We start from the raw sequence: 43,995 nt of genomic DNA on the forward strand, positions 1-43,995 counted from the left end.
GTGTGGTAACACATGTAGCTGACTGATACTAATCGGTCGAGGGCATAACCAAGACGGAGATAGGTAAGAAGATGTAGAGTTTCTTGTATGCAGTTTTGAAGGTACATATTAATTGAATATTCCTCGATAGCTCAATGGTAGAGCACACGGCTGTTAACCGTGGGGTTGTTGGTTCGAGCCCAACTCGGGGAGTTATAAACCTGTAGAAGCGTAAGTTTTTACAGGTTTTTTTTGTATATGAAAAGCTCCGGTCAAATGATGCTTACCACGCATTGGAATGTGTGGATGGGCTTATTAAGACCGGAGCTACAGGTACAAATGTAAATGACGTAGCAGTTGTTCTGATCAAAAGATAAAGAAGAAAAATCGCTGGTCAGTTAAAAGAAATTCACAGCTACATTTTCGATAAAGAATACGACGACACAACAAAGCGCTGCAATCCCCATCATATTCATACCGTGCCAGGCTGCCACTACACCTACAATCAGTGCGAGAATGCCGGCAATCGGAAGCTGTGGTGCGGTAATAATGGCCGGAAATGTCATAACAGCCAGTGTCGCGTATGGTACATAGTAGAGGAAAGAGCGGAGAAATGGATTCTGTATCTTTCCTCTTATTAGTGTGAGCGGAATTACCCGGATCAACGTAGACACCAGTGCCGCTACGAGTATGTATAAATAAATATTGTGTGTCATGGTCTATGCTTCCTCCTGCGTAATATCAGTATCGGCGGGCTCATTTTCTTTAGGTATAGGGAAGAAGAATGCTGCAAGTCCGGATATGATGATTGTGATTACACTTATTTTCATACTGTCAGATACATTGTTCAGCTGCGGAATCTTCGATACGATATAGCTGATCAGGAATCCTGCAATAACGATACCACCAACAACCTTGTCCTTTTTGGAAGGTGGAATGATGATCGCTAAGAACATGCCATACAGTGCTACACTTAGTGCGCTGACAATAGAAACCGGAAGGATATTACCGGCAACAATTCCAAGCGCGGTTCCAACTGACCATGCCGGCAGAGCAATGAATATAGCTCCGTAGGAATACCAGGGATTCAGATTACCTGCACGTGAAATGGAAATGCCAAAGATTTCGTCTGTTATACCGAAGCCTACCATAAAACGGTGAAGCAAAGGTGTGTTGGCGTTGAATTTCTGACTCAGTGCACAGCTCATTAGCAGGTAACGGATATTGGTAATCAGAATGACAAAAGCCATTTCCACATAAGGAGCATTTGCCATGATTACAGTAAATTCTGCGTATTCGCCAGCAGAAGCATGATTAAGAAAACTGGAGAGGAATCCCTGGATTGGACTTAGTCCGGCTCGTCTGGCAACAATACCAAGTGAAAAAGCTACTGCAAAATATCCAAGAGCAATCGGAATACCATCACGCACACCGTTGAAAAATGCATTTTTATTACGATTCATGATTATGACTCCATTCGATATGTCTTATAGCTGTTTCCATCCAGGTCTTTCCAGGTGAACAGACCGTCTTCCAACATCATGTAGCTGTGTGCACTTCCATTTTTGGGAATGGATACAGAACCAGGATTCAGATAAATGCGTTCGTCAAATTCTTCGGATACAGGTATATGCGTGTGCCCATGGAGCAGAATATCACCTTTTTTCAGCATTGGAGGATTCTCCATATTATAATGATGACCATGGGTGGCAAAGATCATGTGTCCGTTTTCATATAAAATGCAGTAGTCTGCAAGGATTGGAAAATCCAGAACCATCTGGTCAACTTCGGTATCGCAGTTGCCACGCACACAGAGAATTTCTTCTTTGTGTGTATTCAGCAGAAGGATGACGTCCTTTGGGGCGTAACCCTTTGGCAGATCATTGCGCGGACCATGGTAAAGAATGTCTCCAAGAAGAAGGAGTTTATCCGGATTCTCTTCATCATAACGATTAAGAAGCTGTTCCAGATAATAGGCACTTCCGTGAATGTCAGATGCAATCATTATTTTCATTAGTATACCTCTCTTATAAATGACTTATATATGTGACAATGTGAATTGTCGGTATCCTTTAGTATAGTCTTTTGCAGCAACAGAATCAAGTGTGCAGATTATGCTCTTGCATTGAAGACTGGTATCAATTAAACTATTACACGGATAAATTGAAAAGGAGAAGAAAAATGGTAAAACTGATTGTTACAGATGTGGATGATACATTAGTGCCGGAAGCGGGAAGTGTGATCAATCCGGAATATTATGATATAATTCGTGAATGTAGAAAAAGAGGCATTATCTTTGGCGTGGCAAGCGGAAGACAGAAGCCTTGTGTAAGGAAGCTGTTTGAACCTGTGTTGGATGAGATTTTTATCCTTGCAGATAATGGTACAGATATCTGGAGCAGTCAATATCAGACATCGATGAAATTACCATATGACCTATATACAGAATTGATTGATGACATACATGAGCTGGAAGGCTATTCTATTATGGCGTGTAAGCCAGACATTGCTTATTTCGAATATGGTCATGAAAAGTATTTTGAACATATGAAGACGTATCCGTATGTAGGAGAATATACGGATGATATGCGTGGCATAAAAGATATCTGTAAGATATCTGTATGGCGAGAGGAAGGAATTGATCCGGCTGTGGAACGGCGCATGCAGGAAAAATGGTCAGACGTCATGGAAGTATGTATGGCGGGAGAGTGTTTTCTGGACTTTATGGCAAAAGGATGTAACAAAGGAAAAGCGTTGTCTATTATGCAGGGGCATTATGGTATTGGCAGAGAAGATACAGTAGCATTCGGTAATGCAGATAATGACATTCCGATGCTCCAGAATGCAGCGCATAGTTATGCTGTTGCAGCGGCGAGCACAAGATTAAAGGAGACAGCTTCGCAGGTAATCGGAGAAATGAAAGACGATGCGGTATTGAAGAAGCTTCGAGAGATCCTGAACATTGCAGGATAAGAGTAATACAGAAAAGAGTGGTTGATATGAATACAGAGAATGCACAGACAAAAAAGAAATATACGCATGAAGAATTGCATGAGCTGGGAATTGCACACGAGCACAGTCACGAACACTCGCATGATCATCCGCACGATCATGATGGGGAGCATAGCCACGAGCATGGACATGGAGAACATGGACATCATCATGTGCACAGTGAGAAAGAAAAGAAAGCAGTTGTGAACCGTCTTGCCAAAGCTATCGGTCATCTGGAAGCTGTGAAACGTATGGTGGAAAGAGATGCAGATTGCAGTGAGGTCCTTATTCAGCTTGCAGCAGTGCGTTCTGCAATTAATAATACAGGTAAGGTAGTGTTAAAGAACCATATGAATCACTGCATTGTAGAAGCAGTTAAAGAGCATGATATGGAAGCAATCGAACAGTTAAATAAAGCTATCGATCAATTTATGAAATAGTTTCATATAAAAAGCAGAAAGCTCTGAAAACAGTTATAAGTAGGAAATTGTTTTTAGGGCTTTCTCCGCTCCAATATGATATAAAAGAGATAACGTCGTTGTCTCTTATTTGCTATCAATAAGATTAAAATACAGAAGAACAGAAGAAAAATGTCCGGTTAGATTATTTTGATGTCATATAATTAGAACATATGACATAGATTAAGGGAGGATATGGGAGAATGTCGGATTTAATTACGATACAGAATTTTTGTGACAGAAATACTTCAGAGCCGATGATATGCAGCTTTGAGACAGAGACCATCTCAACTCCGACATCGCCGATTCTGCATTCTATGGCTCGTATATGGTTAATCAATGAAGGGGAAGCAGCAGTCTTAATTAATAATAAAGAATACTGTTTAAAAAAAGGCTGCTGTGTAGGCATTTTGCCGTGGCAGATTACAGAAGTGATTGAGGTAAAGAAGCCGATTACGTTCTATCTGGTTGTATACTATTACGATAATGTTAATGAGATTATTAAGACATTTTATAATCCCGGGAGTATAGAGATGTCAATATTGCACAGAATTACAGCACATCCGATGATAGAGCTACATGACAGGGCATATCAGCAGATGCAGATACTGTTTATGCAGTTAGAAGATGAAGTGCATGAGATGTATACAGCAGACGAAGTAGAGGAGAACGAAGAAGACAGAGCATTAAGGAACTTGTTTATTACAAATAAGCTGGTTGAGATTATGCTTGTGCTGATGCGCTATGAGAAAAAAACGAAAAAGAAGTGGGAGACGATTGATGCCAGTGAAATTTTTCTGTATCTGTATTCACATCTTAATGAACGGATAACATTGGAACAGCTTTCACATAAATTCTATATGAGTGAATCCGCAATCGGAACTTATATTAAAAAGACGACGGGATTATCATTCTTTGATCTCATAAATGAGATGAGGATCGGACGAACGATGAATTACCTACTATATACGGATCTTACGCTGGAAGAACTGGCAGAGATACTGGGATTTGTAGACGGTGCACATATCAGCAAAGTATTCAAGGCAAGAACTGGCATGAAGGCCAGCGAATACAGAAAAACCTATCAGAGGATTGGAGATCGGTGTCGTATCAGTGATCGAAAAGTATATTATGAGATTGTGGCATATATTTACAGACATTATGCAGAAGATTTGAAAGGCAGTGATCTGAGCAGAAAATTTGGTGTGACAATGAAGAATCTGAATCGTATTTTGCTGTATCAGGTAGAAATGACCTTTCATGGATATTTGAATTATATCCGGGTAAACAAAGCGTCGGAGTTGCTCCTGACAACGGATAAAACTATTTTAGATATTGCATTGGAAGTTGGATACAATACGGAAAAAACATTGTCCCGTAATTTTATCATGATTCGTCATATCACGCCGGGAAAATTCCGTACAAATATGCGTTTTCAAGGGATCGAAAATATATAACAGACGAAAGAAGCGTTTTCTTGAGGTTCAATGTGAAAACGAAATATGATAAGATAAACGGAAGGCAGGAAATTACAAATGAATGTGAAAGATTTACTTGAACAGGTGAAAAATGGAACAATAGAGATAGAGGAAGCGGAGAAGCATTTGCGGAAGCAGCCGTATGAAGAAATGGGCTATGCCAAGCTGGATTCGCACAGGGAGATCCGCTCCGGCTTTCCGGAAGTTGTGTATTGCAGTGGTAAGCCGGATGAATTTCTGGCATCCATTTATCAGAAATTGTATGATGAAAATGGAGAAGTATTCGGAACACGGGCAAGTGAGCATCAGTATGAGATTGTAAAACAGGTGCTTCCGCAGGTCGTGTATGATCCGATTTCTCATATTTTGAAAATCGAAAAAGAAGATAAGGAACATATTGGTAAAATCGCAATCTGCAGTGCAGGTACTGCGGATATCCCGGTAGCAGAAGAGGCAGCTCAGACAGCAGAATTTTTTGGTGCAAATGTAGATCGGATTTACGATGTGGGTGTCAGTGGTGTGCATAGATTATTAGCGCAGCTTGATACCGTTCAGGAGGCGAACTGTGTTGTGGCAGTGGCTGGCATGGAAGGCGCACTGGCAAGCGTAGTTGGCGGACTGGTGAGCAATCCGGTGATCGCAGTGCCGACTTCGGTCGGCTATGGTGCGAGCATGCACGGATTATCGGCGCTTCTTACTATGATCAATTCCTGTGCAAATGGAATTGCTGTGGTAAATATTGATAACGGATATGGAGCCGGATATATGGCAACACAGATCAACCGGCTTGCAGTAAAATAAAGGTTATAGGTGGACAGGATGAATAGACAGTTATATTTGGAATGCTATTCCGGCATAAGCGGTGATATGACGGTTGCAGCACTGCTGGATCTGGGGGCAGACGAGCAGATATTAAGAAAAGCACTTGCAGGCCTTCCGGTGGGAGGCTTTGAGATAGCAGTTACAAGAAAAGTAAAGTCAGGATTAGATGTCTGTGATTTTGATGTGATATTGGATGCGGAACATGAGAACCATGACCATGATATGGAGTATCTGCATGGGCATGATCATCAGCACACACATGACCATGAGCATGTACATGAGGATGGAAGTGTACACACACACGAGCATCACCACCATGACCACAGTCACGAGCATCATCACGATCATGGACATCATCATGAGCACCGAGGGCTTCATGAAATCTTACATATTATTGAGCATGCAGATATGACAGAACGTGCAAAGAGGACTGCTGTCTGTATTTTCCAGATACTTGCGGAAGCGGAATCAAAGGCACACGGCGTACCTGCAGATCAGGTACATTTTCATGAGGTAGGAGCAGTAGATTCTATTGTAGATATTCTTGCAGTGGCAGTATGTCTGGATAATCTGGATATCACGGAAGTGATTGTACCGTTTCTGTGTGAAGGTCAGGGCTCTATTCGCTGTCAGCATGGCATTATTCCAGTACCGGTTCCGGCGGTAGTTAATATCGCACAGGCACATGGACTAACTTTGAAGCCGACAGGTGTGCAGGGAGAACTGGTGACACCGACAGGAGCTGCGATTGTGGCAGCAGTACGTACATCAGACAAGTTACCGCAGACCTATCGTATTGTAAAGATTGGAATGGGTGCAGGAAAAAGAGAATATGAGGGTACCGGTATATTGAGAGCAATGCTGCTGGAAAGTGGAAGTGCGGAAGCGGCAGATACAATATGGCGTCTCGAGAGCAATCTGGACGATTGCAGTGGAGAAGTCCTTGGCTTTGTGATGGATGAACTTTTTGCTGCAGGTGCAAGGGATGTATATTATACACCTATTTATATGAAAAAGAACCGTCCGGCGGTTCAGATTAATATAATCTGCCGGGAGCAGGATGTTGATAAATTGCAGAATATATTGTTCTGCAACACTACGACAATTGGCGTGCGCAGGTGCAGAATGGAACGTACTGTGCTTCCCAGAGAGATTCAGAAGATAGATACACCATATGGAAAAGTACAGGTTAAGGTATGCCGGATCGGAGAAGAGGTTCGGGCTTATCCGGAATATGCCAGTGTGTTAGAACTTTGTAAGACGCATAATATGTCATTTCAGAAGGCATGGCGCATAGCAAGTGCAGCAGCGGATACTGTGGAGAAATAAACTTAAAAAGAACAGGATTCGTATATGGTCACTATGACAGACAATGATGGCAGGAGGATAAGTGACATGACGTATGAAGAGAAGAAACAAAAACTACAGGAACAGATGCTTGTATATGCACAGGGAGATATGTTGGTCGCATTTTCGGGAGGAGTAGACAGTAGTCTGATTCTGAAGCTTGCGGTGCAGGCAGCTACGAAAACTGGACATAAGGTGTATGGTATTATGGTGCATACGATGCTCCATCCGATGGGAGAAGTAGAGGATGCGAGGGTAACAGCAGAGCAGATTGGAGCAGAATTCCGGGTGCTTGAGATTGATGAACTGAAAGGTGCGGATATTCTGGATAATCCGGTGGATCGTTGCTATCGCTGTAAGAAATATCTGTTTCGTAATCTGATAGAAGAGGGCAAGAAACTTGGCGTGTCTGTTATGATGGAAGGAACTAATGAGGATGATCTGCATGTATATCGCCCGGGTCTTCGGGCAATTCGTGAACTTGGCATCCACAGTCCATTAGCGGAAGCAGGAATGACGAAAGCAGAGGTCAGGAGGCTGGCAGGAGAGCTTGGCGTATCTGTATCGAATAAGCCGTCTATGCCATGTCTTGCAACCAGATTCCCGTATGGAACACGTATTTCGTATGAGGCTATGAGAAAGGTTGACGAGGGAGAAGCATTTATCAGAAGTCTGGGTTTCTACAATGTGCGTCTGCGTATTCATAATGATGTTGCAAGAATTGAAGTGGATGTGAACGAGATGCCTCATTTGTTGGAGCATTGCGAGCAGATTGTTGCGAAATTAAAAAATCTGGGCTATGATTACATTACAGTGGATCTGGAAGGCTTCCGATCCGGAAGCATGGATCTTCATGTAAAGAAATAACTGCAAAGAGGAACGACAGCAAAGGAGGAAATATGATGAACAAATTTGAAATGCCAGAGTACAGACATCCGGATTTTAGTCAGGAAATGTTTGTAAATGCACCAAGTGTAAAGTATGAAGCAGCGGAGAAGGATGGCGTTGCGCCGGAGAATTTTCACAGCACATCCATGTATCCAGAATATTTTAAAATAGACGGAGAGTGGAAGCTCGCAGAAGAAAGTCGTATGGACTCTTGTGTCGTGTATTGCGAGGATGGACATCTGGCAGTTGTAGAGGCACGGAACCTGAAAAAGGGTGACCGTGTAATCACAGGCAGAACAGAACGTTGTGAGGAAGGTATCTATATGCACTGTCATGGTTTTGAAGAGCCGGGAGCAAAGCTTGATGATCAGTTTGTATTCCGTCAGGGAAGAAGCCGTGAGACCTCTTATGCAAGAGATTATGATAAGTTATTTGAATTGTTAAAATATGAAAAGGAGAATGGCGGAAATGTAGTCTGGGTAATGGGACCGGCATTTGCATTTGATGCGGATGCAAGAGCAGCTATGCAGGCATTGATTGAGAATGGATATGCGCAGGGCGTGCTGGCGGGCAATGCACTTGCAACACATGATCTGGAAGGGGCACTTCTGCATACAGCGCTGGGACAGGACATTTATACGCAGGAGTCACAGCCAAATGGACATTATAATCATCTGGATGTGCTGAATAAGGTAAGAAGAAGCGGATCTATCCCGCAGTTTATTGAGGACTATAAGCTAGATGATGGCATTATCTGTAGCTGCGTTAAGCATAATGTTCCATTCGTGTTGGCAGGATCTATCCGTGATGATGGACCACTTCCGGAAGTGATCGGCAATGTCTATGATGCTGCGGATGCTATGCGAGGACTGGTGCGTAATGCGACTACGGTGATCTGTATGGCGACCATGCTTCATACTATAGCAACCGGTAATATGACACCGTCATTCCGGATGCTCGAGGACGGCACAATTCGTCCGGTGTATCTGTATACGATCGATATCGATGAATTTGTGGTAAATAAATTATTGGATCGGGGAAGTCTGAGTGCGACTACGATGGTAACAAATGTGCAGGACTTTATTACGCTGGTGGCCAAGGGATTAGGAGTGCAATAGAATTAGCAATAAAAAGGAGATGTAACTCATCTATATGAGGTGCATCTCCTTCTTAATATGTACGCTATTTGTAATAACCTTCCTGTACGAGCACCTGCTCGTCCCAGGCTGCCTGAACCAGGACTTGTTTACTTGCATACCTGCAAGTCGTGTGCAAGCCTGATCATCCACCATTGGCATCCTTGTGTACCTGGAATTCACCGGCTGAACCAAATTCGGCACCGCAGTAATTGCAGACAACTACTTTGACAGTATTATATACAGCGTCATGATGAATGGTCTGATAAACAGGAGGCACCCATACCTTCTGCGGTGGTGGAGCAGGGGCAGGTGTGTTTCCGGAGCTGCCGGAACTTCCGGCATTGTTATTGGATGAAGCAGTATCTGAAACGGAATTCTCAGAACCTTTTTTCTCCGAGGACTTTTCATTCTTGCCATCGTTATCAAAATCTTTTTGTGCTTCTGCTATTTCTTCCTTGTCTTCTTTATCACTTTCTTCTATATCTTCCTTATCAGCCTCTTCCTTGTCTTCTTTTTTCTTTTCTGTCTTTTTGGTCTTCTTTGTTTGAACTGTGTTAGCATCCTTAGAATCTGAGTCCTGCTGCGTTATGGTATCTTCGACAGGTTCAATGCCATAAGCAGCCCGAATTGACGGAAGAGAAAATCCTGAGATCAGAAAACAGATCAGAGTAATGGCAATTACTATTTTTTCTTTTTGATGTTTGATTGGATAAGAAAACCGATCTTTGAATTTTGTAATAATCTTCATATTATAAATCCTCATACAAATTTGTACAATAATTTGATACCAACAAATGCGCCGCCGAATAATGCAATCATAAATACCCAGCCGGACAGAGACAGAGATGCAGTTGCCATAAAGAAAGCGGTAATGTTACATCCACCGGCAATGCATGCGCCATAGCCCATGAGAGAACCACCGATCACGGACTTGATTACCTGTTGTCTGGAATGGATCTTACGGAAGTTAAACTGAGAACTGAATAATACAGAAATCAGGGATCCAACTAATAATCCTAAATTACGCAGGTTCGAGCCTGCTGCTACTTCGATAGAAGCCTTGCAATTTAGAAAATCCTTAATAGTTCCAGTGAACAGATTCTTGGTACAGCCCTCGATCCAGTAAAAAGCACCGGATACAGACCATTGAGAGTTGAGAAGGATAATGTGTATGACACTTAAAATGCCCAGGCATATTGCTCCCTTCAGATAAGCAGTATTCTCATTGGCAGCAGGCTGCGTATCTCTCTTAACTGCTATTATATAGAAAGTCATCAAAATTGCAATATGAATACCGACACCAAGTCCCCAGCCGAATCGTTCCGGGAAGAATATAGAGGGTGATTGCTGAACAAGTGGAGCCCATAGCTGATCATAATGGGTATTACCCAATGTATATCCGAGTACTACGAATATGAATGTGATGAAATGAACAGAATAACCTTCACCCATTCGAATAAACATGCCGGAACAGCAACAACCTGCAAGTTCCATGCCAATACCGAATAAAAATGCTCCAAGAACCAGAGGAATACTTACAGCTGCAACGCCCAGAGTGTCGAACATACCACCAGAGAGGTACTTGATTGCCGAGATTCCAAAGGAGGCAATCAGGATAGCAATTAATATAGATCGAAACTGATCGGTAGACTGGGACAGAATCGGATCACTTGCAGCGGATACAAAGCATACATGAGAGCGCTGTAATATGATTCCAAATCCTAATCCGAATAACCAGTAGTACATTAGATTGTGACTGAATGTAAGCAGTAGTAAACCAGTTGCCGCCGAAAGCATAAGCAGTAAAAATGCTGTAGACTTCTGAGTTAAAAACTTCATAATAAAATCTCCTGTATCTCTTATATATAGTATATAATTTCACAAATGGAGACAAAATGCAAGCTTTATATCGTGCAATATGCACTATAGATAATATCGATAAATACATGCTATATATAAAAATTATCAATTATCAAAAAAGTGAAATAAATGTTATGCTAAAGATATTAATGGAGTGTCGAGAACAGGAGGTAAATAAAAGTGAAAAAGAAACGACTTATAGCACTTATTCTCTGTCTGTGCATGGTCTTTTCCAGTGCACTGTCTGTATCAGCAGCCGAAATAAGCGGAACAGATGCAGATGCAGAAGTGACTCAGGAAGTTGAGGAGACTGGAGATGACAAACAGTCGGAGGATGTAACAGAAGAAGACAAAATGGAACCGGTCGCAGAACCGGGAACAGTTGATGCAGCTGAAGAGCCGGCTGCTCAGGGAGCAGACGAGATAGATGCTTCTGTATGGAAGGTAGAAGACTTTACATACACTTCTTATGAGAAGCGTCTGTATGGCTGCGATTATTCCAGAGACTTTACAATCAAAGGATCTGCAATCGCAGGATTTTCAGAATCAGGTCTTGCCAAGTTAGAGAAGAACAAAGATCTGGTACTTCCTGCTACAGATGATGAAGGAGATGCGGTAGTAGGTGTAGCACCAAGCGCATTCACAAAAAAGGGACTTACATCTGTTCAGTTCCCTACAGGAATGATGGTAGACTACAATGACACTGTTACGAATGGAAAGGTTACAAAGAGAGGTAACTTTGTAATTGGTGAAAATGCATTTTCAGGCAATGAACTTACTTCCGTTACTCTTCCGGAAGGTGTGATCGCATGTCTGTCTAATTCATTTATGGGCAATAAGATTACAACTGTAAAATTACCAAAGACAATCTGGTGGCTGGAAACACAGTCTTTTGGAAGGAATCTTATCACGACTGTTAATTTTCCGACTACCTGTGATTTCCAGTTAGAAATGCACGGTATGGCATTTGCCAATAACTTAATTACGTCTGTAAGACTGCCGGATTATACAGAAGTTGTTAATAAAGACAGCTTTTTCTGGAATCCGGGAAAAGAACCATTGGCAAATGAGGCACCGGACAGATATAAGACATACAAGGGAGTAGATGGAGAAACACATACTGCAGGTATCGTATATATGTATGCGGATAATGCAGAGTTTGAGGTAAAAGACAGAATCCATCATGATAAGAAAGAGACAGAATCACAGCACTCATGGGTACAGAGACTGATCATCAATGACGGTTCTGAAGAAACAGAGAACCCGGATCTTCCATGGAATGTCAATGACTTTACCTTTGAAGGCCAGACTGTGACCGGTTTGTCTGAATCAGGTATTGCAAAAAGAGCAACGAATAAAGATCTGGTTATCCCGGATTTTACCAGGGAAGGCATGTATGTGACTGCAATCGCAGATGCAAAAGCTGGTGGAAACGGACTTTTTGCTTCAAAAGAAGAAGGCTTTGACAGCGTTTACATTCCGGTAGGAGTTCAGACAATCGGAAACTTTGCATTCCAGAGTAACGGATTAAAGGATGTGACCTTCCCGTCGAAGTTAGCAAAGATTGGAACAGGAGCATTCCAGACGAATGAACTGACCAGTGTAATCTTACCGGATACTGTAACATCTCTTGGTAATGGTGTATTTGCGACTAATCCTAAGCTTGCACGTATCAATCTGTCAAAAGGATTGACAGAGATTCCTGCTGCAGCATTTGGATGCAGTGACGCCAAGAATTATATGACAGAGCTGAAAAGTATTACAATTCCGGAAGGAATTACCAAGATTGGTAATAATGCTTTTGCCGGTAACAACTTTGCAGAGATCCATATTCCATCTACAGTAACAGAGATTGGCGGATATGCTTTCTCTACAAAAGAATACCTGACAGATCCATGTACATTGACACTTCCGGAAGGTCTGACAACTATTGGAAGCTATGCATTCAGAAACAAAGTAGTTGCGGAAGTAATGCTTCCGACCACAGTAAAGAAACTTAATAAAAATACTTTTGAGAAAACACAGTCTGATGTAATTACAAAAGTATATGTAACATCGAAAGAACAATACGAAGATACTAAGAACTTCCCAGTAGGTACTGGACACAAGCTGTACTTAAAAGATGATTCAGTATGGACTGCAGATGACTTTACCTATGGCGAAGAAAGCTTCGGTCTGTGGCCGGCAGATGACTATCACTCAACAAAGAATTTTACTGTTCATGTAGTAACCGGATTCTCAGAACAGGGATTAGAGAAGATTAAGGTTAATAAGAATCTGGTTATCCCAGCCAAGGATTCTGATGGTAAGAAGATTCAGGGGATTGGAAGCAAAGCATTTTCAAGGACGAAGACAGAAGAAGAATTACAGATAGAGACATTAACGCTTCCAGAGAATGTCAAAGCTTCTTGTGAAGCTTCAACCTGGCAGGAGGTTGAGGGACTCGCAGAGAGAGGAGATTTCTTTATCGGAGCAAGTGCCTTTACGAGAAATAAGCTGACAACCTTAGAGATTCCGGAAGGTGTGATTTATGTAGGAGGTAACTCTTTTGCATATAATAAGCTGACATCTGTCAAATACCCTAAGACTCTTATGCAGATTTCAAATGGGGCATTTGGAACTAATGAAATTGCTGTTTTAGACTTCCCAGAGCGAACAGATTATCCACTTCAGATTGATGCAACTGCGTTTGGTTTAAATAAGATTACCTCTGTTCAGCTTCCTGCTAATACAAGCAAATTAGATAAAAATACATTTGTTAATAAGAATAATGTGGTAGTAGATGTATATATCAATTCAGAAACGCTTGGAGCATTTGTGGCTGATGAGACAACTTCTAAGTATCACAGAATCATTAAGAAAGCTATTCCTGAAGAACAGGCACCGTGGGGTGTGAAGGACTTCACTTATGACGATGCAGGAACAACCATTACCGGTCTTGCTGATTCAGGTAAAGCTAAGATTAAGAGTAATCCGAATCTGATTCTTCCAAAAGAAGGACCAAATGGAGAAACAATTACTGCATTAGGTGCCGGAGTCAATAATCAAGGTATCTTTGTGGTAAGTGCGGACGGTAAAAATTATACTCCTGCAAGTGTAATACTTCCGGATACATTAAAGACAATTGGAAACTTTGCATTTGCACTGAATGGAACTGTGACATATGAGAGCGTAATGGCTTCTATTACATTCCCAGAGGGATTAGAAGAAATTGGAGCAACAGCATTCCAGAATTCTAAGCTGACAGCTGTTTCCATTCCAGATAGTGTAACTACAATGGGAAATGCAACATTTACCGGAAGTCAGGAATTGCAGGCAATTAAACTGTCTGCTAATGTAAAAGATATTCCGGCAAGTGCATTTATGAACGGTGGAACTTCGTTGTCAGAGTTCGGTACTTTAGTAGTTCCAGAAGGCGTTGTTTCTATCGGAAAGAGTGCTTTCGCAGGCAGACATGTCGAAGAAGTTGTACTGCCGAGTACATTAGAGACAATTGGAGATCAGGCGTTTGATAATCATCAATTGACCAAACTTACATTACCGGCAAATGTAAAGACAATTGGAAAACAAGCATTCCGAGTATTACAGGAAGGTCTTAGTCATACACTTTCTGCTGTAAGCCTGAATGAGGGACTGAAGACAATCGGACAGGAAGCTTTTGTCGGAAGTGTTATTACAGAAGTGGAGCTTCCAAGTACTGTGACTTTGTCTCATGCAAATAAATCAGCTGATTTAATCTTTGGAACATCAAAAGCGGCAGCAAATCCGATCGTTAAAGTAAAAGTGGCTGATAAGACAAAAGCACAGGAGTGGAATACAACTCTTGCAAATCAGAAATCACATATTGTTGTATATGACAAGCTTGTTGGTTCGGGCTGGACATTGGATGATTTCACATACGATGGAACGACTATCACAGGATGGTCTGAAAGCGGACAGCTTAAGAGACAGACGATCAGAACACTGGTGCTTCCGGATCAGACACCTGACGGACAGGATATCACTGCAATCGGTGAAGCTGCATTTAAGATTCCGGATGCAGAAGTAGAGATTACCAAATTTGGTGTTAATTCTCCGAATGGTATGACATCTGTTGTACTTCCGGAAAAGGCAACTGTGATTGGTAAAGAGGCTTTCTCTCAGAATGCGTTGATTAGAGTTGACTTTACAGGTATCACATCGATCGGAGGATCCGCATTCTATGGCAATGATCTGGTAGAGGCAATTCTTCCGGATACAGTAACAGAACTTGGAGAGGGAGCATTTTCTGCAAATGATATTACAGAAATAAGACTGTCAAGTGGAGTAACCGTAATCCCGGCAGGTGCATTCTCAATGAATATCCGTCTGGATCATGTAACAATTCCGAATACTGTAACAGAGATCGGACAGACTGCATTTGCGGGAGCAAGACTGACATCCCTGGAGATTCCGGATTCTGTAACTAAGATTGGTATGAAAGCATTCCACTTACATCACCTTTCAAGCCTGGTTATTCCTGGAAGTGTAAAAGAGATTGGTGAGTCTGCATTTGAAGGAACTTACAAAGCTACTACATTAAAGACTCTGGTTCTTGAAGAGGGTGTGGAAAGCATTGGTAAGTTTGCATTCAAAGAAGCATTGCTTGAGACGGTTGCATTCCCGAACTCTATTACTACGGTTGGCGCGCAGCCTTTCCGTAATAACAAAGGAAAAGATGGAAGTCATGTTGTAGAGGTTACAACGACAAATAAAGAACATAGAAAATTTACAGACGATACTTATGTAATCAACTATACTGGTAAGATCGGATTGGATGAAGTAGAAGATAAAGTGACAGTGGAATTTGACAAGGCAGATTATACTGGAAAAGAGATCAAACCAGCAGTAAAAATCGAAGGTCTGAAGGAAGGTACAGATTTTGAAGTATCTTATACAGATAATGTAGAGCTTGGTCTTGGACATGTGATTATCAAAGGTATTGGTAAGTACGAGGGTATACTGAATAAGACATTTAAGATCGTAGCTTCTGATAAGGCTAACGTTGTAGTGAAACCGTCTGCTCCATCTACAAAAGCAGATGACTTCGATAAGGACAGCATCAAGAAGGACGTGCTGACTGATGAAGAAAAAGCACGGGTTGAGGCTGGAGAAAAGGCGAATGTATATCTGGAAGTTACCAAGTTAGAAGAATCAGCTGTACCGGCAGAGGATATTGTAAAAACCAATGCAAAAGCAGCTGAGATCGAAGGTGTCAAGAAGGGATTATATCTGGATATCTCTATGTGGAAAGTAATCGGTGACAGTGAACCTGAGAAAGTTACAGGTGCTGAACTGTCTAAGAAAGTGAAGATATCTGTAGAACTTCCAGAGAATCTGATCGCACCGAAAGGTAAGACAAGAACTTACTATGTAATTCGTGTTCATAACGGAGTCGCAGAGATGCTTCCTACAACACTGAATGGAAAGACCATTACATTTGAGACAGACAGATTCTCTACCTATTCTATCTGGTATACAGAGCAGGATGTAAAAGGAACTGACGGAGGATCTGGAGATAAGGGTAATGGTGGTGCCGGAACAACAGATGGCAAGAATGATGGTAATAATAAGAAACCGGCAGATCCAAAGAAAGCAGCTAAAACCGGTGATTATAACCACATTGGACTGCTGTGTCTGCTCCTTGCAATGAGCGCAGTTGTTACAAGTGGAACTGTTGTGTACAAGAGAAAAAAGAACAGATAAGATCAGAAAGTCTTCAGACAGAATGAGAAAAAAAGGGCGTGAATCGTAATTTGATTCACGCCCTTTGAAATTCTTGAATTAAGCTTGATTAGGATTAAGCCTGTGCTTTATCAGTTTTCTTTTTAAACAGTTCTTTTCCCGATGTGACTACGATATTAACACCAAGGATGATGAGCAGGATTGCAAGGATCAGCTGAAGTCCTTCCACCATGAATACTGCAGTTCCTGCGCTGAATGCTTTGACCAGTGCGATAGAACGCTGTACCAGTGCGGTAAATGTTACACACAGCATGATGATGAGCGGCGGGAACAGTGTGCGGTTCTCACGACCTGTAACTTTCAGGAATACACACAGTGTGATCAGAACCAGTGCGCTTAACAGCTGGTTGGCACTGCCGAACAGTGGCCAGATATTGGCATATCCAACCTTTGTAAGGATGAATCCACAAGCCAGTGTAATGATGGTTGAGAAGTATTTGTTGCAGAGAACTTTGCGCCATCCTGCTGCATGTTCCATATCATCAACACTGAAGAGTTCCTGGAAGGACATACGTCCGATACGTGCTACAGAGTCCAGACTTGTAAGTGCCAGTGCGGATACGCACATGGTCATAAAGCACTGTGCTGCGAATGCATGGATACCAAACATTTTCAGGAATCCTGCAACTCCGGCAGAGAAGATCTGGAATGGTGTGCCTACGGCAGCAGTTCCGTCAGCGGAAGCGGCAGCACCTGCAACGCAGAGAGCTACAACAGCCAGCAGACTTTCCAGTACCATGGCACCATAGCCAACCTTTAACATATCTTTTTCATTTGCGATGATCTTAGAAGATGTACCGGAAGATACCAGGCTGTGGAATCCGGATACAGCTCCGCAGGCAACTGTTACGAACAGGATTGGGAACAGATTGCCGAGGGCTTCATTACTGAAGCCTGTGTATGCAGGGAGGTTCATAGATGGATGTGCTACAACGAGACCGAGCACAGCACCGATGATCATACCTGCGAACATGAATGTGGTCATGTAATCTCTTGGTTCCATCAGAAGCCACATTGGAAGTACGGCTGCCAGGAAGATATAAGCAAATGTGATGTATGACCAGGTATCTTTGGTAGCAATGATAGGAAGGTTCATACCGATCAGCAGAGCGGCTGCTGTGAATACCAGTCCTACGACTACCTGTTTCCAGCCCTTGAAATTGAATTTCTTCTGGATCAGACCAAATACTACTGCAAATGCGATGAAGAGCAGTGAGATACATCCTGCTGCACCATTTGCATTAGCACTGTCAGCGAGGGATACGACACCATCTGTTTCTACATATGCGTTAAATGTACCGGCAACCATGTCTGCAAATGCTGCGATAACGATCAGAGTGAACAGCCAGCAGAAACCGAGGAACAGACGACGTCCGGTCTTGCCGATGTATTTCTCGATCAGAAGTCCCATGGACTTACCTTCATTTTTAACACTTGCGTACAGTGCACCGAAATCGGTAACTGCGCCGAAGAAGATGCCGCCTAACAAGATCCAGAGAAGTACCGGAAGCCATCCGAATGCTGCTGCCTGAATGGCACCGGTGACGGGACCGGCTCCGGCGATAGAAGAAAACTGATGTGCAAATACGGTCCATCCGTTGGTCGGGACATAATCTTCGCCATCATTATGTTTGACGGCCGGTGTCTCTGCGGTAGGATCAATACCCCACTTTTTTGCAAGCCAGCGACCGTAAAGTGCATATCCGGCCAGGAGGCATACTGCTGCGATCAATACGATTACTAATGTGTTCATACTTTAATACACTCCTTTACTTGATACTTAATACTATAAGATAATATTTCAACATCAAATCCGATCGATATGAGTGGATATATGGAAAATAAAAAAGCCTGCGTCCTTTTATGGATTATCCATAAGAAGACGGAGGCTTAAACCTTCGCGATACCACTTCTCTTGCCGGAATAACCGGCCTCTCTGTCTCATCCTTTGAATGAGCATCCCTGTAACGGTGGATCTCCGACCTGAATTACTTGCAATGTGTAATTTGTGTTGACTCAGGCTGCTTGCAGGTGATAGCTTCTTGTTCCTGTGATGTCTTCTCACACCGACCGAAGACTCTCTGTAAACACAAGTGAACGAAAAGTGTTGTCCTGTTCGTCGCATTTGATTGTTGATAACAGTCATTATAGTCCTGCGTTTTAAGATGTCAAGAGAAGAAAAAAATGTTTTTATAAAAATACATCTTTGGAGGTTCCGTTCAGAACATCCCTTACATGTTGCATGCGTGCGTCCAGAGAAGCACTGATGTTGGCGCATTCCAGCATTTCTTCTTCCAGATAATGTGCCTGATCTTCCGGGATATCTTTTTTGTAGCGGAGCTTGTGCTCCAGACTTGCCCAAAAATCCATGGCTATGGTACGGAGTTGTACTTCGACAGTTACCATGCGCTTTCCTTCCTGTAGGAAGATTGGAATGCTGATGATCAGATGCAGGCTTCGGTAGCCGCCCGGCTTTGGATTCTTGATATAGTCTTTCTTCTTAATTAATGTAATATCGTCCTGGCTGAGCAGACAGTCTGCCAGCATATAGATGTCATCCGGGAAAGAACAGATCACGCGGACACCGGCAATGTCGTGGATATTCTCCTCAATAGAGGCTACTGTCAGTGGGATGTTTTTGCGACGGATCTTGCGCATCAGACTTTCCATAGATTTGGTACGGCTTTTGATATCCTCGATTGGATTGCGGTCGTACTCCAGTGAATACTGTTCGTTCAGCACGCGGAATTTGGTCTCTACTTCCATAATGGCACACTTATAATAAGACATCATTTCGTCAAATGGACGTTTGTTCTTCTGTACAAAATTAATAAATTCATCGGATAGCAGACTGTTCCGAAGAATGGAATCTCTTTTTTTTTCGATAATAGTTTCAAAACCTTTCATTATAAAAAGCCCCTTTCTATGCCTATTATAGCGGGTTTGGGATGGTGAGGCAATAGACAGATGACGGAGTGTGGAGGGATAAAGAGAGGAGTTACAGAATGGTGGCATATTTTCATGGAAAATGTTAAAATATATGTAATTACGGTGTACAAAGGGAGAAACTTATGAATCTGATGAATAAGATTCCGCGGGAATTTTATAAATTATTTGCAAGTAAATATATGGATTACTACCAGCAGTTTCTGACAGCAATTTACGAAGAATCCGGCAGGTCATTTTCATTGCTGGGGCTGACAGAGGGCGAGTGCCGTGCTGTGATGAATGAGCGGATTGCGGAGACGACGCTGGACTGGAGCGAGGAGCAGTTTGACGAGGAGGGAGAACTGTTGACACGCTCGAATATGGCATCGATCTGTCTGAAGCATCTCGAGGACTGGGGATGGCTGAAGCGGGATTACGATGAAGCACTGAACAGTTACGTGGTGTCATTTCCGGAATACAGCCAGCAGTTCGTGGAGCTTTTCCAGAGATTGTACAGTGATAATCGTGATAAGGAGCGGGAGAGTGTGTTGGCAGTGTACAGTTATCTTCATACGTACAGTACCGACCGTGAGAAGAATAATGAGATATTGAAAAGCGCATTGTCTACATCACGAGGGCTTCTGCAGATGCTTGCCAATATGCAGGAGAGTATGCGCGGCTATTTTGATGAATTGTCCAGACAGAAAAGTTTTCTCGGAATTCAGGAAGTACTGGTGAAGGAAATCAATAACAGTGACAGTAAGAAGTATGCGATTCTGACGACGACAGACAGCTTTTACCGTTATAAGGAAGCGGTGAAGGAACTGATTGATCAGAACCTAGTGGAAAATGAAGACCGCTATCAGGAGATATTACTCCGCAAGGCAGAATACGAGGGGCAGAAGAGGGCAGATATGGATCAGGCAGAAGAAGTGCTGTATGAACTTTCGCCACAGTACCGGAGGCTGGAACGTGCGCTGGAACTGAGCAAAGAAGCAAATGATCTGCTGTATCGTATTGAACGGGAGTTTGATGCGATTGAGCGGAGATACAATATGCTGATCGAGCAGAAGACGGTATTTGCAGGACGAGCAGCAGCGAGAATCCGCTATATCCTGATGGAAGGAGCTGTGGAAGAAGACCGTACGGTGACACTTGTGAATCTGCTGAACCAGAGCGGAAAGCAGGAAGAGATGCTTATGAAACTGGCGGATCGTATGGGACTTACCGAACGGTATAAAGTGATGACCGATCGCAGTCTTTACCGCAGACGTGAGAATGAGCGGGATGTATTTGCACCGCAGGCAGTGGTGGCAGCTGAAACAGAAGAAATGTTGGATTCCTTTGTGCTGAAACCGTTGTATACCAGTCAGGAGATCGCCGAATTTCGGAGAAAGAATCAGGAGGATGGCAGATTTACGGTTACAGAGGAGACGATACAGTCGGTAGAAGACCTGGAAAAATTATTTTTTGTCTGGCAGGAGGCTACCGAAGTGGCAGATACTGATAAGGAGATTATGGTAGGAAAAGAACTGGAAAGTAAAGACGGATATCGGTTCTCAGAACTTACTGTCAGGGAAAAGTAAAAAACGGATAGGAGATTATAAAATGATTGCATATATGGAAGGATTATCTCTCACGGAAGCGGATAATCTAAAGAAAACAATATCAAAATTATTCCGGCAGACTTGCATTGTGCAGATGCGGTATGATCCTGTAACGTTGGTGCCAAGGGATAATCCGGATTATGAGATCTGTGTCCGGCATAAGGGATTTATCGAAGATTATCTGTCCGTGCTTGGATGTGAACTGGTGCATGATCCACAGGAACACATTTTCAGGTTGAAGGGGGAAGGTGTAGAGGCAGAGAAGATCAGCCTGACGACCACGATTATTATACTGCTTGCAAGGATCATTTATCGTGACAAGATTCTTGGAGAAGGACTGGAAGCAACGGTGACGAACCTGGAAGAGATCCGTACCTATGGAAAGAATACGAATCTGTTGAACCGGAAGCTGACGGTGGCAGAATGGCGGGAAGCACTGTACCTGATGAGTAAGCATCAGATGATCGAGCTCCCGGGAGCGGTAAGAGATGTGGAGGATCAGACACCGATCTATCTGTACAGCACGATTAATCTCTACGTGACTGCTTCGGATATGAATGCATTGATCGAGGAATACAAGGAGGAAGCGGCAAATGAAACAATCGAAGAAGATATTTACCCGGATGGTGATCAATAACTGGGGCGGTATCAGTCATAAAGTGATGGAATTTCATGAGTACGTGAATCTGTTCAGCGGGAAAAGCGGTTCAGGTAAATCTACCGTTATGGATGCTGTGCAGGTTGTATTATATGGAAGTATTGCTGCGACATTTTTGAATAAAGCGGCGGATGACGCGAAGAACAGACGAAGCGTGCTGAGCTACCTCCGGGGTGCGCAGAAGGATGGCACGGCAAACCGTGAGAATATGGACTTCTGTTCCCAGCTTGTGTTAGAGATTCTGGATACGGGAAGTAATGTAACGACCTGTATCGGAGCAGCGTTTGAAGTAGGAAAGAATGATACCGATGTGCGTAGATACCATTTTTTCAGCCATTCCGGCAAGATTCCGGAAGATAAATACCTGACAGAGGATGGAACACCGTATACGATCGGACAGATCAGAAAGCTTGTGGATGAGCGTAAGAATTCAGATGATAACAGAGGACGTGGGGATGTGAACCGTGTATACCCATCCAGAGAAGCATATCTGAATACACTGTATGATGTGATCTTTGGATATATCGATCCGGGGCGGTTTATGACGATGGAAAAGAGTGCCATTGCGCTGCGGATGACCAATGGTACAGGTCAGTTTATCAAGGATTATATGTTCCCGCGGAGTAAGGAAGATACGGTGTCTACGATCAGTGAACAGCTGGGAGCGTATCGTGAGATCAAGGAGCGGGTAGAAGATCTGGAGCACAGAATTGAGATCCTGTCGGAGATTCGCACACATAATCTGGAACTTCTGCAGGTGAAGACAGATAAGATTCGCACGGAACAGATTCTGCGTATCTTAGATATCGAGAACTGCCGCGTGCGTCTGGAAGCGAAGAAGCTTGATCTGGAGGGCATCTGTAAACGGATTGAGGCACTGGAGGAGAAGCAGGAAGGACTGGAGCAGCAGAAAAAGATTAAGACGGATGCACTGGTGGAAGTGCGTGCGGAACTTCATGCAAGTGATTACGGTGTGAAGAAGAAAGAACTGGAAGATCTGGAGACGACAATCCAGCTGCTTGCAGGTAATTCCAGACAGTGGCGGGAAATCCGTGCGGGACTTTCTCAGTGGGCAGAAGATGAAGATATCAGCGGTTATATCAGCAATCCAACCCTGCAATGTCTGGAAGATGTGTTGGGCGGAGAAGTGACTTCTTCTAATATGGAGAAGTTGAAAAAAGGCATTCAGGCGGCAATGGAACTGATCGAGGAAGAACTGGCTGATCTGAATGAACGGATCCGAGAGACTGCCAAAGAACTGAAAGAGAAACAGGAGATGGTGGAGGATCTAAAAAATGACCGTAAGCCGTATCGTAAGGAGTTAAAGAGTGCCAGAGCTCAGCTTCAGAGTGAACTGAGCAGCCAGTGCGGGCGAACGATCCATGTGGAGATATTCGGCGATCTTTTTGATATTACGGATGAAAAATGGAAGAATGCTATCGAAGGAAGACTTGGAAGGATTAAGCACAGTCTGGTAACGGAGCCGCAGTATGCGCTGGATGCGGCGAGAATCTTCCGCAGGATGAAGCGTAGGGAATATGAAGAGATTGATCTGATCAATACGGCAGCGATTAAGCGCGATGAGCCGAAAGCAGAAGAGGGAACACTCTATGAAGCAGTGCGCAGCGAAGAGGCGTATGTGGATCTGTGTCTGCGCAGATATCTTGGACGCATTTATAAATGTGAGACGGTAGAAGAACTGCATCAGGTGCGCGATGGCGTGACACCGGACTGTTATTCTTATAGTAATTACATATTCAGACATCTCCGGGAAATGGATTATACCCGTTATGCATGTATCGGTACCCGAGTATCCAAGGCGAAGTTAAAAGAGCTGGAAGATGAAGTATTTGATATGCAGAAAGAGCAGATTGAAGATATTCAGATGCGGGATACCCTGAATCAGGCACAGCGATTTGAACGACTCAGCCAGAGTCCGGAGCAGATATTAAGTCTTGCCGGGGCAGCAGATGAGCTGGAGCGTTATCTGGCGAAAAAGGATCAGCTTCAGCAGGAATTAAAAGAACTGGAAGACGGAACCAGAACTGCTGAACTGAATGTCAGACGGGAGACGCTGGAACGTGAAGTGGAAGACCTGGAACGAAAGATCAAGTCTGTGAATGAAGAACGGATCGGACGTGCCGGAGATAAACGGATCGCTGAGAGTGAGCAGAAGAGTTATGAAGAACGTCTGAGTCTGCTGCAGGAAGGATTTGTGCCAAATCAGGAGCTTCTGGCGCAGGTGAAAGAAGTTCTCATGAACCGCACCGAGCAGGCGTACCGACGGGAAAATACAGAATTACTTGCGAAGCTGTCTGCACAGGAAGAATCAGCCGGCGACCAACGGACTTCTGCAAGAATCCGGTTTAATAATGAATATCCGGCGTATGGATTTACCAGTCTGGAGCATGACAATGATGTGTATGACAAGGTGTTGGATCAGCTTCAGCAGGATTATGAGCCGAAGTTTAAGGCAGAATTCGAGAAGCAGTATCTGCTGGTATATCATTCCCTGCGGGAAAATGTGATTGCGACCATTCACGGGGAGATCAAGGCGGCATACCGTCACCGGAAAGAGATCAACCGGATGCTGTCCCGTATCCGTTTCTCGGACAGTACGTATCAGATCGATATTCTTCCGGCGGATAATGAAAACGGACAGTTCTATGAGATGCTGATGGCGGAAGAACTGGACAGCAAGGTGTTAGATAATGACGGCTTTGACGGACAGTTAAGCTTTGGGGAAGATACATTTTACCAGAAATACGAGAAGCAGATCGAGCGTCTGACGGAGAAATTCATGCCACCGAAGGATGAAGATGGTCAGAAAAGAAGCCTGCACAAGCAGGAGATGGAAAAATATGCCGATTATCGGAATTACCTTACCTTCAGTATGTATGAGCGTGTGGAAGATGAACATGGTAATGTGAAGAAGAATTCGGTAGATGAGATGGCGGGGCGTGATTCCGGCGGTGAGGGACAGAACCCGAAATACGTCGCACTGCTTGCGGGATTTGCAATGCTGTACATGCAGCAGAGCAGCAGAGATCCAAGGATTCGTCTGGTGCTTCTGGATGAGGCATTTTCCAAGATGGATAAGGAGCGAAGCGAAGTGTGCCTGCGCTATGCGAGAGAACTGGAACTGCAGTTAATTGTGTGCGTGCCGGATGAACGTCTGCAGTCACTGATCCGCAATGTGGACAGTGTGTATGGATTCCGCAGACATAGGAATCAGATATCCATGATGCATATCGATAAAGGGCAGTATCTGGAAATGATGGAAGGAAATGCAGGCAAGGAAGACGTGAAAGATGGAAGAAAGCAGACAGGAACTGATACAGCAGCTGATTAAGATCATAGACGGTGATGCATACCGAAAGGGAACCAAGAAAGGTATGTGTCACCCGGAAGTGACGAATCATATGATAAAGGACATCCTGACACAAGGGATGGAGATTGAGCAGGAGCTGCTGATTTAATAATTTTTGAAATATTTTAAAAAATTTAAAAAAGTACTTGCATTTTAGAAAAGTTCTGCTATAATAATATTTGTCGCTGATGCGAAACACTATTGCGGATTGGTGTAATGGCAGCACAGCAGACTCTGACTCTGTTAGTAGAGGTTCGAGTCCTCTATCCGTAGCTACTAAGATCGGATACATCATATGTATCCGATTCTTGAATCGGAGTGTGGCTCAGCTTGGTAGAGCGCTACGTTCGGGACGTAGAGGTCGCAAGTTCAAATCTTGTCACTCCGACTATTATGAAAAGTCATAAGACTTGTTAATTCAGGTTTTATGGCTTTTTATTTATGTGAAAGAATATATCAAATAAGATTGTTATGCTGTTTGGAAATCGATAATTAGTATATGTATTCAGCCCTATGATTAATCAAACATGTTTTATTAGTAATCAAAACTGTTTGATTAATCATGGGGCTGAAACTATATATAAAGGTGTTTTATTATGTCAAAAAACAGAGTATAATCATAAAGATTGATTTAAAAATGTTGATAGAGTGAGGCAAAAGATGAGGGAAAATAACAAAAAGAGTATTTTATTTTTGCATGTGGCGGTTATGCTGTTTGGCTTTTCGGGGGTGCTAGCACAGTATGTGCAGGTTCCGGCTGTGCTGGTGGCGATGGGGCGAGTCATTTGTTCGTCATTGTTACTTCTGGCAATATCGCTTGTGAAGAAGGACAAGCTGACACTGGAATCAAAAAAGGATTATGCATTGATTATCGGAACCGGTGTGATCATGGCGATTCACTGGTCCAGCTTCTTTCAGGCAATCCAGGTGTCATCGGTAGCGATCGGAACGATCACATTTTCTACATTTCCACTGTTTCTGACGTTTATGGAGCCGGTCGTGTTCAAAGAAAAGCTTCGGGCGAGGAGCGTGATCAGCGCAGTGATTCTGCTGGCTGGCGTGTATATTACGGTGCCGGAATTTTCTGTGGAGAATAAGGTGACCGTGGGAATTCTGTGGGGAATGTTGTGTAGCTTTACCTATGCAATTATGACGCTGGGTAACCGTTATTTTTCAAAAAAATATACAGGACGGATCATTTGCCTGTATGAGCAGGGAACAGCGGCGATTGTACTTCTTCCTGCGCTGTGGCTTGTGAAAGTGGAGTGGAGACCGGTTGATATTGCAGGTGTGGCGGCTATTGGTTTCGTATGCACGGCGATTGCATATTCATTATATGTATCTGCACAGAAGGGTGTGCGCGCGCAGACGGCGGGAATTATATCAGGAATGGAAACGGTCTATGGAATCATCTTTGCATTTGTTTTTCTGCGGGAAGTTCCGACTGTGAGAGAATTGATCGGAGGAGCAGTGATCCTTGGCGTGGCATTGTATTCTTCTTTGAAAGCAGATGATTAGGAGGAATTGAGAGCAATTATGAGAGTACGAAAGATAACGATGCCCGTTTACTTTTCTATAGTAATCTTATATCTGGAAATGGTATTTCATATATACGAATTCAGATCATTGTCCGGCGGCTTCTTTTTTATGACGCTGTTTTCGGTAATGGGTGGTGTGCTTATCGGAGCATTGATCGGGAAAATGAGGGAACGCGCAGCATATATTGTGACGATCGTTGTCACGGCGGTATTGTGTCTGTTTTTCTGCGCTGAGATCGTATACAAATCCGTTTTTCAGAAATTCCTAGCATTATTCAGTATGCTGGGCGTGGCAGGACAGGCATTTGATTTTATGGATGTGATCGGTAAGAACGTTCTGCTGACGATCGGCGGTTTGATTCTGTTGTGGCTGCCGATGATCTTTCTGATTATCGGAAAACGGAAGAACGTGATCGTATTTCGACAGTATTCCTGGAAGGAAAGCATGAAAAGAATCGCATTAGCAGCGGAAATGTATCTGGCAGCAATTCTGATCCTTGGCTGTATGAGCCAGGAACCGTACAGCTTGAATGATATCTATTATCATAACGTGTCTACAGATTTGACAGTGGAACAGTTTGGTGTATTGACGACAAATCGTCTGGATGCCTGGTATCAAGTGGCAGGAAAACCAATGCGGACATTGCAGATGGCAGTGGCAGATGATGCAGATAAGAAAAATGATAAGAAAGATGCGGATGGAAAAGATAGCGGAATCGATACGTCACCGAATATCATGGATATTGATTTTGATGGAATCCTTGCAGCATCACCGAATGATTCTGTGACACAGCTGACCCAGTATTTTCAGGCACAGAGCGGTACCAATAAGAACGAGTACACAGGCATGTTTGAGGGATATAACGTGATCTTTATTACAGCAGAAGGATTTAGCGGATATGTGATCGATGAAGAGCGGACTCCGATGCTGTATAAGTTGAAGAACGAGGGATTTGTGTTCAATCATTATTATACACCGGGGTGGTATGGCAGTACTTCGGATGGCGAGTATGCGAATCTGACCGGATTGTTACCTACAGACGGGATCGTCTCTATGCGTGAAGCGGGTGAGAACGGTAATAATATGTTCTTTACGCTGGGCAGACAGCTGGAGAGAAACGGATATACGTTGAACGGATTCCACAACAATGATTATACGTATTATGGACGTGATAAGTCACATCCTAATATGGGATACAACTGGTATGGAACAGGTAACTGGTTTCAGCCGGAGAAGACCGAAAGTGGCAAGGATTACTGGCCGCAGTCGGATGTACAGTTGATGCTGCAGAGTATGGATATGTACATGGATCAGGAGCCGTTCCATACATACTATATGACAGTCAGCGGACACATGATGTACGATGTGAACAGCAATCAGATGGCATATAAGAATTACGATCAGGTGGCAGATCTTCCATATTCCGAGACGACAAAAGGATATCTGGCGTGCCAGCTGGAACTGGAAAAAGCACTGGAGACGCTGGTTGTAGAACTGGAAGACCGTGGGCTTGCAGATCATACGGTGATCGTACTCGGTGCGGATCACATACCATATGACGATAAGCCGGTGTGTGATGAACTGGCAGGACATGAACTGGATCCAGGTGTGGAGTGGTATCAAAATGATCTGATCATCTGGTCCGGCAGCATGAAAGAGCCGGTGCAGGTGGATAAATACTGCTACGATGTAGATATACTTCCGACTATTTCCAACCTGCTGGGTCTGGAATATGATTCCCGTCTGATGGTTGGGCAGGATATTTTATCAGACAGTGAGCAGCTTGTATGCTTCCCGAATCGCAGCTTCATTTCCGGGAAATGCATCTACAATGCGGTCAATGGTTCGGTAACGCCGCTGACAGATGAGGAAGTGACGCAGGAATATCTGGATCAGATGTCGGCAGTCGTCTATGATAAATTCAGTGTATCCGAGATGGTATTGCACGAGAATTATTATCAGTATCTGGATGGTCACATTTCTTTCAAAAGCGACGAAAAAAGTAATTGACGTACTGGAAAAAATAGGATAAAATCACATTAAGCGTAAAACAGATTGCGCTCTAAAATTTGATTTGTGATTTAAATTCTATGAAGAGAAAGAGTAGAAGAACGGATATGTTCTACAGAGAGCTGTCGTTGGTGCGAGACAGTGAAGATACCACTTTGAAGATCATCTCTGAGAATGGAGACTGAAGTAAGTGTAAGTTTCCACGGGCGTTTCCCGTTACAGGAATTGCGTATGTTAGTGCGCGAGACAACTTGTTTGTTAGAACAGGGTGGTTGCGGAAGATAGAAGATTAGAAAGATCCGTCCCTAGTTGGGGCGGATCTTATTTTATATCATCGGACCGCATCATCCGGTAAATACACACAGAAAGGATGAAAGAAGATGAGTAACCACACAGAGATCAGATGGCATGGCCGTGGCGGCCAGGGTGCCAAGACTGCTGCGCTTCTGCTGGCAGACGTAGCATTTCAGACCGGTAAATACGTACAGGGCTTTCCGGAGTATGGTCCGGAGCGTATGGGCGCACCGATCACAGCTTATAACCGTATCAGTGATACCGTGATCCGTTCACATTCCAACATTTACGACCCACAGTATGTAGTCGTTGTTGACGAATCCCTGCTGGAGTCGGTAGATGTGACCAGTGGATTAAAAGAAGATGGAGCGATTCTGGTCAACACAGAACGCAGCAAAGAAGAGATCATTCCGCATCTGAAAGGCTATAAGGGAGATGTGTATGTAATCGATGCCAAGAAGGTATCCATGGCAACGCTTGGTAAATATTTCCCGAATACACCGCTTCTGGCAGCAATCGTAAAAGTAGCAGGAATCATGGATAAAGAGACATTCTTACGTGAGATGCAGGCTTCTTTCCGTCACAAATTTGCCAGCAAGCCGGAGGTAATCGATGGTAACATGAAGGCTCTTGAAATGGCATTTGAGGAGGTACACTAATGGCAACAGATATCAGCAAATTAGGATTAAAAGCAAAATGGCAGGATCTGACCGAAGGTATGGTAATTGCCGGTTTGGGTACTTCCAAAGACTTTATGACAGGAGAATGGACACATGTGAAACCGGAATTTATCGCAGATAAATGTAAGCAGTGTCTATTATGCGCACCGGTCTGTCCGGACAGCTGCATTCCGATCAAGGATATGAAACGTGGAGAATTTGATTATGATCACTGCAAAGGATGCGGTATTTGCGTAAAGGCATGCCCATTCGGCGCAATTACAATGGAAGGAGTGAAATAAGATGGGAAAAAGAGATCGTTTGTCAGGTAATGAAGCCGTAGCAATCGCGCTTCGTCAGATTAATCCGGATGTATTTCCGGCATTTCCAATCACACCGTCTACGGAGATTCCGCAGTATTTTGCTTCTTTCGTAGCAAATGGACAGGTAGATACAGAATTTATTCCAGTAGAGAGTGAGCACAGTTCTATGAGTGCTGCAATCGGAGCATCCGCAGCAGGAGCAAGAGCACTGACTGCAACATCTTCCTGCGGTATGGCATATATGTGGGAGGAACTATACATTGCAGCTTCTAACCGTCTGCCGTTAGCATTGGCACTGGTGAACCGTGCACTGTCAGGTCCGATCAACATCAACTGCGATCATTCCGACAGTATGGGCGCAAGAGATTCCGGATGGATCCAGATGTATGCAGAGAACAACCAGGAAGCATACGACAACATGGTTCAGGCGTTCCGCATTTCTGAGCACAAGGATGTACGTCTTCCAATTATGATCTGTCAGGATGGTTTCATCACCAGTCACGCAGTAGAGAATATTGAACTGCTGGAAGATGCTGAGGTCAAAGGCTTCGTAGGCGAGTATGAGCCGGAGAATTATCTGCTGAATCCAGAGTGTCCGATGGCTGTCGGTCCTTACTCTGTGACAGACTTCTATATGGAAGCAAAGAGAAATCAGGCAGAAGGCATGAAGCATGTAGAGAAGGTTGTACTGGATGTTGCGAAAGAATTTGCTGAGATGTCCGGAAGAGAATACGGCTTGTTTGAGGCATACAAGCTGGAAGATGCTGACCGTGCAGTTGTCATGATCGGTTCGGCAGCAGGTACAACAAAGGATGCGATCGATAAGCTGAGAGCGCAGGGAGAGAAAGTCGGACTTCTGAAGATTCGTCTGTACCGTCCGTTCCCGGCAGAGGCAATTGCAGAAGCACTGAAAAATGTCAAAGCAGTCGCTGTTATGGATCGTGCTGAGGGATACACCAACCACGGCGGACCGCTTGGATCTGATGTGATGGCAGCAATGTTCCGTGCAAGAAGCACAGCACTTGCAACTAACATCATTTACGGACTTGGCGGACGTGACGTACGCGTAGAAGATATGGAACAGGTATTTGCAGATCTGCAGACCATGATCGATAACGATAATGCAGGCGAGACCTATCGTTACATGGGTATCAGAGAGTAAGGAGGGACGACAAATGGCTTATAATTTCAAAGAGACAATGAATAAACCGGAACGTCTGGCTCCGGGACACAGAATGTGTGCAGGCTGCGGCGGTACGATCGCAGTTCGTAACGTACTTCGCGGACTTCATGAAGGAGACAAGGTAGTCATCGGTAATGCAACCGGATGTCTGGAAGTATCTACATTTACATACCCATACGTATCATGGGAAGACAGCTACATCCACAATGCATTTGAAAATGCAGGATCTACCATGAGTGGTGTAGAGGGTGCGTACAAGGCACTGAAGAGAAAAGGCAAACTGGATGAGACTTATAAGTTCATTACATTCGGCGGTGACGGCGGTACTTATGATATCGGTCTGCAGTCTCTGTCAGGTGCAATGGAGAGAAATCACGACATGGTATATGTCTGCTACGATAACGGTGCTTACATGAACACAGGTATCCAGCGCTCATCTGCAACACCAATGTTTGCAGACACTACGACGACACCGGTAGGAAGTGAGAGTAATGGTAAGCCGCAGAACAGAAAAGATCTGGCTGCAATTATCGCTGACCACGACATTCCGTATGTAGCACAGACGACATTTGTTCAGAACTTCAAGGATCTGCACATCAAGTCTGAAAAAGCAATCTACACACCGGGCGCAGCGTTCCTGAACATTATGGCACCGTGTCCGCGTGGATGGAGATATAACACACCGGATATCATGGAGATCTGTAAGCTGGGCGTAGAGACATGCTACTGGCCACTGTTTGAGGTCGTAGAGGGCAAATGGATCCTGAACTACGAGCCGAAGAAGAAGCTTCCGGTAGAAGAATTCCTGAAGAAACAGGGAAGATTCAAACATCTCTTCAAACCAGGCAACGAGTACCTGATTGAAGCATTCCAGAAGGAAGTAGACAGAAGATGGGAAGATCTGCTGTACAAATGCTCAAGATAGAGTGTAATAAGATCAATATTAGCTGAATATCAGATAAGAACAGGGAGAGACCGTATGGACTCTCCCTGTTGTGTGTGGTTTATTAACTCGTTTTTTTGTAAAAAACTTACTAAATTTCTGATTATCTTTTCATAAGTTGGTAAATGACGATATATCCCGTATTTTAGGGCTTTATCGGTATTTTCTTTTCGGAAGATACCTTGCATAAGCTGGCATTTACCAGCATGAAAATGCAACCAAAAGTAGTAAATGAGTAGTAAATATACGCTCCGATATTAACAAGCCAGTCTTTCCAGTTCTGCTTTTGCAGATTGAAATGTACCGTGTGCATAATAGCCAAGTGTCATGGTTATGTTGGCGTGTCCCATGAGATATTGCAGGGTGTTTGGGTTCATTCCTCTGTTTGCCATATTCGTACAATAAGTATGTCGGAATGAATGTGGTGTGATGTTCGGTAACTTGTCCGTGTGATATTTGTTATACTTCTTAATCAGCCCTCGCACCATACCCTCATAGTTTCCTGCAACCTTAGGCAAGCCCTCACGGTTTAAGAATAGAAAATTGCTGTAACCACCTACAATCAGCGGTTGTGCCTTTCCTCTGTTCTTTAGTATTCTTTGGATTGCTTGATAAGCCCGTTCTGTCAATGGAAGTTCCCGTTTTCCGTTTTTGGTTTTTGGCGTTTCAATATAGTAGCCGATTTCGCTGTCTTTCAATAACTGGTGGTCTATATTGAGTATTTTGTTCTGCATATCAATATGCGTCGTCAGTCCGCAAAATTCAGAAATACGAAGTCCCGTTTCCAACAGAAGCACAACCTCATCATAATACTTGCTGTAAATCTTATCCTTTTCCATAAAGGCAAGCAGGCGTTCTTCCTGCTCTGGTGTAAGGATAACTTTATGCTCTGTATCATCTTCCAGAACATCACTTAGTTTAAATTCAAATGGGTTCTTTCTGATACAGTCGTCTTGTATCGCCATGTAAAATGACGCTTTCAAGGAACGCTTATAGTTATCAATCGTTTTATAGGCATATCCTTTTTCGCTCATTCTGATAGCCCATTCTTTAGCGTCCGACTGCTTAACAGTATCAATCGCCCTCATACCCAATGGGTCATTTTTCAAAGCGTTCATAAGATACTGTCGTCCCTTTTCAGTAGCCCTCTTGATGTTCTTTCTTTGGCTGTTCTTCTTGTCGTAGAGCTGGCAGACTGTCATTTTACCGCCTGCTGTGTCGATACCGTCGTTAAGGTCTTTTTTTATCTGTGCTTCTTTTTCCCTCAATGAAATATCATCACGTTTTCCAGCAGGTGTCTTGTCTGTAGGTACAAGTTTCCAAGAATAGATAAATTGTGGCTTTCCGTATATATCGGTATATTTATAAACGTATCTTCCGTCTTTTCGCTGGCTCTCTCCATTACGCAAATTGCGATTTTTACTGTCTTTTCGTTTCACATTAGACATAGTGTAAAGCTCCTTTCCGTCATGGAATGAGCCGTGATACGCTATACTTTATTATACCATATCTACGGCTCAATGACATTAGATTTCGTCCAATGTATCTATGATTTTTTCAAATTGCTTTCGCTTAATCTGAATACGGTTACCATTCACGATAACCCAGCCAGCGTCAATGTTTTCTTCGGCTAATTTACGCAATTTTTTTTCGCCAATGCGGAAGTATTTAGACGCTTCTTCAATCGTCAGTGTATATTTTTCCCAGATAGGCACATCAGTATTGTTCATAATCTATGCACCCCCTTTACTGTGTGTTGTTTTTTACAAGCAGACAGACGGCTTTGGAAAGCTCCATTAGTATCTCAACTATTCCCATTCTTGTGGGCAGAACCGCGCCATGCGGACGTATCATTATTCTGTGAGGATAGGTCATGGCAAAACGACTTTTCCAACAGTCGCTCTCGGATCACTGCGTGGGTCGCTCGCTTTCTTTTGGAAAGGTCGTGGCGTACAGTCCCCGTGGCTCGCTATCTCACAAACGTATCTGTCTGCTTTATTCAGTTGTCAAAGAGCTGTGGCGAAAGCGTGTTGCTTTCATGTAAAAGCAGGTGCAGAGCAGGAAAGAGGGGATTGAACCAATCATGCTCTGCGGTTACTGCTTGTTATTCTTCTTCGATTTCTAAGGCAATATCAAACCCTAAAATCATTTTAATAAGTGCTTCTCTGATGAGTCCCTTTAACTCCATATCTACAACAATATAAACATTGCCGTATTCATCATAGAGTGGACGCAGACAGCACTTTGATATGTACGGGTCATAAAATGCCAGTATCTTTTCAATCGCTTTTTCGTCCCCGTCCATTGCTTGTGAAAGCAAATAGTAGGACGGCTTCTTCATTGTGTGTTTCATTTGCTATCATTTCTCCTTTAGTATTTTTTTCATAAGCTCTAGTGAATTGTGTCGGTTTTGAAAAACACCACTTCTTGAAATATTTTGTCTTTTTGCAATCTCGGTATCGCTCATTTCCAAGAAATAATACATCAGCAAATTTTCTCGATTACGCTCAGACAAATGTTTCAAGGCTTCTGCCAGTTCATCATCACAAATACGAATATCACTACCGCATACATTGAAAATCGTATAGTCCGTATCATAGTCGTCCCAGACAGCCAGACTTTCTACAACGATTTCTGGAAGTTCACAAAAAAGCGTTTCTTCCTTTTGTCGTCGCTTTAATTTCTTCTGATAGTCCTTAACAACATGTCGGACAACTTTCTTCAAACAACTTTCAAAACGGCATTGAACTGTTTTCTGGAAGTCAGACGGTTTCATCAATCGCACCCCCTTTCCGTTACGACGTGAAAAGTGGTTATCCCTCTTTCCGCACCATATAGGGAACGGCAGGTGTGATTTGCTAAGTTGAAACCGAAAAAATTTAAAAATTTTTTTAGGCATGAAAAAAGCCCGCACAAAACATATAGTTTTATACGAGCTATTAAAGCTATAAAATATTCAGTTTTTAATAAAAAGCTGTTAGGTAGTGTATGATTGTATAGAATTTCGCTTAAAATGTTCCATAATACAATCCCCCTTAAAGCACCTTAATAATGTTAGTGTAGTTTTGAAAGGAAACTGTTATAAAAATCAAATCACATATTTTTTCCACCTATGCCAATTAAAATAAATAATCATCAAAAAGTAATATAATAATATAACTTGAAAGTCTAAGCATTATAACTGTTTTCTATTCATTACAGTAATACTTACAATCAAACAAATAACGACCAATAAAATAGTTATAAGGACTGCAATTCCATAATCTTCAATAGATTTAGTACCAATCAGCAAAGAAGCACTTTCCATTAGAGTAGTCGGAGTGTATTTCCAAGCTTTAGGAAAAAAGCTAATAAGATACACACCTAGAACACTGCCACCAGTCCCTAAAAGCACTCCCGTATAACTTTTAACAAGAACGGAAAATAAAACAATAAGACCTATTATCCATACCCCAAACAACCACCAATGTACCATAGCAGGCAGTAGTCCAACAGCAATACTGTTATCCCAAAAAAAGGCGTTATATCCATAAGTTACAGCAAAGCATAACAAATACCCAATCGTCCACATTGTAAACATCACAAAAAATTTTGCAAATACTACTTTATAGCGAGATAGTCCTTTAGTTAAAATAAGTATAAGAGTATTTGTTTCATATTCCTTTGTAAATATTCCGCTATACAGAAACACAAATACAATTAACGCAATAGGAATGTTTTTGAAAAACTGTGTCCACGACGTAAGAGCATTCACTGTAACTTCTGTAACCATCATTCCCTGTTCTGCCAAAGAATCAGAAAGCGTTTCTAACATCCACGGCGTAAGTTTTGCAATTGCTGGATTCATAATGCCAAAAATCAAAAACAGAATACAGAAAAATGTAAGTTCTCCACTTCTGATACATTCAAAAATTTCTTTTTTAAAAAAAGCAATAAACGATTTCACTTTGACACCACCTCCATAAATAGAGATTCTAGTGAGGGTTCAACACGCTCGATTTTAGAAATTAATATTTTATGTTCTGTAATAAATTCAAGCACTTCAAACATTTTAAATTGTTCGCCCAAGAATAAAAGAGTATCTTTTGCGGTTAATTGAGCGTCTGTGAATACACTAGAAAGATATTCAGCGTCGTCTGCTTTTATTGTTTCCACAATAAATTCGTGTGAAGAACACACATTTTTTAAATCGGCAACTGCTCCTTGCATAGCTATTTTTCCATTATTTAAAAAAGCAACATCTGTGCAGATTCGTTCAACATCAGATAAAATATGTGTTGAAAACAATACCGTTGTCTGTTTTTTGGAAGAAAGTAGAATATCAAGTATCTCCTTTCTTCCAATCGGGTCGAGTGCAGAAGTCGGTTCATCACAAATCAAAATTTTGGGGCGTCCAAGAAGTGCTTGTGCAATCCCAAGTCGTTGCTTCATTCCCCTTGAAAACCCTCTAATACGATGATTTTCTTTGGAAAGACCAACAAGAGTTAAAAGTTCATCACTTCTTTTTTCAATGTCGTTTTTTCCCATTTCCAAACTTTCTCCACATAATCTAAGATATTCTCTTGCTGTCATAAAGGAGTAAAACTCTGGAACATCAGGAAGATACCCAATATAACGATTAGTTGCAGTTTGTCCGTATTTTACCCTTTCACCAGATACAAATACTTCACCCCTGTCCGACTTTAGAAGCCCTAAGATTATTTTCATTGTTGTTGTCTTGCCAGCACCATTTTCCCCTACAAAACCAAAAACACTATGTTCGGGTACAGATAAATTTAACCCTGTCAAAACTTCTTTATCCCCAAAATGTTTCTTTAAGTTTGTGATACGAAGCATATCCACGTTAAGAATCCTCCTTCCCAAGCAAGAAATAAAGGATAGGTCCAATAAATTGCATACCAACAATCACAACAATAAGCCATAAAGTACGATTACCTCTTTTATAGCTCTTATGAGTTAGAATATGATAAAGTGTATACGCCAGCAGGGCTAATTCTGAGATTACTAACGGTACTAAAAACGGTAAAAATTCAGTAACATTATTCATTATTTTTTTCCTCCTCTCGATAGGTTTCAACACAAAAACCATGATATCCACAACTGGTACACGTCAGTTTTCTGAGCGTCATGGAATGATTTGAAAAAATAAACTCTTTCAGATGAGGTTTAAATATCTCATGACACTGTGGACAGATATATACTATCCTTTTTGATAAAAATCGTATTATAAAAATTGCATATGGAATCGCTACCAAGATATATCCCCAAAATAACCACTGTATTCCAGTAGTAATCCATAAAATAATACTAACCCACTGAATTATATTTAGGGGAATACCTGTTATCAACAGAACTGCGTGTAACTGCTTCATTTTCTTTTTGTTTTCCATTGCATAAGCTATATCTCCGATTGATTCAACAGAGAAATTTTCTATTCCTTTCAGTGCTTTCTTTATGCCCTCTAGCATAGCAAGTTGCTCTTGTCTTTCTTTTACTTCATTTTGAAGAAGTTGCTCTTGCTTTTCAAGCAAAACAGAAATAACCCTGCTAGGATTACTTTCAGATAACAATTCTCCTATGCTTTTAATTGAAATACCTGCATCACGGAGAAAGCAAATGATTTTCAGTTTTTTATAATCATCTTCTGAATAAAGTCGTCTGCCACCTTCAGAAAGTTCACTAGGTATTAAGATACCACGTTCATCATAATACTGCACTGTTCTAACAGATACTCCACAAAGCTTTGCTATTTCTCCTGTCGTATATTTTAACATAGCTTTTTCCTCCTTTCTGTTTTCATTTTATGTCATTACGTAGCGTTACAAGCAATACGTTACGTGGGGTAATTTTTTAAACTTAATGTTCTATCACATAGTTTATACTGCAAATCCGCTTCGCAGGAAGCGGGATAAACATTTAAACCTTTGTCTTTTTGGTAAGCTTATAAATATATTCTTCTGGCGTAGGACGTTTATTTCCAAAATACTTTTTGAAATTTGCCTGCACTTCTGGATCAGTACTGTTCATAGCTTCGTCAATCGTTGCTTCAATATCAGCCCGAACATCAGCAAATGATACACTGCCAGCTTTTGCACCAGCTTTCAATGCTTTTTTTATATCACGTTTTTTTAGCCCTATCATGGTATCACTCCTAAATTCAATCGTCTATTACTGTAAAAAATAGTGTTCTATTAGGTGGAATTTGATTGCAAAGAATTGTACTTAAAGCTTTCCATAATGCAAGCCCACTTAAAGCACCGTATCAATGTTGGCATGGTTTTCAAATTACTCTGAAAAATTATGAACTGTTCCTTTTGGAAATATAATTGTCAGTCTTGTATATTCTTTTTCCGTAGAAGCAATATCCAATTTCAACCCCAACCTATCGCATAATTTTTTAGATAGATACAGTCCCATACCTGTTGCATTTGCCTTGTTTCTGTTAGAACCAGTAAAGCCTTTTTCAAATACACGGGATAAATCAGACGTTTTTATTCCACAGCCATTATCTTCAATTACAAGCAGTATATTTGTTCCGTTGTCTTGACTGTATATCGTCAGTTTGTTTTCCTGCTTGTCAAAATACTTAATCGCATTTTGCACGATTTGAGATAGAATGAATGTCAGCCATTTTTCATCAGTATATACAACATTCTCTATGTCATGGATATTGATAATTACTTTCCTTTCCATAAGTGAATGACGAAATTTCAGAATGACATTATGTATCACTTCGTCTAACTGCAACTGTTTTACAAAATAGTCCTTTTCCGTATTTTCACTCCTTGCATAGTAGAGCATTTGTTCCACCAACTGAAATATCTTGTCTGTTTCTTTTTTTAACGTGTAATTTTTCGTATTATCGAACGTCAAAGACAATGCTCCTATCGGTATTTTAATTTCATGGGCGAAACTTTCCACATATTCTTGATAATCCTGCTTTTCCTCTGTGATTTTACCGATTTCATCATTCATAGATTTGCAGGCTTTTTTTAGTGCGTAGTAATAGGCTTCATTTTGAAATTCTTTTGGCTTTGGTAAAACATCTGCAATATAGTAGGTTTCTTCCAGTCCGTCTACTAAATCAATAATATGTTGCGAAGCCTTACGTTTCTTCCGATACAAACACCATTGAAAAAGCCCTTGTATGCTGATGAACAGAATTACCAGCAATACAACAAATAGCGTATCTACACCGTAGAAAATCAAGAGAAATGCTACTAAGGCAAGAAAGAAAAGCTGAAACAATATCTCTGTTATTTTTTCTTCTAAGAATGTAAAAAAGCTCACAGTTTCCAACCCTTTCCTCGTATATTTTCCAATAAATGAACAATACCGATTTCTTTCATTTTCTTTTTTAGACGGGTCATATTAACCAGTAATACATTTTCGTCTAAATAATATTTGTCGTTCCACAGCTTTTCCAATAGTTCTTCCTTACTGATAACTTTATCTTCGTTCATAAAGAAGTAGTATAAAATACGAAATTCATTTCTTGTCAATTCAATGCTTTTCTCTTGATACTTCAAAATAGATAAATGTAAATCAAGGGTACAATCTTTTTTAACAAGCTCACGGAAATTATTCGGGTTTGATAACTGCAATGCACGCTTGATCTTCTCAAGAAGAATAAGCGTGTCATACGGCTTTGTGATAAAGTCAATTCCACCCACTTGAATACTTTTCAATTCGTCAGCATTTGTATCTCTGCTTGTTACAAAGATAATAGGTACTGGCATAGCTTGTTTTATTTTCCTGCATACTTCATAGCCATTTTCATACGGCAGGTTAATATCAAGCAAAACCAGCTCTACGCAATATTGCTTTAATTCCTCTGTCAGATTTTCAAAGTTAGTCAACAAGACTGTTTCATATCCTTGTGTGTTCAATAGTTTAGAAAGCTCCAGACGAGTGATTTCATCATCTTCGATAATTGCTATTCTCATTTCCACACCCCCTTGATTTACCATTATAATAATTCCACAGCAGGAGAGCTAGAAAAATCTAACTCTCCTCATTGATATTTCGTTTGAAACCGATATACGTTGCTATCCAGTAAATACTATAAATTAGGAAGAAGATAATTAAATTCAAGCCAAAGTACATTAGATAAAGGTGTTTATCTCCCAAAATTTGTTGATACACATTATTCAATGACGACATCATCACGAAAGAACATAATATTGCTGATATTGCAGGGACACAAAATAATATCAATAATTGTTTTCTGATTGTCTTAAATAGCGACTTGTCATTTATTCCTAATCTTCGCAAGGTCAGGTAGCGATATTTGTATTTAGTAGAGTCGCTCAATGATTGAACTGCCAAAATTGTCCCTACTGCGGAAATCAAGATAAATGCAATATACATAAACAGACTGACTACTATTGCAACCATTGCTTTTTGTTGTTCTATTTCTGCACCTCTTACGTTTACTCTATACGATTCGTCATTTATTTCTCCATTTTCATCAACCTTTACTAATTGATGTTGCATATCTTCTTTTATCTTATTTTCTAATTCTGCGTCTGTATCTTCTTTTGTATCTATAATCAAATGATTTTCTGATACTTCAAGTCCTTGAACATATTTATCTGGAAGTACAACAACAAATCTGCCAGTATTAGTTATAGAGTTCCAATAAGACTTAGTGTCATATCCTTTTAATTTCAAATTTTTATTTGCTACCGTTATGGTTTCAATATCTTTGTTATCTTCAACCTCATATGCAAACTTGCTATTTGTAACTATATAGTATTCGTTATCATTTAAAGAAAGCAACGGCATCTTTCTTAATTCTAGTAATCTATTATAATCACTTAACTTCAAGACTGGGTCAAAATCATAATATTCTGATTGGAAAAAATTTTGTACCTGATGATTCGGCTCTTTATAAATGTCGTACTCAATGGTATTATCAATCGTATATTCTTCTTCAATTACTCGAATATATTCATCAAATACCTGCTTATCATCAAAGAGTTGTACATCATATGGTGCATTTAAATTCACGCTGATATCATACGAAGCTTTGTTGATACTAGAATAATTCAGAGCCAGCAGTGAAATTAAAATCAACATAGACAATGTACCAAATGTGAAGCTCATTGTTCTTGCTTTAGAAGCAAATGTTCTTGCTACAAACAGATTATCATTTTGATATTTCATTTTTTTATTCTTTAACAAAACAGTCAAGAACATATCTGCACAAGTTGTAGATATACCATAAATGCTGATAATCAACATGATTACGCTTACCATCAAATAGGTAAGTGTTTCTTGCTTATTAAAATTATCCATAGTACAACGTGAATTCCAGAGAAAAAGAGAAATCGCACCAAGAATAATACTTAAAACAAAAATGACATTTCTTTTTTTACTGTCACGGAACATTTTCTTTTCATTTTGTTTATCAAAGTAAAGAAAATCACGTATCGTCATTTTACTTATTCTTCTTAATAGATTAAGTAAAACCAAAACATAAATAGTTAAAAAATAAATTATCAATAGTCCAATAGAAACAAAATTCAAAGAAATAAAGAGAGTTTTTGGAATACCCAGTAAGTTTACAATTACTAACGACACAAACTGGCTGAATAAAAAGCCAATAGGAATAGCTAATACAAATGCTAAAATTCCCAACAGTATATTTTCAATTATAACTAAGTGGGCAATTTCTTTTTTCTTAATGCCAAGAAGCATATATGTTCCTAATTCTTTACTTCTTTTTTCAAACATAAATTTCGTTGTATAGTTGATCAAAAAGCATATCACAAAAATAATAAGGATATTTACAGCGAACAATGAATTCTTAAATGCATCCATACTGGAACATAACTTTACAATTTCATCAGAACTTGCCACCAAATTAAAAGCAAATATAAGAGAAAAGGATGCAGTAACGGTTATCAGATAAATCAAATAATCTTTAATATTTCTTTTTGTATTTCTATACGCTAACTTACCTAACATTTCCCACTTCACCTCCGAGCAAGGTTAATATATCCAGTATTTCATTGAAGAAATCTTTTCTGCTTTTTTCCCCTCTGAAAATTTCATTGAATATTTTACCGTCTTTCAAGAACAAAATACGTTCACAGAAAGACGCACTAAACGGGTCATGTGTTACCATTAAAATAGTAGCCTGCATTTTCTTGTTGATTTCAGACATTGTTTCCAGTAATAATCTGGAAGCTTTTGAGTCCAAAGCTCCCGTCGGTTCATCAGCTAAAATCAGTTTCGGTTCATTGATTAAGGCTCTAGCACAAGCACAACGCTGTTTTTGTCCGCCAGAAACTTCATAAGGAAATTTCGATAAAATATCACGAATACCCAATTTATCGGCGATAGCATGAACTCTTTTCTCAATATCAGTAGGGTTCTGTTTGTTGATAACCAATGATAAAGAAATGTTTTCTCCAATCGTTAAAGTATCTAAAAGGTTGAAATCTTGAAAAATGAACCCTAGATTTTCACGTCTGAAATCAGCAAAATCTTTATCCTTGATTTTGGTAATATCTTGATTATTGACTGTAATGTGTCCGCTGGTTACAGTATCAATCGTAGAGATACAGTTTAATAGGGTAGTCTTTCCAGAACCACTAGCTCCCATGATTGCGACAAATTCGCCCTTATCTACATACATAGAAATACCGTCTACTGCCTTTGTGATATTTCCAGAGTTACCCCCGTAGTATTTTTTTACTTGCTCTAAATTTAAAATGTGTTCCATTAAAAATCGCTCCTTTCTTCCTGCCACATTTATTTGTTTTGGAATACAATTAAATTATAGCAAGGGCAGTATTCAATTACACTTACAGTTTTGAAAGTAAACAGAGAGTAAAAGAGCCGTGATAATGCAGATCACAATTCTGTGAAGCATTTCCACGACCCTTTTATTATAATTTTACCGTTGTCTTTTTCGTAATGGTATAAATGTATTCCTCTGGCGTAGGGCGTTTTTTTCCAAAATACTTTTTGAAATTTGCCTGCACTTCTGGGTCGGTGCTGTTCATAGCTTCATCAATCGTTGCTTCAATATCCGCCCGAACATCAGCCAATGATACACCGCCAGCTTTTGCTCCTGCTTTCAAGGCTTTTTTAATATCTCGTTTTTTAAGTCCTATCATAGTATTACCTCATCATAATTTAGCGAATGTTTTAAAAATGTTTTTCAAAATGTTTATACAGAACAATCCCTAAAAATGTTTGCAGTAGGAATAACCCAAAGATAACTCCTATAATCCAAGCTTCAATATGAAGTAACGCAAATACAAACGCAACAAACAAGTACACGAAGGTCATTATCTGATACACTAAAGAACCAGCTTTCATTCTTAAAAATACTTTTCTTTCATCAACATTATTGATGTGATTTTCTCTATTTATATTTTCCAATTTTTCTTTATTTTTTGGCATTTCATAATAACAAATTTTCAATAATTGAACACCAGAAGCAAAAGCTAAACCAAGCCCTATTGCATAAAAAAGTGTAGAGTAGTAGTCAGTATCAATAACGAAATATCCAAAACATATAAAGATTATGCCTATAATAATTTCAATGATAAATGGTAATTTTTTCTTCATTGTTAATTCCACCTTTCAAAAGACTACATTTTCTTATCTAAATAACGAGCTGTTATAACCCATGTGATTTGTCCGATAGTGATATTGTCAATATTGGTTTACACTTTATTCTCAAGAATGTTCGACCTTATGCAGCCCCCTGCAGTGAAGCATAGTATTGCTGTCGTTTA

40 protein-coding genes, 3 tRNA genes, 1 pseudogene and 2 other annotated features are annotated in these 43,995 nt (G+C 41.3%); of the genes and pseudogenes, 22 read left to right on the forward strand and 22 right to left on the reverse strand.

The genetic code is table 11. The features are described 5' to 3' along the window. The first annotated feature begins 120 nt into the window (after positions 1 to 120). Both OCV65_RS11740 and OCV65_RS13470 read left to right on the forward strand, forming a co-directional pair. Positions 121 to 192 (forward strand) — tRNA-Asn (locus OCV65_RS11740). Positions 193 to 248: 56 nt separating this feature from the next. After that, a pseudogene (locus tag OCV65_RS13470) lies at positions 249 to 356 on the forward strand (hypothetical protein); the annotation flags it as partial. Positions 357 to 377: 21 nt separating this feature from the next. Here OCV65_RS13470 and OCV65_RS11750 read toward each other — a convergent pair. Genes OCV65_RS11750 through yfcE form a run of 3 tightly spaced genes read right to left on the reverse strand, consistent with a single transcriptional unit; the run spans position 378 to position 1,993 of the window. Beyond that, entirely contained in the window at positions 378 to 695 is a 318-nt protein-coding gene (locus OCV65_RS11750) for an AzlD domain-containing protein (protein ID WP_262582210.1), read from the reverse strand. A 3-nt stretch (positions 696 to 698) separates the two neighbouring features. Beyond that, complete coding sequence (locus OCV65_RS11755; RefSeq protein ID WP_262582211.1) at positions 699 to 1,442, reverse strand: AzlC family ABC transporter permease; 744 nt, start codon at positions 1,440 to 1,442, stop codon at positions 699 to 701. A 2-nt stretch (positions 1,443 to 1,444) separates the two neighbouring features. Beyond that, positions 1,445 to 1,993, reverse strand: coding sequence for a phosphodiesterase (yfcE, locus tag OCV65_RS11760; protein ID WP_262582213.1), 549 nt, complete (start codon positions 1,991 to 1,993; stop codon positions 1,445 to 1,447). 167 nt (positions 1,994 to 2,160) lie between these two features. Between yfcE and OCV65_RS11765 the strand changes: the two genes are divergently transcribed. The 7 genes from OCV65_RS11765 to OCV65_RS11795 all read left to right on the forward strand — a co-directional run bounded on the left by OCV65_RS11765 (position 2,161) and on the right by OCV65_RS11795 (position 9,081). Then, on the forward strand, positions 2,161 to 2,952 hold the full coding sequence (locus OCV65_RS11765) for an HAD family hydrolase (RefSeq protein ID WP_262582214.1): 792 nt from the start codon (positions 2,161 to 2,163) through the stop codon (positions 2,950 to 2,952). Between the two features lie 26 nt (positions 2,953 to 2,978). Beyond that, positions 2,979 to 3,410: a metal-sensing transcriptional repressor gene (locus OCV65_RS11770; RefSeq protein WP_118383567.1), complete on the forward strand. Its 432-nt coding sequence runs from the start codon at positions 2,979 to 2,981 to the stop codon at positions 3,408 to 3,410. A gap of 221 nt (positions 3,411 to 3,631) precedes the next feature. After that, entirely contained in the window at positions 3,632 to 4,885 is a 1,254-nt protein-coding gene (locus OCV65_RS11775) for an AraC family transcriptional regulator (RefSeq protein WP_262582215.1), read from the forward strand. Between the two features lie 78 nt (positions 4,886 to 4,963). After that, positions 4,964 to 5,707, forward strand: coding sequence for a nickel pincer cofactor biosynthesis protein LarB (gene larB, locus OCV65_RS11780; RefSeq protein ID WP_118383569.1), 744 nt, complete (start codon positions 4,964 to 4,966; stop codon positions 5,705 to 5,707). Between the two features lie 18 nt (positions 5,708 to 5,725). Beyond that, positions 5,726 to 7,057 carry a nickel pincer cofactor biosynthesis protein LarC gene (larC, locus tag OCV65_RS11785; protein WP_262582216.1) on the forward strand — a complete coding sequence of 444 codons (1,332 nt, stop codon included), beginning with the start codon at positions 5,726 to 5,728 and terminating at the stop codon, positions 7,055 to 7,057. A gap of 66 nt (positions 7,058 to 7,123) precedes the next feature. Next, positions 7,124 to 7,942 carry an ATP-dependent sacrificial sulfur transferase LarE gene (gene larE, locus OCV65_RS11790; protein WP_262582217.1) on the forward strand — a complete coding sequence of 273 codons (819 nt, stop codon included), beginning with the start codon at positions 7,124 to 7,126 and terminating at the stop codon, positions 7,940 to 7,942. 35 nt (positions 7,943 to 7,977) lie between these two features. Further along, a complete protein-coding gene (locus tag OCV65_RS11795) occupies positions 7,978 to 9,081 on the forward strand; it encodes a putative NPN-dependent ornithine cyclodeaminase (RefSeq protein ID WP_118383572.1) in 1,104 nt (367 codons plus the stop codon). Positions 9,082 to 9,244: 163 nt separating this feature from the next. On the opposite strand, the gene OCV65_RS11800 is transcribed toward OCV65_RS11795, so the two are convergent. Further along, the gene (locus tag OCV65_RS11800) at positions 9,245 to 9,850 is read right to left on the reverse strand and encodes a hypothetical protein (RefSeq protein ID WP_262582218.1); all 606 of its coding nucleotides are present in this window, start codon (positions 9,848 to 9,850) and stop codon (positions 9,245 to 9,247) included. Between the two features lie 11 nt (positions 9,851 to 9,861). Then, the gene (locus OCV65_RS11805; RefSeq protein WP_262582219.1) at positions 9,862 to 10,941 is read right to left on the reverse strand and encodes a YeeE/YedE family protein; all 1,080 of its coding nucleotides are present in this window, start codon (positions 10,939 to 10,941) and stop codon (positions 9,862 to 9,864) included. A 201-nt stretch (positions 10,942 to 11,142) separates the two neighbouring features. Here OCV65_RS11805 and OCV65_RS11810 point away from each other — a divergent pair, with 201 nt between their 5' ends. Continuing rightward, positions 11,143 to 16,686, forward strand: a complete 5,544-nt coding sequence (locus OCV65_RS11810; protein WP_262582220.1) for a leucine-rich repeat domain-containing protein — start codon at positions 11,143 to 11,145, stop codon at positions 16,684 to 16,686. A 94-nt stretch (positions 16,687 to 16,780) separates the two neighbouring features. Here OCV65_RS11810 and OCV65_RS11815 read toward each other — a convergent pair whose 3' ends face one another. Further along, the gene (locus tag OCV65_RS11815) at positions 16,781 to 18,478 is read right to left on the reverse strand and encodes a carbon starvation CstA family protein (protein ID WP_262582221.1); all 1,698 of its coding nucleotides are present in this window, start codon (positions 18,476 to 18,478) and stop codon (positions 16,781 to 16,783) included. 122 nt (positions 18,479 to 18,600) lie between these two features. Next, positions 18,601 to 18,854: a binding site (T-box leader), on the reverse strand. 61 nt (positions 18,855 to 18,915) lie between these two features. Then, positions 18,916 to 19,632, reverse strand: a complete 717-nt coding sequence (locus OCV65_RS11820) for a GTP pyrophosphokinase (protein WP_262582223.1) — start codon at positions 19,630 to 19,632, stop codon at positions 18,916 to 18,918. A 164-nt stretch (positions 19,633 to 19,796) separates the two neighbouring features. Between OCV65_RS11820 and OCV65_RS11825 the strand changes: the two genes are divergently transcribed. The 12 genes from OCV65_RS11825 to OCV65_RS11880 all read left to right on the forward strand — a co-directional run bounded on the left by OCV65_RS11825 (position 19,797) and on the right by OCV65_RS11880 (position 32,221). Next, positions 19,797 to 21,239 carry a Wadjet anti-phage system protein JetA family protein gene (locus OCV65_RS11825; protein ID WP_262582224.1) on the forward strand — a complete coding sequence of 481 codons (1,443 nt, stop codon included), beginning with the start codon at positions 19,797 to 19,799 and terminating at the stop codon, positions 21,237 to 21,239. A gap of 22 nt (positions 21,240 to 21,261) precedes the next feature. Then, positions 21,262 to 21,897 (forward strand): DUF4194 domain-containing protein, encoded by a 636-nt coding sequence (locus tag OCV65_RS11830; RefSeq protein ID WP_118383577.1) that lies wholly within the window; start codon positions 21,262 to 21,264, stop codon positions 21,895 to 21,897. Beyond that, positions 21,854 to 25,270 (forward strand): SbcC/MukB-like Walker B domain-containing protein, encoded by a 3,417-nt coding sequence (locus OCV65_RS11835; RefSeq protein WP_262582225.1) that lies wholly within the window; start codon positions 21,854 to 21,856, stop codon positions 25,268 to 25,270. The genes OCV65_RS11830 and OCV65_RS11835 overlap by 44 nt, the downstream gene beginning before the upstream one ends. Further along, positions 25,230 to 25,397: a hypothetical protein gene (locus OCV65_RS11840; protein ID WP_262582226.1), complete on the forward strand. Its 168-nt coding sequence runs from the start codon at positions 25,230 to 25,232 to the stop codon at positions 25,395 to 25,397. The genes OCV65_RS11835 and OCV65_RS11840 overlap by 41 nt, the downstream gene beginning before the upstream one ends. 93 nt (positions 25,398 to 25,490) lie before the next feature. Beyond that, positions 25,491 to 25,561, forward strand: a tRNA-Gln gene (locus OCV65_RS11845). A gap of 41 nt (positions 25,562 to 25,602) precedes the next feature. Continuing rightward, positions 25,603 to 25,676 (forward strand) — tRNA-Pro (locus OCV65_RS11850). 272 nt (positions 25,677 to 25,948) lie between these two features. Next, entirely contained in the window at positions 25,949 to 26,806 is an 858-nt protein-coding gene (locus OCV65_RS11855) for a DMT family transporter (protein WP_262582227.1), read from the forward strand. An 18-nt stretch (positions 26,807 to 26,824) separates the two neighbouring features. Further along, positions 26,825 to 28,837 carry an LTA synthase family protein gene (locus tag OCV65_RS11860; protein ID WP_262582228.1) on the forward strand — a complete coding sequence of 671 codons (2,013 nt, stop codon included), beginning with the start codon at positions 26,825 to 26,827 and terminating at the stop codon, positions 28,835 to 28,837. Positions 28,838 to 28,908: 71 nt separating this feature from the next. After that, positions 28,909 to 29,147, forward strand: a binding site (T-box leader). 70 nt (positions 29,148 to 29,217) lie between these two features. Next, positions 29,218 to 29,790, forward strand: a complete 573-nt coding sequence (locus tag OCV65_RS11865) for a 2-oxoacid:acceptor oxidoreductase family protein (protein WP_177999806.1) — start codon at positions 29,218 to 29,220, stop codon at positions 29,788 to 29,790. Then, complete coding sequence (locus tag OCV65_RS11870; protein WP_262582230.1) at positions 29,790 to 30,092, forward strand: 4Fe-4S binding protein; 303 nt, start codon at positions 29,790 to 29,792, stop codon at positions 30,090 to 30,092. The genes OCV65_RS11865 and OCV65_RS11870 overlap by 1 nt, the downstream gene beginning before the upstream one ends. A 1-nt stretch (position 30,093) precedes the next feature. Then, the gene (porA, locus tag OCV65_RS11875) at positions 30,094 to 31,275 is read left to right on the forward strand and encodes a pyruvate ferredoxin oxidoreductase (protein ID WP_262582231.1); all 1,182 of its coding nucleotides are present in this window, start codon (positions 30,094 to 30,096) and stop codon (positions 31,273 to 31,275) included. 13 nt (positions 31,276 to 31,288) lie between these two features. Then, positions 31,289 to 32,221 carry a thiamine pyrophosphate-dependent enzyme gene (locus OCV65_RS11880; RefSeq protein WP_262582232.1) on the forward strand — a complete coding sequence of 311 codons (933 nt, stop codon included), beginning with the start codon at positions 31,289 to 31,291 and terminating at the stop codon, positions 32,219 to 32,221. A gap of 275 nt (positions 32,222 to 32,496) precedes the next feature. On the opposite strand, the gene OCV65_RS11885 is transcribed toward OCV65_RS11880, so the two are convergent. The 15 genes from OCV65_RS11885 to OCV65_RS11955 form a co-directional block, all read right to left on the reverse strand. Further along, entirely contained in the window at positions 32,497 to 33,687 is a 1,191-nt protein-coding gene (locus OCV65_RS11885) for a site-specific integrase (RefSeq protein ID WP_008393114.1), read from the reverse strand. Positions 33,688 to 33,765: 78 nt separating this feature from the next. Next, on the reverse strand, positions 33,766 to 33,969 hold the full coding sequence (locus OCV65_RS11890) for an excisionase (RefSeq protein WP_004613735.1): 204 nt from the start codon (positions 33,967 to 33,969) through the stop codon (positions 33,766 to 33,768). Positions 33,970 to 34,343: 374 nt separating this feature from the next. Continuing rightward, complete coding sequence (locus tag OCV65_RS11895; RefSeq protein ID WP_002323370.1) at positions 34,344 to 34,592, reverse strand: helix-turn-helix domain-containing protein; 249 nt, start codon at positions 34,590 to 34,592, stop codon at positions 34,344 to 34,346. Between the two features lie 6 nt (positions 34,593 to 34,598). Next, entirely contained in the window at positions 34,599 to 35,015 is a 417-nt protein-coding gene (locus OCV65_RS11900) for an RNA polymerase sigma factor (RefSeq protein WP_015530205.1), read from the reverse strand. A 399-nt stretch (positions 35,016 to 35,414) separates the two neighbouring features. Then, entirely contained in the window at positions 35,415 to 36,185 is a 771-nt protein-coding gene (locus OCV65_RS11905) for an ABC transporter permease subunit (protein WP_055201495.1), read from the reverse strand. After that, on the reverse strand, positions 36,182 to 37,081 hold the full coding sequence (locus OCV65_RS11910) for an ABC transporter ATP-binding protein (RefSeq protein WP_044929915.1): 900 nt from the start codon (positions 37,079 to 37,081) through the stop codon (positions 36,182 to 36,184). Before OCV65_RS11910 ends, OCV65_RS11905 begins: the two co-directional genes overlap by 4 nt. A gap of 1 nt (position 37,082) precedes the next feature. Further along, positions 37,083 to 37,286 (reverse strand): PLDc N-terminal domain-containing protein, encoded by a 204-nt coding sequence (locus tag OCV65_RS11915; RefSeq protein ID WP_008393108.1) that lies wholly within the window; start codon positions 37,284 to 37,286, stop codon positions 37,083 to 37,085. Beyond that, positions 37,279 to 38,013 (reverse strand): MerR family transcriptional regulator, encoded by a 735-nt coding sequence (locus OCV65_RS11920; RefSeq protein WP_055201494.1) that lies wholly within the window; start codon positions 38,011 to 38,013, stop codon positions 37,279 to 37,281. The genes OCV65_RS11915 and OCV65_RS11920 overlap by 8 nt, the downstream gene beginning before the upstream one ends. A 142-nt stretch (positions 38,014 to 38,155) precedes the next feature. Then, positions 38,156 to 38,380 (reverse strand): hypothetical protein, encoded by a 225-nt coding sequence (locus OCV65_RS11925; RefSeq protein ID WP_055201493.1) that lies wholly within the window; start codon positions 38,378 to 38,380, stop codon positions 38,156 to 38,158. A gap of 144 nt (positions 38,381 to 38,524) precedes the next feature. Further along, positions 38,525 to 39,529, reverse strand: a complete 1,005-nt coding sequence (locus OCV65_RS11930) for a sensor histidine kinase (RefSeq protein ID WP_007286197.1) — start codon at positions 39,527 to 39,529, stop codon at positions 38,525 to 38,527. Further along, positions 39,526 to 40,185, reverse strand: coding sequence for a response regulator transcription factor (locus OCV65_RS11935; RefSeq protein ID WP_009264385.1), 660 nt, complete (start codon positions 40,183 to 40,185; stop codon positions 39,526 to 39,528). Before OCV65_RS11935 ends, OCV65_RS11930 begins: the two co-directional genes overlap by 4 nt. Before the next feature lie 58 nt (positions 40,186 to 40,243). Beyond that, positions 40,244 to 42,211, reverse strand: a complete 1,968-nt coding sequence (locus tag OCV65_RS11940) for an ABC transporter permease (RefSeq protein WP_055201492.1) — start codon at positions 42,209 to 42,211, stop codon at positions 40,244 to 40,246. Further along, the gene (locus OCV65_RS11945) at positions 42,201 to 42,971 is read right to left on the reverse strand and encodes an ABC transporter ATP-binding protein (RefSeq protein ID WP_003061398.1); all 771 of its coding nucleotides are present in this window, start codon (positions 42,969 to 42,971) and stop codon (positions 42,201 to 42,203) included. The genes OCV65_RS11940 and OCV65_RS11945 overlap by 11 nt, the downstream gene beginning before the upstream one ends. Before the next feature lie 166 nt (positions 42,972 to 43,137). Further along, positions 43,138 to 43,368 carry a hypothetical protein gene (locus tag OCV65_RS11950; RefSeq protein WP_008393102.1) on the reverse strand — a complete coding sequence of 77 codons (231 nt, stop codon included), beginning with the start codon at positions 43,366 to 43,368 and terminating at the stop codon, positions 43,138 to 43,140. A gap of 31 nt (positions 43,369 to 43,399) precedes the next feature. Continuing rightward, positions 43,400 to 43,825 carry a hypothetical protein gene (locus OCV65_RS11955; RefSeq protein WP_008393101.1) on the reverse strand — a complete coding sequence of 142 codons (426 nt, stop codon included), beginning with the start codon at positions 43,823 to 43,825 and terminating at the stop codon, positions 43,400 to 43,402. Positions 43,826 to 43,995: the final 170 nt, after the last annotated feature.

This window comes from Dorea ammoniilytica (assembly GCF_025567415.1).
GTDB classification, from domain to species: Bacteria; Bacillota; Clostridia; order Lachnospirales; family Lachnospiraceae; genus Claveliimonas; species Claveliimonas ammoniilytica.

What these genes read in the sequence shown, in the direction of transcription:
- OCV65_RS11750 (WP_262582210.1), bottom strand. Translation starts at nt 695, where the DNA reads ATGACACACAATATTTATTTATACATACTCGTAGCGGCACTGGTGTCT.
- OCV65_RS11755 (WP_262582211.1), bottom strand. Translation starts at nt 1,442, where the DNA reads ATGAATCGTAATAAAAATGCATTTTTCAACGGTGTGCGTGATGGTATT.
- yfcE (WP_262582213.1), bottom strand. Translation starts at nt 1,993, where the DNA reads ATGAAAATAATGATTGCATCTGACATTCACGGAAGTGCCTATTATCTG.
- OCV65_RS11765 (WP_262582214.1), top strand. Translation starts at nt 2,161, where the DNA reads ATGGTAAAACTGATTGTTACAGATGTGGATGATACATTAGTGCCGGAA.
- OCV65_RS11770 (WP_118383567.1), top strand. Translation starts at nt 2,979, where the DNA reads ATGAATACAGAGAATGCACAGACAAAAAAGAAATATACGCATGAAGAA.
- OCV65_RS11775 (WP_262582215.1), top strand. Translation starts at nt 3,632, where the DNA reads ATGTCGGATTTAATTACGATACAGAATTTTTGTGACAGAAATACTTCA.
- larB (WP_118383569.1), top strand. Translation starts at nt 4,964, where the DNA reads ATGAATGTGAAAGATTTACTTGAACAGGTGAAAAATGGAACAATAGAG.
- larC (WP_262582216.1), top strand. Translation starts at nt 5,726, where the DNA reads ATGAATAGACAGTTATATTTGGAATGCTATTCCGGCATAAGCGGTGAT.
- larE (WP_262582217.1), top strand. Translation starts at nt 7,124, where the DNA reads ATGACGTATGAAGAGAAGAAACAAAAACTACAGGAACAGATGCTTGTA.
- OCV65_RS11795 (WP_118383572.1), top strand. Translation starts at nt 7,978, where the DNA reads ATGAACAAATTTGAAATGCCAGAGTACAGACATCCGGATTTTAGTCAG.
- OCV65_RS11800 (WP_262582218.1), bottom strand. Translation starts at nt 9,850, where the DNA reads ATGAAGATTATTACAAAATTCAAAGATCGGTTTTCTTATCCAATCAAA.
- OCV65_RS11805 (WP_262582219.1), bottom strand. Translation starts at nt 10,941, where the DNA reads ATGAAGTTTTTAACTCAGAAGTCTACAGCATTTTTACTGCTTATGCTT.
- OCV65_RS11815 (WP_262582221.1), bottom strand. Translation starts at nt 18,478, where the DNA reads ATGAACACATTAGTAATCGTATTGATCGCAGCAGTATGCCTCCTGGCC.
- OCV65_RS11820 (WP_262582223.1), bottom strand. Translation starts at nt 19,632, where the DNA reads ATGAAAGGTTTTGAAACTATTATCGAAAAAAAAAGAGATTCCATTCTT.
- OCV65_RS11825 (WP_262582224.1), top strand. Translation starts at nt 19,797, where the DNA reads ATGAATCTGATGAATAAGATTCCGCGGGAATTTTATAAATTATTTGCA.
- OCV65_RS11830 (WP_118383577.1), top strand. Translation starts at nt 21,262, where the DNA reads ATGATTGCATATATGGAAGGATTATCTCTCACGGAAGCGGATAATCTA.
- OCV65_RS11835 (WP_262582225.1), top strand. Translation starts at nt 21,854, where the DNA reads ATGAAACAATCGAAGAAGATATTTACCCGGATGGTGATCAATAACTGG.
- OCV65_RS11840 (WP_262582226.1), top strand. Translation starts at nt 25,230, where the DNA reads ATGGAAGAAAGCAGACAGGAACTGATACAGCAGCTGATTAAGATCATA.
- OCV65_RS11855 (WP_262582227.1), top strand. Translation starts at nt 25,949, where the DNA reads ATGAGGGAAAATAACAAAAAGAGTATTTTATTTTTGCATGTGGCGGTT.
- OCV65_RS11860 (WP_262582228.1), top strand. Translation starts at nt 26,825, where the DNA reads ATGAGAGTACGAAAGATAACGATGCCCGTTTACTTTTCTATAGTAATC.
- OCV65_RS11865 (WP_177999806.1), top strand. Translation starts at nt 29,218, where the DNA reads ATGAGTAACCACACAGAGATCAGATGGCATGGCCGTGGCGGCCAGGGT.
- OCV65_RS11870 (WP_262582230.1), top strand. Translation starts at nt 29,790, where the DNA reads ATGGCAACAGATATCAGCAAATTAGGATTAAAAGCAAAATGGCAGGAT.
- porA (WP_262582231.1), top strand. Translation starts at nt 30,094, where the DNA reads ATGGGAAAAAGAGATCGTTTGTCAGGTAATGAAGCCGTAGCAATCGCG.
- OCV65_RS11880 (WP_262582232.1), top strand. Translation starts at nt 31,289, where the DNA reads ATGGCTTATAATTTCAAAGAGACAATGAATAAACCGGAACGTCTGGCT.
- OCV65_RS11885 (WP_008393114.1), bottom strand. Translation starts at nt 33,687, where the DNA reads ATGTCTAATGTGAAACGAAAAGACAGTAAAAATCGCAATTTGCGTAAT.
- OCV65_RS11890 (WP_004613735.1), bottom strand. Translation starts at nt 33,969, where the DNA reads ATGAACAATACTGATGTGCCTATCTGGGAAAAATATACACTGACGATT.
- OCV65_RS11895 (WP_002323370.1), bottom strand. Translation starts at nt 34,592, where the DNA reads ATGAAACACACAATGAAGAAGCCGTCCTACTATTTGCTTTCACAAGCA.
- OCV65_RS11900 (WP_015530205.1), bottom strand. Translation starts at nt 35,015, where the DNA reads ATGAAACCGTCTGACTTCCAGAAAACAGTTCAATGCCGTTTTGAAAGT.
- OCV65_RS11915 (WP_008393108.1), bottom strand. Translation starts at nt 37,286, where the DNA reads ATGAATAATGTTACTGAATTTTTACCGTTTTTAGTACCGTTAGTAATC.
- OCV65_RS11920 (WP_055201494.1), bottom strand. Translation starts at nt 38,013, where the DNA reads ATGTTAAAATATACGACAGGAGAAATAGCAAAGCTTTGTGGAGTATCT.
- OCV65_RS11925 (WP_055201493.1), bottom strand. Translation starts at nt 38,380, where the DNA reads ATGATAGGGCTAAAAAAACGTGATATAAAAAAAGCATTGAAAGCTGGT.
- OCV65_RS11935 (WP_009264385.1), bottom strand. Translation starts at nt 40,185, where the DNA reads ATGAGAATAGCAATTATCGAAGATGATGAAATCACTCGTCTGGAGCTT.
- OCV65_RS11940 (WP_055201492.1), bottom strand. Translation starts at nt 42,211, where the DNA reads ATGTTAGGTAAGTTAGCGTATAGAAATACAAAAAGAAATATTAAAGAT.
- OCV65_RS11945 (WP_003061398.1), bottom strand. Translation starts at nt 42,971, where the DNA reads ATGGAACACATTTTAAATTTAGAGCAAGTAAAAAAATACTACGGGGGT.
- OCV65_RS11950 (WP_008393102.1), bottom strand. Translation starts at nt 43,368, where the DNA reads ATGATAGGACTTAAAAAACGAGATATTAAAAAAGCCTTGAAAGCAGGA.
- OCV65_RS11955 (WP_008393101.1), bottom strand. Translation starts at nt 43,825, where the DNA reads ATGAAGAAAAAATTACCATTTATCATTGAAATTATTATAGGCATAATC.